Source organism: Halomonas sp. CH40 (genome assembly GCA_041875495.1).
Classification (GTDB): domain Bacteria; phylum Pseudomonadota; class Gammaproteobacteria; order Pseudomonadales; family Halomonadaceae; genus Vreelandella.
The window spans coordinates 2649791-2707461 of sequence record CP112982.1; the positions used below are offsets into that span (position 1 = coordinate 2649791).

Consider the following 57671-nt stretch of genomic DNA (forward strand, 5'->3'; position numbering starts at 1 on the left):
TCAAAATAGGCAACCTGGCTTTCTTCCGGCTCGGGTGGGCCGACCAGAGGTTCTGCAACGTCAACGTCGGGCACTGCATCGGACAGATCCTCGCTGTGCTCATGGTCAAGCGCACCCTGTATCAGCTCCTCGGTCACCACCAGCTCGGCACCTGCAGCCGTCATCGGGGTCGTTGCGGTGAATGGCGCCACCGGAATCGGCGCAGGACGCACACTACGGCGCCAGGCAAAGAACAGTGCAAAGAACAGGCTCAGGCCACCAAACGCCCAGAACAGGCCGGCATCGCCAACGGCGGTCATCACCGGTGAAATCATCAAGGGGCTCAGCGTCGCGCCTAGTGAATTGATCAACAGCAACCCTTGGCTCATACGCACCAGAGCACCCGCAGGCGCTCGGTCGGCGGCATGGCTGACCGCCACCGGGTAAAGGGCAAACACGCCCCCGCCCAGCAGGAACAGCAACACCGCCAGCAGCGGCGTGGAGAGCGGCAGCCACAGCATGGCAGCAGAAATCAGAATGCAGAAGACACTGATCGCAATCAGTACCATCTGGCGGTCATGACGGTCCGACCAGCGGCCAATCGGATACTGCAGCAGCATGGCGCCCAGAATCAGCACCGCCATCATCTGGCCCACCTCAGCCACGCTCATGCCAATGCGCTGCAAATAAAGCGGCAGCAGGCTGTAAGCGGCCGCCACGACCATACCTGACCCCAGGCTGCCCATCACGCCGGTGGGCGTCAGGGTAATCAGGCGATGGGGCGGCAGAGGCTCGGCGTGTTCAATCAGCGGTGATACCCGTGGAATCATCGCCATGGGCAACACCGACAGTGACGCCAGCAGGCCGATGACCATAAAGGGCACGGTGGGCCCCATGTCATTAACGACCCCCAGCAACAGCTGACCCAGGACACCGGCGGCGTAAAGCGCAATCATGTAAAGCGCCAGCAGGCGTCCTCTGACCTTCTGATCACCCGAGGTCAGTAACCAGCTTTCGATGACCAGATAAACCCCTACCGTTGCCCAGCCGCCAATCAGCCGCAGCACCAACCAGGCCCAGGGGTCACTGGTCATCCCCTGTAACAGGACGGTGACCGCCACTAGTGAGGCAAAGCTGCCGTAGGCGCGAATATGGCCGATACGCAGCAAAAGGCGATCGTTGAACATGGCCCCCAGTGCCAGCCCGACAAAATAGGCAGACGAGACAATACCGATGACAGTGGCCGACTCGCCAGCCGTATCCAGACGCACGCTGATTAGGGTGGCCAGAAACCCGTTGCCGATTCCCAGAATAAACAGCCCCATCAGGGGCGCTAGCGCCATGGCGAGTAATTGACGTGACATTGATTTCTCACTTTGACATCGGTAAACCGCTCCTGCGATGAGCGGCGGCGCGCAATTATTGCGCCGAAGCCGTTAAAGTCAATGCTTTTTGCTGACTTCTGGGCGTTTTTGCATGATAACCGTATCCTGACCGGGAAACGTCAGCTCAAAACCATGACGAGCCGCCCACCAGCAAAACGTTTCTGCACTGAAAAAAACCACATGGGTCGGATCCTGAATATAGTGCCAGTGGGCAAACGCTGCGTGATTCTTGACTCTTTTGGTCATGAACCCCAGATAACCACCGGGCGCCAGCATTGCGCTCAGCTGCGCCAGTACCTGCCGGGGCGAAGACAGGTGCTCCAGCACTTCGGTGGCGGTGATGAAATCATAGCGTCGATCCAGCACCTGGCGTTCAGGCGCGTAGAAAGGGTCGTAAACTTCCATGGGGTAACCCAGCTCTGCAAACATCACCGACAGAGTAGGCCCTGGCCCAGCGCCAAAATCCAGCCCCTTAGCACCGGGTGCCAGGCAGGCTTCAAGCGGGGTGAGCAGGCGGCTCAAAAAGCGCCGGTAGCCAAGATCATCAGGATTGTTCTGATGGCGGTCATATTCCTGCTTTTCCTGCTCGGCGGACAGATGCTGGTCAGGGGGCACAAACACCAGTTGGCAGTAGGGACATTGATAATAATCGCGCCGGGAATCACAATGATAATGCTGATTTTTTGGGTTCATACATAGCGGGCAGCGCCACATCATCGTATCCTCGCCTGATCACATTGTTATTTATCCCAAGGGGTAGCCTATGCTGTCAGGTCTTGATCATCTTGTCGTTACTGTGACCGATATCGGTCGTGCCGTGGATTTCTATTCCCGCGTGCTGGGCCTGGATGTGCGTTATCGCGACGCCCAGCGAGTTGACCTGATGATGGGCGATACCGCACTGCGGCTACATCAGACCGATAGTGATATAGCGCCTGTTTCCGCCACCCCGACACCTGGCAGCCTGGATCTTTGTCTGCGCTGCCGGTTGCCGTTGGATGAATTCAAGCAACACCTGGAAGCGCTTGGCGTTGACGTCGAACTGGGGCCCGTCGATCGCCAGGGTGCCAATGGGCCGATTGTCTCGCTTTACCTACGCGACCCGGATGGCAACCTGTTGGAAATTTCACGCCCGGCAAAAACCTAACAGATGCCATTCATTATCAGTCACGCTATCATATTGGTTGTTTAACAGATTCAAAAAGGATGTAAAACATGCGTCAGGACGAAGCCCCTAACGAAATCAATGCCAATGGAACTGATGAATCAGGCAAAGCACCTGACACCACCATGGCTATGGTGATCTATGCGTTTTATCTCTCAAGCCTGGTTATCGGCTTTACGCTGCTGATCGGAGTCGTGGTGGCCTATATCTATAAAGGCAAAGGCCCTGAATGGCTGGACGAGCACTATCGCTATCAGATTCGCACCTTCTGGATAGGCACTCTATATGCCATCATCTCGATGTTGCTGACATTTGTTCTGATCGGCTTTCCGCTTCTGGTCGCGTTAATTGTCTGGCTGATCATCCGCTGTGTGAAAGGCTTCAAAGGCCTGCAGGAAAAGCGCGCGCCCAGTAATGTGAACTCCTGGCTGTTTTAAGTATGTCATTGAACTTCAGTCGCGGGCGCGCCATCGCCTGGCTGTGGCAGCGCCTGGCCAGATGGCCGCTCTCCCGTATCTGGCGCCTGGCCTACAGGGTTGGTTCTCTGGTCTATCGTTTCAGCCGCCGCGAGCGCGACGTGACAATGACCAACCTTGAGGTCGTTTACCCTCACTTGAGCGCCACACAACGTACCCAGCTTGCCCGGGATAGCCTGCGCCATTCCACGGCTACCATGCTGGAACTGGGCCATGCCTGGATGGCGCCTCCCGCTCATGTGGAAGCGCATATTCTGGCCGTACATGGGCGTGACAAACTCGACAGCGCCAGAGCCGAAGAGCGAGGTGTGATCGTACTGGCCCCGCATTTCGGTAACTGGGAGGTGCTGAATTTCTGGCTGTCCAGCCACTTCCCGTTTACCGCCATGTATGAGCCCCCCAAGATAGCGGAACTTGACCCTGTGATCCGCCAGGGGCGCGAGCGTATGGGCGCCCTGCTGGTGCCCACCAACCCACGCGGTGTGGCAGCGTTGCTCAAGGCGTTGAAGCGCTGTGAAGCGATTGGCATCCTGCCGGATCAGGAACCCGACTGGGGCAGCGGCGTGTTTGCGCCTTTTTTCCAGCGTGATGCCTACACCGCCACCCTGCTGCCCAAACTGGTGATGCGCACCCGCGCCAGGGTCGTCACCGGCGTTGCCAGGCGACTTCCCGGCAAGGGCTTTGAGATTCACTTTCTGGATGCCGATGACAGGGTCTACAGCGAGGATGAAACCCAGTCGGCTACCGGCGTCAACGCCAGCGTTGAGGCAGCTATTGCCCTCGATCCTGCCCAGTACCAGTGGGAGTATAAACGCTACCGCAAGGTCGTTGAGGAACAGCAGCAGCGTCCTGATTTCCGTGATTTCCGCCTGTATTAATCCTCAACAAACCACCGCCTAACCTGTGAGCCCTGTATGTCAAATAGCTCTATTCCCCAAGCCGATACCCGTACCCCCCAGGTTGTTTACGCGCTGTTTCTGGCCGGGCTGGTCACCGCCAATGTTACCCTGCTGATCGGCGTGATTATTGCCTATGTCTACCGCAAGGACGCTGCCCCCTGGCTGCAGGATCATTACCGCTTTCTGATCCGCACCTTCTGGATTGGCAGCCTGTATTTCTGTATTGCCTTTGTCCTCAGCCTGATTCTGATTGGCTACCTGTTATGGCCACTGCTGGCCGTCTGGCTCGGGGTGCGCTGTGTGCTTGGCTGGATGGCGGTGCGCAACGGCCAGCCCCCTGCCCGCCCCGGCAGCTGGCTGTGGTAAACGCAGTTTGAGACGCGTCACGGCTGAGCAAAATCCGCGCGTAGCCAGTGGCGCAGTTCGCGCATTTGAGTAACCTCACCGGCTTGATCAAGCGTCTGAGGACGCATGCCCGGCGTAAAGCCACGCGCCAACCAGGGCTCCAGCAGCGCTGAGTCAGCGCTGATCACATGCACTGGCACGGCAAAGGTTGCCTCGGCCACGTTATCGTCGCCAGTAATCAGGGGAGCGGCCTGATGATCGCCTAGAATAATCAGCAGGGTGCTGTCATCCGCGACCCGCTCACTCCAACGACCAGCCACTTCAACGGCATACGCTACCGAGCGCGCATAGTGATCACGTACTTTTTCAAAGTCCTGCCATAGTTCGTCCGGCGCTTCTCCCGCATTTTCCCAGCGGTCGAACACGCGCCCATTGCCGATCTGCGACCAGTCTTCCAGCACCGGCAGAATCGGCGTCCAGGGCGCATGGCTGGAAATCAGCGCTATCTGGGCAAATACCGGGCCATCGCCCAAAAGCTTGCGCGCCGTGTAATCCAGGGTGTACTGATCCGGCATGGTGACCCAGTTAAGCGGCGGCCCTGCGTAATCCAGATCCTTGGCCGCATGAATGTCATCAAAACCATAGGCGCGCCCTTCCGGCCAGGCACGGGTAATCGCCGGCATCACCGCCAGGGTGCGGTGCCCGGTGGTCTTGAAGTCATCGACCAGAGTGCCATGGCCACTGTCCAGCATCAGCCGATACCACAGCTGATTATCCACTTTGCGCCCACTCAGCGCCGTTGCATGGGCAAGCCATGACTGGCCACCGCGAATCGGCGATTCCAACCAGCCGGAGGCCATCTGGATGTCCTGGTTCCCCAGGCGCTGTTGCAGGTTATCCAACAGGGGCAGAATCACATCGGAATAGCGGCTATCTTCCAGGGCGGCAGCGCCGTAGGACTCGACGAAGGTGAGCAGTACGCGCTTGTCGGCCAACCCCGGCAAGGGCTGCACCTCAATGGGCGAGTCTGCCAGGGTAGCGGTAAATTCCTGGCGCGCCGCATGGGTCTGGGTAATCTGCTGCCACTGGAACATGGCGGTGTTGACCATCGGCACACGAGCGGTATCCACCAGCCGCTGGCCATTAAGCTCCAGGGTGATCAGCACGGCGCTGGCCATCATCATCACTACCGCCAAGAAGCCCGGCAATCGCCTGACCGACAATGGCCGTGCAGGCATCAGTATTCTTGCTAACATCATAAACAGGGCTGCCAGCAGCAGCATCGCCAGCAGCGTTACCAATATTGCCGCCAGCATGCCGATATTACCGACCATCAGCTCAAATACCGCGCGGGCCAGGGGCACATCCAGATAACTATTGAAGGAACGCCCAAAAGCCAGATAGGTTGCCACATCACCCAGGTTGAACAGGGTAATCACCAGCACGATGAGCAACCAGGCAACCACCAGCCAGGTGCGCACACTCCCCTTGGGCAACAGCAAAATCAACGGGACTGCCAACCAGGCTTCCCAGGCGATCAGGCGCCCCGCAACATCCTCGAATCGCCACCACAGCGGCGCTACCAGGATGATATTCATGACCAGTGCGCTAACCCATAACCGACCCATAGTATTGCCTCTATTGAAATCTGAGTGAAAAAGCACCGGACAAGGAACCTGAAAGAGTACTGGAAATCAGTAAAATCATGTACTGTAATAACTCAACGTATAACTATTGTTGAATTTTTATCTGGCGACTCATTAACAAGTCATCTGACAGCGGCTTGAGTCACGCCAGAATCTGTTCTCTCTGCTCAAGGAGTCACGCTGTGCCTAAAGACGCGTTTCCGGTTTCAAGGATGTTGGCCACTGCTTCGAGCAAGGTGGTTCAATGGGCCATGCCAGCGCTGCTGGCCCTGTTGAGCACCCAGGCAATGGCGGCCCCTACCCCGGCTGTACAGCAGCAGTGGTATCAGGAACTGGCTGAACGCGCTCAGGAACTGGCAGAGCAGCCTTTTTCGCCGCCCGCCGATAGCTTGCCTGACGCCCTGAGAGACATCAATTACGATACCTATCGGCAAATCCGCTTTAACCCGGCGCAGGCCTACTGGCAGGATGATAGCCGTTTTTCGTTGCAGCTATTTCACAGCGGCTTTCTGTTTCAGCATCCGGTTGAACTGCATCTGGTTGAAGATGGCCGCGCCGCGCCGCTTACCTTTCAGCAGGCAGACTTTATCTACGAAGGCGCCGCCCAAGCCCTCGAAGATCAAGACTTAAGCGCTGCCGGGCACGCCGGCTTTCGGGTGCATTACCCTCTGAATACCCAGGCGTATGCGGATGAATTTGCAGTTTTCCTCGGCGCCAGCTATTTCCGCCTGGTGGGCCGCGACCAGGCCTACGGGCTTTCAACCCGGGGAATTGCCGTCGATACGGCCCTGCCACAGGGCGAGGAGTTTCCGGTCTTTCGCGCGTTCTGGCTGTTCAAACCTGATTCAGACGACCCCAGCGTACATATCATGGCCTTGCTCGACGGCCCTTCGCTGACCGGCGCCTATCATTTTGAACTTACCCCTGGCCACACCACTCAGATGCGGGTCAAGGCTAGCCTGTTTGCCCGGGAAGACGTTGAAAAACTCGGGGTCGCTCCTCTGACCAGCATGTTTACCCATGGCGATATCAGCGGCCCCGGCACGGATGATTTCCGCCCCAACGTCCATGATTCCCAGGGTCTGCTGATCCACACGGGCGCTCAGGAGTGGATCTGGCGTCCGTTGAACAACCCGGCCAACCTGCAGGTTTCCGCCTTTGTTGATGACGACCCCAAGGGCTTTGGTCTGATGCAACGGGAACGCGATTTTGATCATTATCTGGATCTGGAAGCTCAGTATCATCGCCGCCCCAGCCAGTGGGTAGAGCCTCTGGAGGATTGGGGCTCGGGTCATGTGGAACTGGTGGAAATTCCCACTCCGGATGAAACCCATGACAATATCGTCGCCTACTGGGTCGCGGATACGCCGTTTCTGGCCGGGCAGTCGCGCCAGCTTGATTACCGTACCCAGACCCTGCATCACACCCCAGATGCCCACAGCCTGGCCAAAGTTGTGCGCAGCCGCCAGGGCGATGCGGGCGTACCGGGTGAAGCAGATTCCGCCAGTGCCGGGCAGCGCCAATGGATTGTCGATTTTGACGGCGGTGAACTGGCCACACTCAACGCTGATCACCCGGTCGAGCTGCGACTGCAAACCCAGCAGGAAGACGCCGTTACCCTGGCGCAGGTCAAAGCACTGCCTGACCAGCAGTGGCGAGCCACTTTGCGGATCGCGGAGACTACCCAGCCAGTCGATATCCGTCTGGCGCTGACGCTGGAGGGCCGCATTATCAGTGAAACCTGGAACCAGATTATTTCACCTGCCAAGGCGGTAAGCGCTCCCGATGCCTAACAGCCGGATATCAGCTTACATGCCCTGGCTACGCCTGCGCCGCTGGGGGCTGATGGTCTGTGTACTGATCACCAGCCTTGCCGGTTCAGCCACGCTTTTGCATATCACCGCGTCCTTGCCGCTGGCTGCGCGAATCAGCCTGCTGGTGATTTTCGTGCTGACCTTCAGCTGGATAGCGCTGTCCTTCTGGAGCGCACTCAGTGGCTTCGTACTGTGCTGGTGCCGTCGTGATCCCATCACCCTACAGCGCCTTGACCACCCAACGGCTAACGCTACAGAGGGGATTTCCCGGACTCGCACGGCAATGATCATGCCGATCTACCAGGAACCACCTGAGCCCACCCTGGCCGGTCTGGAAGCCAGCTGCCGCTCACTGCTGGCGCAAAAGGCGCAGCGCGACCAAGATGCTATGCCTCAGCTGGATGTATTTATCCTCAGCGACACTCAGTGCCCCGAGGCAGCGGCCAAGGAGGCTCAGCATGTGGCGGCGCTTCAGCAGCGCCTGAAGGGTGAACTGAGCATTTACTATCGTCGGCGCGATAATAACCATGGTCGCAAGGCAGGCAATATTGCCGATTTCTGCCGCCGCTGGGGCCGCCATTATGATTATTTCGTGGTGCTCGACGCTGACAGCATTATGGGTGGAGACACCGTTGTAAGGCTGATCGAAAAAATGCATGCCCAGCCAGCGGTGGGCCTGATCCAGAGCGTGCCGATTCCGGTCGGCCAGGTCACCCTGTTTGGGCGTATGGTGCAGTTTGCCGCCGCCCTCTACAGCCCCATGCTGGCCGCTGGGCAGAGTTTCTGGCAAGGCGATAGCGCCAATTACTGGGGGCACAATGCCATCGTCCGCACGCGCGCCTTTATGGCCAGCAGCGGGCTACCCAGCCTGCCCGGCAAGCCACCGCTGGGCGGGGAGCTGCTCAGCCATGATTTTGTTGAAGCGGCCCTGTTGCGTCGTGATGGTTGGCAGGTATTACTCGACACCACAACCACCTGTACATTTCGGCCCACTAAAGCCGCGGACAGCTATGAATCCATGCCCAGCAACCTGCTGGATTTTGCCAAGCGCGACCGTCGCTGGCTGCAGGGTAATCTGCAACACCTGCGCCTGTTGGCCGGTTCCGGGTTGCACCCGCTCAGCCGTTGCCATTTTTTCTGCGGCGCCTTTGCCTATCTGTCATCTCCTTTGTGGCTGATGCTGCTGATCAGCTCCAGCGTCATGATCGGCGTCAGCGCGTTCAATGGTGCGCCCACCCTGCATTCTCAACCCCTTGCCCTTGGCCTTTTGGGGGTAACGCTGGGTATGCTGCTTGCCCCCAAACTGCTTGGCCTGATACTGGCGATGTGCCATACGCCAGCCGATTATGGTGGGCGCCTACGGCTGCTGATCAGCACCCTGCTGGAAATTGTCTTCGCTGCCCTGCTGGCCCCGCTGATGATGGCCTGGCACAGCCTGTTTATTGGCGGTGTGCTGACAGGCCGCGCCGTTGAGTGGAATACCCAGCCTCGAGGTGAGCGCTCACTCAGCTGGAAAGAAGCCTGGCAGCCGACCTGCTGGATAACTCTTGTGGGCACGGCCTGGCTACTGGCATTGATTGCCCTCTCCCCTTCGGCGGCCCTATGGTTAACCCCGGCCTGGCTGGGGCTGATAGGTTCCACCCTGCTGGTAAAAGCCAGCAGCTACCCCCTCGGCAAGCCGCAGCAGCTGCGCTTGAGCCTGTGGCAAACGCCTTACCAGCAGAATGTCAGCGTCCTTGAGGCTTACCAGCAACATCTTGCACAGGCACTTGAATCACCTGCTTTGCAAGCGCTACCGCTCAGCCCCTTGCCTGCGGAACTGCTCGGAGAAATGCCGATACAATCCTTTCAGCGGCATGTTCTCCCCACCGACGCTTTCCCATCACCACGCACCGAGGAGACCTACTGATGCCATCAAGGCTGTTCCATCAATGTTCCAGCGCCTTTGGCATCACCCGCTCCCTGGTGATCTACTGGCGCCCCGGGCGTCAGCAAGGCCTGCAGAACCTTTATCGGCCGTTTATCACCCCGGGCGCACCCGCCTTTGATATCGGCGCTCATCTGGGTGATCGCAGTGCCGCTTTTCAGGCGCTGGGTGCCCAAGTGGTCGCGCTGGAACCTCAGCCAGGCCTGGCGCGCTGGTGCAAGCGCATGGTGGGTCAGGAGCTGACCCTGCTCCCTATGGCCGCCGGGCCAACCCCCGGCACTGCGCATATTGCCATCAGCCCGAGCAACCCGACGGTATCGACCCTTGCCCATGCCTGGCGCGAACAGGTCAGCCAACACAACGCAGGTTTTGCCAGCGTCAACTGGAACACCCAGCTATCGGTGGAGGTCACCACTCTGGATGCCCTGATTGCCACCTATGGGCTACCCTGCTTTATCAAGATAGACGTTGAAGGCTTTGAAGCAGAGGTACTGGCGGGACTGAGCCAGCCGGTACCCGCCCTGTCATTTGAGTTTGTTGCCGGTACTCTCAACGTCGGCCATGCCTGTATTCAACAGTTACGCCGATTGGGTGATTATCGTTTCAATGTGGTGGAAGGCGAGCAGCGGGTATTTCGCTGGTCAGACTGGAAAACCGCTGATCAGGTTGACGCCTGGCTTTCACAAGGTGCCGACCACCTAAGTTCCGGGGATATCTATGCCTGCCAGGCTCACCACCCTGCCTTAAAGGTTTCTTCTGCTTGACATATTCTTATAGTTAATAAAGGCTTGATCAAGCTGGATGATTTTTCCTGAGGAACACCAAAATGCATACTGACTGGTCGTCGCTGACCACGCTGGAACTTGCCGAAATGGCGCGCCGTTCGCCGATTGCCGTGGTGGTCATGGGTGCCACTGAGCAACACGGCCCTCATCTGCCGCTGGGCACCGATACCACCATTGGCTTGGGTCTGCAGGCCGCCATGCTGGCAGCGCTGCCTCAGGAGCTGGATATTATCTGCCTGCCTGCGGTCAGCGTAGGCGCCAGCGAAGAACACAGTAGCTTTCCCGGCACTCTCAGCCTGCCTGCCCGGGTCGCCATTGATACCCTTGAAGCCTACGGTGATAGCGTCGCTCAGGCGGATATCCGGCGTCTGATGATCATCAACAGCCACGGCGGCAACAAGGCGGTGATGGATATTGCCGCCCTGGCGCTGCGCAAGCGCCATGCCCTCCAGGTCATCAAGGCCACCTATACCCGCTTACCTCCGCTGGAAGGCGCTCTCGATGCTGATGAACTGCGTCGCGGCCTGCATGGTGGCCTGCTGGAAACGGCCATGATGCTGCACCTGGCGCCGGATCAGGTCAACATGGCGCGAGCCAGAAACGCCTTGTCGGAAAAGCCCGCGGATAATTCCCTACTCAACCAGGAAGGCGCCGCCTCCCTCGCCTGGCTGGCAGAAGACCTGGCTTACGATGGCATTGCAGGTAACGCCACTGGCGCAACCGCCGAACTGGGCAAGAAGCTGGTGCACCACTACGGCCGCCAGCTGGCCAAGGTCATACAGGAAGCCGCTGCCCGGCCCCTACCAGTAACCACTTAAGCCGTGATTGTTTTTTTGGACCGTTTGCCGTGCATGTTGCTTGTAACGTTTCCGGCTTGCATACTGTTACATGAAACATAGCTATCAAAAGGGGGCAAGCCATGGCAACAGACGTTAATGTCAGGGTGAAGAAACACCGGGCAGCTTTGCGTGCAGCCGGGCTACGCCCTATCCAATTATGGATTCCTGACACCCGCCAAACGGGCTTTGCTGATGAAATCCGTCAACAGTGCAGAAAAGTGGCTGAAGCGGATGCCGCCGATCAGGATCTGGACGATTTCATGCAAGTGGCTCTGGAAGATATAGCCACTGATGAGTGGGATGGATGAAGCGTGGTGACCTTGTCGCGGTCGCTATCTCAGGTGATTTCGGCAAACCACGTCCAGCACTTATCATTCAGTCCGACCTGTTCAGCGAGATTCCCAGCGTGACAGTGCTGCCGCTGACAAGCACAAAAATCGATGCACCGTTAATACGCCTTGATATTGAACCAACACGCGCCAACGGGTTGCGCAAAGCCTCTCAGGTCATGATCGATAAACCCATGACGATAAAGCGTGACAAGATTGGCAACACCTTCGGGTCGCTGAACGATGCAGAGATGATGACAATTAATCGCTTATTGGCTTTGTTTCTCGGTTTTGCCTGAAGAACCGCCCAGCGAAGCGCCGCCGCTGGGCATTTGTAAGTTACCTCCCTCAGCGGTCTGATCAATGCCGCCACAACACAGTTGCCAACATTACCAAAAAGAGCCTTGCTTACTTTTATGGCATTCGCATGCGGTGACGATTTTTCACATATTACTGTCACGCCCTATTTGCCACATTGCGCTGCGATATGAGCATTGTTATCACCGCTCGACCAGCTATTTTCGTTCAAAAAAATAAGTGCATAGCGCTTTAAGTTAGACTAGATTAACTAAAGTAGTAGGTGCTTATGGTTATTTAAAAAACGAAACAAAAATACACCTTCAATCGAGCTTGAGATTAAAGGGTTTTAGGTGTTGGGCAGGCGCACCGATTACAACAACAGGTCATAGCGCCTTACCCCCGTACTACAGTCAATCGTTGCCCTATCTATGAAGAGCCGTTTTTCAACGTGGTTTTCTTTCTGCTGGTGTATCAATCGTCATCACACATATCCCAGCAGCGGCCGCGATGATGTTAATAAGCTCAGTGTTTTGTGAATCACCTACTTGCGGGGTAATGAGCTGTTTTTTTGTGCAGAAAATTCGGTGATATGAATATTTGTTTACAAAAAAACTGCATTCATGTGGTGAAAATCGGCAATAGACCGACATACCTAAGGAAAAAGCAGCATGAAATTAGTTATCGGCCTTGATGGGCAAAGTTCAGGGCAAAAAGCCTTGGATTTTGCTAAAAGTGTGGCAAAACAAACAGAAAACTGTGAGTTGATAGTGGTTTATGTCGTTGAATGGTCACCTTTTTCATTTCAAACGGCGGAAGAGAATGCTCGGCGCCATAAGCGGCGCGAGGAGGAAATTGCGCTTGCGGAAGAGCGGATTGTTAACCCCGCTGTCGCATCACTGACTGAGGCAGGGTTGCCTGCCCGTGGGGTTGTGCGTCACGGCGACGTTGCCGACACAATTGACCAGGTTGCGCTGAGTGAAGGGGCTTCGCAGATTATCGTTGCTCGTTCGAGTGCCGGTGGGCTGACATCCCGTTTGTTCGGCAGCTCAACCGCTCATCTTGTGATGAACGCCCATGTTCCTGTCACTGTTGTTGCTCAATAAAAGGTTTGACTATGCATAATATACAACGACTTCTCCTGGCGTTCGGCATGTTTTTCGTACTGACCAGTCAGGCCATGGCACAAGACGCACCGAGCCTTGATGAGCGGGTAAACTCTATTTTTGCTGCTTCAACCGGTTGGTTCGTCAATAGTATTTTTGCACCTATTCCTGGCACCTCATTTCCCTGGATCGTAATGTGGCTGGTTATCGGCGCCTCGATCTTTACTATCTACTTTGCCTTCGTGCAGTTTCGCTTTTTTGGCCATGCCATAAAACTTGTTAAGGGTGACTATTCGGATCCTAAAGACGCCGGTGAAGTCAGCCACTTTCAGGCACTTGCCACCGCCCTGTCAGGCACAGTGGGGCTGGGTAATATTGCGGGTGTTGCCGTCGCCATTGGCATCGGCGGTCCTGGTGCTACGTTCTGGATGATTCTTGCTGGACTTTTGGGCATGGCGTCCAAGTTCACCGAGTGTACGCTTGGTGTGAAATACCGTAATGAATACGCGGATGGAACCGTATCCGGCGGCCCAATGTATTACCTCAACAAGGGATTTAGTGAACTGGGTTTACCGGGCGGAAAAATCCTTGCCATTCTGTTCTCCGTCTTTTGTATTTTGGGTGCCTTAGGCGGTGGCAATATGTTTCAGGCCAACCAGGCTCACGCGCAGATCTCTGGAATCGTGGGTGATTATCCGGGCTGGATCACCGGTGTCATCTTTGCGGGTGTAGTGTTTGCCGTTATTGTCGGCGGCATCAAATCTATTGCCAGTGTGACGGAAAAAGTGGTTCCGTTCATGGGTATACTCTACGTGGGAGCTGCAGTAACCGTACTGATCGTCAACTATGACATGATCGGATGGGCATTTGGTCAGATCTTTGTAGGTGCCTTCACAGGACTGGGTGTTGCGGGCGGTATGGTGGGTGCTTTGATTCAAGGCTTTAAACGTGCCGCATTCTCTAACGAGGCGGGCGTTGGTTCTGCCGCCATCGCTCACTCTGCGGTTAAAACCAAAGAGCCTGTCACCGAAGGTTTCGTGTCGTTGCTTGAGCCACTAATTGATACAGTGGTGATCTGTACAATGACAGCGCTGGTTATCATTATCTCTGGTCAGCTGATGGTAGACCCTGCAACAGGCAACTATGCGCTTAATGAAGCTGGTTCTGCGATTGCAACGGTGGGTAATACATCAGGTGTTGCACTGACGTCAGCCGCATTTGGATCTGCCATTAGCTGGTTCCCCTATGTGTTGGCAATTGCTGTCGTTCTGTTCGCCTTCTCAACAATGCTTTCATGGTCATACTACGGCTTGAAGGCGTGGACCTATTTGTTCGGTGAAGGCAAAAAAACTGAGCTGGTGTTCAAGATAATCTTCTGCATCTTCATCGTGATCGGTGCGGCAGCGAGCCTTGGCCCGGTCATTGACTTCTCGGATGCGGCTATCTTTGCAATGGCTGTGGTTAACATCACCGGTCTGTATTTCTTGATGAAGATCGTTAAGAAAGAGCTGAACTCCTATAGTGAGCGGCTGAAGTCCGGCGAGATCAAGAAGTTTAAAAACTAGCCGTAAAAACTGGTCGTAAAAACTGGTCGTAAGTGAGAAATCGGGGCAGCACTTAGCTGCCCCTTTTTTTCAGCGTTCGGGTAGCGTTGCATGGAGTACATCCTGAAGGTAATGGCCGCCGCGTTGGGCCTTGGCCATCAGGTAGCGCTGGTTATGATCATTAACGCTGCCATACAGCGCCTGGCGGGAGACAATCTCGATGCCTCCTTCACGCAAGGCCGCCATCTTGAGCGGATTATTGGTCAACAGTTGCACCTGGCCAATGCCCAGCGAACGCAGCATATCCACCGCCACGCTGTACTGGCGCTCGTCATCGCCAAAGCCCAGCACCTGATCAGCATCCACGGTATCCAGGCCGCCATCCTGCAGCGTATAGGCGCGCAGCTTGTTGGCCAGGCCAATCCCACGCCCTTCCTGGGCCAGGTATAACAGCACCCCGCCGCCCATGGCGTTGATATCCGCCACGGCATTGCGCAACTGCTCACCGCAATCGCAGCGCAGGCTGCCGAACAGGTCCCCGGTCAGGCAGGCAGAATGCAGGCGCACCGGCACAGGCTCCTGGCTGCCCTCAGCGTCGCCAATCACTACCGCCACATGCTCGCGCATACCATCCGGCTCGCGAAAGAGCACAAAGCGTGACTGCTGGGCGGTTTCCAGCGGAATTTCTGCCTCGCTGACCCGTTTGAGCATCCCCGGCGCACCGTGAATGGCTCGTTGGGCATCCTCGGCGGAAAGGCTCAACAGTTCACCACGCGCCAGACGCTGATCAATCTCGGCTTCCTGCTCGCTGGCAATATCGGCACACAGCGCGGCAGGCAGCAGCAAGGCACGGCGCATCAATGCCAGGGCACCGCGCTCCCCCGGCCCGGCTGGCATCAAACCGCTTAGGCGAGATGACTTTTCCGGATGCTTGGCCACTGCCAGCCGGTAAAGATCCGCCGCGTCGGTATCGCCGCTCAGCGGCAGGATCGCCGCCTCTGCGCTGATCGAGTGGCCCAGCGCCGCCAGACGATGGCGAGTCAGCACCATCGCGGGCCGATTCCCGGCCAGCGCCGCCAGTTCTGAAAGGGATTCACTGTTTTCCAGGGCCTGCACCAACAGGCGGCACTGTGGCGTCACGATGACAACCGGTAGCCCTCGGCGAAGATCAAAAATGGCGCGTTCAATATGATACATAATGACTTCCTCACTTATGGCACAGGGAATATATGGCAAAGGGGATAGGCGGTACTTGCATGGGTTTCGGCAGCGCCGCATGATGAAGCGACTGAAGCTGCGAGGAGGCGCTATGCCTGCTGAAGATCAAGGGGTACCGGCTCATCAGGAGCCGCTGGAACCGAGCAGGGCGTGGGAATGGCTGCTGGCGCTGCGCCACGGCACGAAGGTTGCCCAAGGGCCGCTGTCGGTCAGTGCGGATGGCCGCTGGCACAGCACTCGCCCGGTAACGCCGGACGCCAGCGAACTGCTCGACTGCTGGATGCCGCTGGTGGCCCCAACGCCCTGGGTAGTTGCCCAGCTTGGGCAAAGCATGGATGGGCGCATTGCCACTGAAAGCGGGCATTCCCATTACATTAATGGCCACGAAAGCCTGGTACACCTGCACCGTTTGCGGGCCATGTGTGATGCGGTAATCGTCGGCGCAGGCACCGCCTGCGCGGACAACCCACAGCTTACTGTGCGGCATGTCAGCGGCCGGCACCCACTGCGAGTGGTGCTTGACCCCCGCGGGCGAGTGCCTGAAGATCTCGCCCTGATGCGCGATGCCAGTGCCGCCACCTTGCATCTGATCGGCCCTGACGTGGAACTGCCTGCTCCTGCGGCTCACGTCAGCCGCCAAACGCTTGCCATCAATGCCAAGGGGCAGTTTGCGCCCCAGGCGGTGATTGAGGCCTTGGCCAGCCTGGGTTATCGGCGTGTTCTGGTCGAAGGCGGTGGCATTACCGTGTCGCAGTTTATCGACGCGGGCTGTGTTGACCACCTGCATCTGCTGGTGGCGCCATTGCTGATTGGCTCCGGTCGCCCAGGGCTTGTGCTGCCGCCTATCGATACTCTGGAGACGGCCCTGCGCCCCACGGCACGGCGTTTTCGGCTCGGCGAGGACACCCTTTTCGACCTTGATCTGCGCCGCACCTGAATCATCAGGAGCCGCCTGGCCACGGCGTTTAAAGGCCACCACCAGCCCCGGCAGGGCCGCCACCAGCACCATCAGCCCATAGGCCAGCGACACCGCCACGCCCTGGCTGGGCGCCAGGCCTACCCAGACCCAGACGCTGGCGGCGGTGCCTTCTCGCACGCCCCAGCCTGCTACCGTGAAAGGCACCAGCATGGCCAGCAGCAAGGCCGGGGCCAGGGCCAGCAGTTGGCTGGCGGGCAGGCTTACCCCAATGGCGCGCGCCGCACACAGCATCACCAGGGCGTAGCTGAACACCACTAGCAATGAGGTTCCCAGCTGCCAGCCCCAGATGCGCCGCTGGAGTAAGCCACGCTGAATATCCTGCTTGAGGGGCGTGACCCAGCTCAGCCAGCGGGCCACCTTTGGAAAGCGTTGGTAAATAAGAGAAGTAAACCTCAACGCCGCCCAAAGCCCCGCCCCAACCACTAGCAGCGCGGTAGCCAGCAGCAGGTACCCGTTGGCGCCAAGCGTTTGATGCCATAGTGGTGAACTGATCAGCGCCAGCGCGGTGAGCAAGGCCACGGCCATTTGCCCGGAGGCGCGTTCAATAATCACCGCTCGCCAGGCGCTGCCCTTGGCGGCAGGGGTCTGGTGGGCATGGCGCAAAGCACGTCCGGCATCGCCTAAGACACCACCCGGCAATACCTGGTTAATGAACTGAGCCAGGTAATATTCCCCCAAGGCATAACTGAACCTCAGCGGCACACCGATCAGACCGGCGGTCAGCCGCCAGCGCCAGGCACACAGCATCATCTGTATCACGCTGATGGCCAGCCCGAGCGCCAGCCAGGGCAGCGAAAAACCTTGTACCTCACTGGCCACTGCCAGTGGGTCCAGCCATAGCGCCACCATCAGCAGCACAATGGCGCTGATCATAATACGCAGCATGCCTGGACGGCGGATCATGCGTTGGCACCCGCTAATGGCGGCGTTGCAAACAGATCCCGATGCGCCACACGGGCACCAAGCTGCCCTGCCTCAACGGCTTGCAGACGCTGCGCGCACCAGCCATCAATCTGTGCGCCAGCATCGGGTGACTCTTCCCGAGCGGCCTCGGCCCAGCCTTGAATCAGCTGCGTCAGCAGCGCACGATGAGCCTGATTGCCAGCCTCTAGCTGCCAGGGAGTACTGGCTTCTTCCACGGCAAAACCGGCTGCCTGCAAGCAAGCCACCAAGACCCCATGGGCCTGCCCGCCCAGGGCCGCACCCAAGCCTTTATCGCGCTGCTGATGGGCCACGAAGCGTTCAAGCATGGCGTCGTCTTGCGGCTGCTGGCAACAGTTGCCTGCGGCGTCGGTCAGGTGCCAGTCACCGGTCACGCTCAACGCCACCAGCAGCGCCTGATGATGGCTGGCGCAGCCTTCAACCAGCTGTTCGATCCATTCCTTGGACACCAGATCAATTAACGCGGACGCAGCAATCAGGTGCGCCTCTTTGGGCCAGCGCGCGGTCAGCTCACCCAGCGAGAAGCAGGCCGTCTGCAGCGTAACCGGCTGCCCGTTGGCATCGCGTAGCATGCCACCCCGCTGACGGGCCTGGCTAAGCAGTTGGGGGTCATGATCGACCAGAAGCCAATGCTGCGGCCCCGGCCAGCGTCTGGCCAGAAAACACAGGTTGCTGCCGCGACCGCAGCCCAGATCCACCAACCGCAGTGTCTGGGTGGCAGCTTTGAGCCAGTCAGCGGCAAAACCTGCCAGCCGCTGGCTGCGCGCCTCCACATCCAGTGGCTCACGCAGGGCCAGCCAATCGGCTTCAAAACGGCTACCGGCTGGCATGGCCAGGGCGGCGGCAAATGCCTGGGCGGCGTCCTGCCAGCTGGCCAGCTGCTGACGGGCAGCGTCGGCGCCCTGAGTCAGAGAGTCACGTAATGCGGGATCTTCCAGAAAACGCTCGATGGCAGCGCTAAGTGCGTCAATATCACCCGGTGGTACTGCAATGCCTGCCCCTTCCGGCAGAGTATCCGCCAGGGCGCCGCCGGTAGTAGTAATCACCGGCAGGCCATGGGCCAGTGCCTCGCTGACCACCATGCCGTAACCTTCGTACCAGGAGGGCAGCACCAGCACATCGGCGTTTTGATACGCCGCTTCCAGCTGGGCCTGATCGCACTCACCGGACAGCAGGAAACGCTCGCTCAGGCCATGCTGATCGACCAGGGCAGCTACCTTGTCAGCAAAGGCCGGATCGCGGCTCAGGCTGCCGTAGCAGTCACACTGCCAATCCAGATGTTTGAGTCGGCTCAGCGCCTCTACCAGCAGATCCTGGCCTTTGCGCGGCGTCAGCGTGGCTACACACAAAAGCGTCAAGGCTGAAGACGCCTTGGAGCGTCTAGCGACACCGGGTTCTGCAACGGGCGTCACGCCAGGCTCTACCACGCTGATAGCAGGCAGGGATACCTGAGAGTCTGCTGCCAGGGCCTTCAAGCGGCGCTGGGTAAAGGCACTGGTGACAATTATCTGCCTGACAGCTGCCAGCCCTTCAAGCTCCAGGCGGTGAAAGCGCGCCTTCTCATTACCACTCAGCCCCCGCTCATCGCCCAGCGGGTGATGCACCAGGGCGGTGATCGAAAGCCGTGACTGATGACGTTTAATGACCTCAGGCAGACCACCCATGGCCAGGCCATCAATAATCACCTGATGACCTTGCGACAGCTGGGCAAGGGCGGTATCCAGTGCCTGCTGCGCCACTTCGTCGGCATCGGGAAAGTGCCCATCAAGGCCTATCACCTCAATGTCCCAGCTCTGCTTGCGCAGCTCGGCGACTATCTGTGCGTCGTACAGATACCCTCCTGTGCGCTGGTCCGGCGACCCCGCCACCATCAGCGTCAAGCAATGGCTCACAGCACCCCCTCGAAGCTGGCCCAGGCGATATGTGATTCGTTCAGTTTGACCTCAATGCGCTCAATGCCTTTGGCGGTTTCTCCCAGGGTACCGGCCTTGATGGCCTCCGCCAGGCGCTCGAAAATCACCTTGGCCATAAACTCGGTCGTGGTGTTCTGGCCAGCAAACTCCTCTACTTCATCCAGGTTGCAATAGTTGTACCTCGCCAGAATGGCTTTCAGAGCATCGCTGGCCAGGCCGATATCAATCACCAGGTTGTCACTATCCAGCGCTGAGCGCTGAAAGGCCACGTCCACCACATAGGTGGCACCATGCATGTTCTGCGCTGGGCCAAACACCTCACCCTTGAAACTATGGGCAATCATCAAATGGTCACGCACACTCAGGCGGTACATAAAAGCTCCTTTTCATTCAATTAATAAACAATACGCTGGCAAAGCACCGGGCTACCCGCAGCAAACAGGCTGGGGGCTTCTTCAGGCAGTTTGGCAAAGGGGGTTTCACCGCTGATCAAGGCATCCAGTCGTGGGTCTGCCAGCAGGCGCAGAGCGAGTTGCAGGCGGCGGGCGTAATCCCAGCGCGGTTGCTGATGGGGTGGCAACTGCCCTACCTGGCTGGCCCGGAGTGTCAGACGCCGGGAATGAAAAGCGCCCCCCAGGGGTACGCTGACATTGCCATCACCAAACCAGCTCATTTCGATAATCCGCCCTTCCATGCCCGCTAGCGTCAGCGCCGTGGCAAGCCCATCGGCGTGGCCGCTGGCATGGATTACCAGGTCCTGATTATCAGCCGCCTTCTCTGGCGTACAGAAACTTATGCCCAAGGCATCCGCCAGGGCTTGACGGGCAGGGTTGATATCAATCAGCTGTACCTCGGTGCCAATAATCCGCTGGCACAGGTAGGCCACCAGGGCACCGACCACACCTGCGCCTATAATAGTAATGCGCTCTCCCGGCAGCGGGCTGGCATCCCAGACGCCATTGATCGCCGTTTCCATATTGGCCGCCAGTACGGCGCGGTTGGCAGGCGTTGCCGTCGGCACCGGCTGCACCGCACTGATCGGCACCTGATAACGATCCTGATGGGGAAACAGACAGAGTACCGTCTGATCGATCAAGTCTTCAGGGCCCTTGATCACCTTGCCTACACTGCTATAGCCATATTTGACCGGGGCGGGAAATTCACCCTGCTGAAAAGGCGCGCGCATACGCTGATGTTCCGATTCAGGCACCCGCCCGTGAAACACCAATGCCTCAGTGCCACGGCTGATAGCGCTGTACAAGGTTTGCACCTCAACGCATGAGGCGTCATCAGCGGCCATAGGTGGCAGGCTTTCTTCACGCAGTTCGGCAACCCCTGGCCGAGTCAGCCAGAATGAGGTAGCCCTTTGAAATGTGGCCCTTTGGTGAGACATAGACATCATCCCTGGGTTGAATCGCTAATGTGAGTAACTGGCATGAATAAACACTAACACTCGACAGCCACAACTTCTTCTACAAGAATGTTACATACTGCTAGCTTTGCACCACTTTGCGCTTTTGACAACTTTTCTGTGCTAATAATGCGTGCCCCAGAAACCAGGGAGGTTTTATGACCATCTATCGCAAGGCCCAGCGGACAGGCCACCATACCGGTGTGCTGTTTACCTTATCGGAAGTCTCTCTTGGTGCACTACTGCTGGTGATGCTGGGCGCCAGCCTGCCTCAGCTGCTCAGCTCCCTGCTCGCCTGGGGGCTGGCTTTTGGCCTCTATACCCTGGTCGCGGGGCTGGTCATGGCGTTCTGGTCAAACGGCCCCTTGGGCTGGGCCAATCGGGTCACGCTACTGCGGGCGGTATTGGTCGCCATTGTCGCTGCAGGTGTGTGGATACCCCTATCGCCGCTCGGCCACTGGCAGTGGCTGGGGGTCGCTCTGATCGCCCTGCTGCTTGACGGCGTGGACGGTTGGGTGGCCCGGCGCACCGGTTCGCAGACTGTCTTTGGGGCGCGTTTTGATATGGAGCTGGATGCCCTGCTGATTCTGCTGCTGTGCGTTGGTGTAATGCTGAAAACTCCGGCAGGCCCCTGGGTGCTGCTGATCGGCGCCATGCGCTACGCTTTTGTGGCAGCAGGCATGCGTTACCCCTGGCTGCAGGCGGCCCTGTATGACAGCCTGCGCCGCAAGGCGGTGTGCGTCTGGCAGATTGCCGCCCTGCTGTTGGCCCTGACGCCCTGGGCATCTGGGTTGGCGGCGTTACTGCTGGCGCTTAGCGCCCTGATCGTGCTGGTGTATTCGTTCGGCGTGGATACCCTCTGGCTGTATCGCCAGCATGGCCCAAGGCGTTGCTAGGCGGTTGGCACGCTCCCTGCATGAGTAACGTTTATTACTCGAAAGACAATCACCAGTAGACAATAACTCTGCGGGAGCTATGCCTTGATGCCTTTTACTCCATCGCGTATTACCCCTCTTGATGCCGCCGCCTTTGATCAGCGGGCAGGCACTCACCTGAAAGTACTCTATGGCCCGCGCGCCGATGAGGTATTGCGCCGCCTGCACACCCTGCTTGAGCATCAGGCGCCCAGCTTTCCTGCACAGACCGATGCACCCTTATGGAGCGAAAAGGATCAATGGCTGATCAGCTATGGCAGCAGCCTGCAAGACGATGCTGACACCCCGCCACTGGCGGTATTGAAAACCTTTCTTGATCAGCACCTGGCGGAGACGTTCAGCGGGTTGCATTTACTGCCCTTTTTCCCATGGAGCAGCGACGACGGTTTCTCGGTGATTCATTACCGCGAGGTTGACTCAGCCTTGGGCGACTGGCCCCAGGTACGCGCGCTGGCCCAATACGGCGACCTGGCCGTGGATCTGGTGCTGAACCATGTATCACGGGAGTCCCTCTGGTTTGTCGACTATCTGACTGGCAGTCAGCCTGGGCGCGACTATTTTCATGAGATGGACCCAGAAACGGATCTTTCCGCCGTGGTGCGGCCGCGCAGCTCCCAGCTGCTGGTGCCGGTAGCCACCCGGCGGGGCACCCGCTATCTGTGGGCCACGTTTTCCGATGACCAGATTGATCTGAACTTTGAAAACCCGGACGTGCTGCTGGAGTTTATCGGCATCCTGCTGTTCTACCTGCAGCAGGGCGCAAGAATCATCCGCCTGGATGCGATTGCCTATCTGTGGAAAAAGGTCGGCACTGACTGCATTCACCTGCCAGAAACCCATGAAGTCGTGCGCCTGCTGCGGGCGGTGGTTGACCATGTCGCCCCCGGCACCCTGCTGCTGACCGAAACCAATGTGCCCCACAGCGAGAATATCAGCTATTTCGGCCTGGAAAGGGTCACCCCTGATACGCCGCCGGATGAGGCTCATCTGGTCTATCAGTTCCCGCTGCCCCCGCTGCTGCTGCATAGCCTGACCAGCGGCGAGGCGGGCACCCTGGCCAGCTGGCTGAAAAGCCTGCCCGAACTGCCCCCCGGCTGTAGTTTCCTCAATTTCACCGCCAGCCATGACGGTATCGGCGTGCGTCCGCTGGAAGGCTGGCTGGAACCCTATGAGGTGGAAGCACTAACCGAACTGATGCACCGTTTTGGCGGTTTTGTCAGCATGCGCCGCCAGCCGGACGGTAGCGACAGCCCTTACGAAATCAATATCACCTGGTTTGATGCCATGAAGGGCACGCGCCGGGGGCCTGATCACTGGCAGGTGCCGCGTTTTCTATGCGGCCAGCAGTTAATGCTCGGCTTACAGGGCATTCCGGCCATGTATATCCATACCCTGACCGGCACCCTGAATGACCTGGAAGGCGTGGAACGCAGCGGCCGCCTGCGCTCAATCAACCGGCGCCGCTGGCAGCGCGAGGAGCTGGAGCGCTTGCTGGCAACCACCAGTACGACGACTCACGATACCTTCGCTGCCCTGAAACAGCTGCTGGCCGTGCGCCGCAATGAGACCTGCTTTCACCCGGATGCCGGGCAGCGGGTGCTGGAAACACCTTCGACCCTATTGGCCTTTGAGCGCGGACCTTTGCAGGATGGCCGCCGCCTACTAGCCATTCATAACGTCACCGACACGCCCCAGCCGCTTGACGCTCTGGAGCACACACTGGCTGACCGTCACTGGCAGGATATTGTCACCGGGGAAGCATGGCCGAAGACACAGACCACGCTGGCCCCCTACGGCGTACTGTGGTTGATGACGCAAGGTGGTTGATGACGGAAGATAATTGACCGCTCAGGCCGCTAGGGCGTCTGGGATCTGTCGTTATCCGCCTCTACCGCCGCATACATGCGTGTTGCCAGGTCAGGGATGGCAGCACGCACCCGGTTCCAGCTGGGAATAAAGGGCCGCTCGCCGGGGTTATCCAGAAAGGCATTACCAGCTTCCAGCAGGTTGGCAGCAAACAGCTCCACCGCGCGTTCCTCGGCGTGACGATCCAGGCTCAGGCCGTTCATCACCGCATCGTGGTCGTAGGCTTCAATCAGATCCAGCGCCAGACGATAGTAAGTCGCCTTCAGGGTACGAAAGCCCTCGGCGCTGAAGGTTACGCCCTGGGTCGCCAGCTTGCGATACAGCGCCTTGGCAATATCCAGGCTCATCCGGTTCAACCCTGCGGCGGCGTTTTCTTCGGATACCGGCTGATGCTTGTGATCATAGGCATCGGCCAAATCCACCTGGCACAGGCGTTTGGTGGAATAGTTACGATGCACTTCAGACAGCACCCCAATCTCAAGCCCCCAGTCTGCGGGTATGCGGATGCCCTCCAGCACCTCGGTGCGCATCGAGAACTCCCCTGACAGCGCATAGCGATAGCTGTCCAGATAATTCAGGTAGGGCAATGGGCCGTGAATCTGCTTGAGCGCGCGCAGCAGCGGCGTCACCATCAGCCGAGAGACCCGCCCGTTGAGCTTGCCTTCAGCGATGCGCGGGTAATAGCCCTTGCAGAATTCGTAGTTGAAATGCGGATGCGCCACCGGGTAGAACAACCGCGCCAGCAGGCTGCGGTCATAGGTAAGGATATCGCAGTCGTGCAGCCCCACTACAGCGCTGCGCCCCGACGCCTGCACAAAGCCAGCGCAGAACCAGACGTTACGCCCCTTGCCCGGCTGCTGGGGTGACAGCCCTTGGGCTTCCAGCTCGCTATCCAGCGCCTTCAGGCGCGGCCCATCGTTCCACAGAATCCGGTGACGCTGAGGCAGGCGGGAAAAGAATTCTCGGGCATGCTGAAACTGCTCGCGGTCGGCCTGATCCAGCCCGATCACCACTTCGGCCAGATAAGGCACCTTGGCGATTTCCTCGACAATATGCGCAAGCGCCGGGCCTTCCAGCTCGGAATACAGCGATGGCAGGATCAGGCTCATCGGGCGGCGCCGGGAAAACCGCACCAGATCCGCTTCCAGGGCTTCAACGGGGCGATGGGTCAGGTTATGAAAATCAGTGATGATACCGTTCTGATGGAAATCACTCATGGCGTCAGCTCCGCAAGCGTGTGGGTATAGGCATAGGTCGAGGGGGAAGTGGCCGCCGGGGTTAACCGGCGGTCAGCTCGCCCCCACCAGTACTCCACGCCCTCCGCCCAGCCTTTGGGGCCTGCCGCGGCTGTACGGTAAAGCGCCGTCTGGCGGGGCTCCACCGGCAAGCCGTGGCAGCCCTGAATCACCACCGCCTGGTCAACGGCTTCCAGCATGGCAATATCGTTGGGGCCATCGCCCAGCGCCAGCGTCAGCGGGGTGACGCCGCGCAGGGCAGCATAGCGTTCGATCATCCAGCTGACCGCATTGCCCTTGTGGGATTTACCGGTGACATGCCAAAAGCGCCCGCCCTGCACCAGCTGCAGATCATCACCCGCCAGGCTGGCGCGAAACGTTTCCAGCCCCGCCTCACTGCCCTCCCAGACCAGCGGTTCACTGCCTTCGCGCATTCGCGCCAGCCGCGCCTCCGGGTCACTCAGACCGGTATAGGTGCTCAGCTCATCCAGGGTCATTTCGCTCATCGCAGTAAAACTAACGCCTGGCGCTTCTTTCAGGCGCTCGCGCCATACCCGCAGGCGCTGGCGGATAAAGCCGATATCCACCCCCAGCGTCTTGATCACCAGACCATCGCTGCCCGCCTGACGTTCAAGCCCGGAATGGCACCAGCTCGATGGCAGGCCGACGACTGCGCCGTTTTCAGCAATAAAGGGCAGATCCTCAAGCCCTAACGCCTTACGCAGGCTCAGCAGCTCGCTACGGGTCTTACTGGTAACGGGAATCACCGGAATGCCCAGCTGGTAGAGGCGCGCCAGCCAGGGAGCAGCCGGTGCCCAATCGTAGCTGTGATGATCCAGAAGGGAGCCATCCAGGTCGGTAAACAATACCCTTGGCCTGGACGCGGCATTGCCTGGTGCCACATCGACAACCGCTTCTTCCTTAGCATCCGGGAAGCGGCTGGCATCATGCTTGATCGAATCGGATTTCAAAGACATACACCACCTGCAGCAAGGAGTCTCTCCCAGAGTTAGCACTTTACGTGCCAACACGGCCCATGACTCGGCGACGGCGCCTACCTGGGAGATTTCTTTCCAGTGGGTACGCTCTGTGACGGGGCAGCCAAAATACAAGGAGGCTTGTAGCGCACCAAAAAAGTGCAATCTGAACTGAGCGCGTCGGACGTCATGACCCCGCTCTGATAACGCCAACTTAACGACACGGATTTAATGTCACCCCTGCGTTTTTGCAGCGCAGCATGTTAACCTAAAGTCTATCGACAAATGACGGCACTATGGACAAGGCCCTGACGTCTGGGTGATCCCCAGCGATGAAGACGGATCAATTACCCATGAAACCCGCCACTGCCTGGAGTCTTACTGATGAGTTCTTCCGCTGAACAGCCACAAACCATTCTGCTGGTGCCCACCGGTGAAGGCGCCGGGTTAACCTCCGCCTGCCTGGGGTTGATTCAGGCCCTCGACACCATTGGCCTGAAGGCAGGTTTTTTAAAGCCCTTCATGCAGGATGAACTCAACGGCCCGGGGCTTGACCGCTCAACCGCTCTGGTATCGCGGACCCTTAACGTGCGCCCACCGGCGCCGATTCCCCAGGCGCACCTGGAACGTCTGCTGCGCGACGACCATATCGACGACCTGATGGAAGAGGTCATTGAACGCCTGGAGCAGGTGACCCAGCAGGCCCAGCACGATGCGCTGCCGCTTGATCTTGTCGTAGTCGAGGGCGTGGTGCCCACCCCGCATACCACTTACGCCACCCAGGCCAATGCCCAGCTGGCCCATGCGCTGAATGCGCGCATCATCCTGGTCGGCACCGGTGATCTGAACGCCCCCCAGGAGTTGGCTGAAGAGCTGGATATGCATGCCAGAAGCTTTGGTGGCATCAGCTCAGCCCGCACCCTGGGCTGCATTTTGATGCGCATGCGCAATCTTCCCTATGGGGCTGAAGACGATGACCTGTCTGCTGCCCCTGGCACCATCAAGCCCCAGCTGGAAGAACCCGTTCTCGAAGAGTTACGCCGCTACTCACCGTCATTGGCCACCGAGCGCTTTCATCTGATTGGCGTGGTCCCTTACAGCAAGGCGCTGAGCGCACCGCGCACCCTGGATATCGCCCGCGCCCTGAACGCCCGCCTGTTGAACGAAGGCGACGCCAGCCAGCGCCGGGTGCTGGCCACCAGCCTGTGCGCCCGCAGTGCCGCCAATGCCTTGCATATCTTCCAGCCCGGCAGCCTGATTGTGACCTCGGGTGACCGCGACGATGTGATACTCGCCGCAGCCCTGGCCACCATGAACGGCACCCGGCTGGCCGGCGTGCTGCTGACCAATGGTTACATGCCCAATGACAAGATGATCGACCTTTGCCGCCCGGCCCTGGCCACCGGCCTGCCGGTGCTGGAAGTGGATACCGATAGCCTGACGACCGCCACCCACTTGAGCCAGCTGAACCATGAAATCCCCACCGATGATCTCGAACGCGCCGAACGGGTGGCCCGCTTTGTCTCCGCTCATATCGATCTGGAATGGCTCAAGGAACACGTCAGCCGAGGCTATACACGCCGCCTGTCGCCGTCGGCGTTTCGCCATCAGCTGGTCAAGCTGGCCATGCAGGCGCAAAAACGTATTGTGCTACCGGAAGGCAATGAACCGCGGACAATTGAAGCCGCCATTATCTGTGAGCGACGCGGCATTGCCCGCTGTGTGCTACTCGGCAATCGTGAGGAAATCGAAACCGTAGCCCGGCATCGCGGCCTGACCCTGCCAGGCTCTTTGACCATCATCGACCCGGAAAGCACCCGCGCGGATTACATCGCACCCATGGTGGCCCTGCGCCGAGACAAGCTCAACGAGATTACTGCTGATGCCCAGCTGCATGACAATGTGGTGCTGGGCACCATGATGCTGCAGCTGGGCGAAGTCGATGGCCTGGTCTCGGGGGCTGTGCATACCACTGCGAATACGGTGCGTCCGGCCTTTCAGCTGATCAAGACGGCGCCGGAATATCAGCAGGTATCCTCAATCTTTTTCATGCTGTTGCCCGAGCAGGTGGTGATCTACGGTGATTGCGCGGTCAATCCAGACCCGGATGCCGAGACCCTGGCGGAAATCGCCATTCAGAGCGCGCGATCCGCTGAGGCCTTTGGCATTGAACCTCGGGTTGCCATGATCAGCTACTCCACCGGGGATTCCGGCACGGGGGCTCACGTCGATAAAGTGCGCGAAGCCACGCGGATTGCCCAACAACGCGCCCCGCACCTGGCGATTGATGGCCCGCTGCAGTACGACGCTGCAGCCATTGAAAGCGTCGGCAAGCAGAAGGCTCCGGATTCACCAGTGGCCGGACGGGCCACGGTGTTTATCTTCCCGGACCTGAACACCGGCAACACCACTTACAAGGCCGTGCAGCGTAGTGCCCGGGTGGTCAGCGTTGGCCCCATGCTGCAAGGCTTGAACAAGCCGGTGAATGACCTTTCAAGGGGCGCCCTGGTCGACGATATCGTCTATACCATTGCTCTGACGGCCATTCAGTCGGCTCAACAGGAAAACTGATCAGGCTTAGGCAGGGCAATATCAGAGGCATCCGTAAACAGGGCATCAAATTCATCCAGCATGGCGAAATAGGCCGGGCGCACCACCCCGATCTTGCTGGCATCCGCCACCAGCCAGCGCTGCATGGCAGTGGCGATGGCCGCGCGCTTGGGGGCCACTTCGTGGAAATGAAAGCAGCTGACCCCGCGCTGGGCATCAACACCAGCTGCCGAAATCAACGCCTTGTTGATGCCCAGCCCTTCAATTCTGGCCGCCATGGTATCGTTTCCAAAGGATTGTGAGGCCGGATAGTACAGCCCGCCCAGCAGCACCAGGCGGACATTGCTCAGCGCAGCGACGGCGTTGGCCACATTCAACGCATAGGTCACGACGGTCAATTCACTGAAGCGCTGCAACAGGCCTAGCAGAGGTATCAGGGTGGAACCGCAATCAATAAACAGCGTATCGCCGTCCTCAATCTGCTCAACAACACGCTGGCACAGCGCTTTTTTGGCCGGGTAACGGCTAGCCTCCTGTTCGGCTACATCGTAGGCAGGGGCCATGCTGCCATTCAGTAACAAGCGCCCACCCAACAAATGAATTTCCTGCTGCTTGCCATCCTGACGGGCCAGATCACGGCGAATGGTCATCTCCGACACATCGCATAAGGTGGCGGCCTCACGCAGAGGCACCACCCTTCCTTGCGACAGGATATCGTGAAGTTTCTCCAACCGTGCAGCACTGCGCCCCTTCATGTTTTTCTCCCGTAAAAATGCCTTTATCTGGTTATCTATTGTGCGACCCGCCTCTCATCAGCGCCAGCATGCCAATAGTCGTAAAAAAACGTCTGGAAATTTTTTGTATGACGAAGAAATAGTTAGCGCCACCATAGCCTCTGTTGGCAAACGTTGGCTCTAGCGTTGATGTCACTATCATTGCAAAATAGCGTCTTAGAAATAACAATTATTGTGATTTTTTTAACAAAACACTGTGCTGTCACCGAGTACAGGCGCTTCCTTCCAACGCTGAGGCTTTTATGAACCCTTCTTCCCAACGCCGTCTGATCACGCTGGGTACCGGCTCCCTTCTGGTATGCGCGGCTGCCTTTACCCAGGCCCAGGCCAATAGCACACCGTTATGGTCGTTTGCCAATGTCTCAGCCAATTATCTTGACTGGTCAGGCGGCACTGAATCACGCACTGCCAGCAACGCAGCCAAGGGCGATTTCGTCTACCTTGAACTGGAAGGCGGGCTTGGCTATGAGTGGGGGGAGTTCTACGGCTTCTTCGATTTCGAAAACCCCACGAATGACCAGTTTGATGCGCCCAGTGGCGGCAAGGACAATTTCCGCACGGCAGGCAAGGTCACCTCGCACATTTACCTCGGCGACAGCCCCTTCTCGGTCTATGCCCATGTCTATGACTTCCGCGATTACGGGTACAACGCCCGGGAACAGGATCAGATCCTGGGCCTGGGGTATCGCACCACGTTTGCCAATGGTTTATGGTTCAAGCCGTTTCTGGGCGCAGCGCGGGTACAAAGCGATGGCTATACCGGCATGAACGGCTTTATGGCAGGCTGGGTGGCAGGCTATGACTTCACCGCTACCGGCCAGAACTTTAGCGTGACCAACTGGCACGAGCAGACCTTTGGCCGCGATGACGACTACCTGAACCAGAACTATGTGAACGGCAAGGCAGGCAGTGTGGGCACCAACGGGGCTATCAGCCTGTGGTGGCATCCTGTTGATCTGATCACCACCGGCATCCAGTATCGCTACGCTGATGAAAAGCTGGGCACCCCGGATAACTATCAGAATGCCATGATCTATACCGTCAAACTCAACCTGCTGTAACCATCACCCGATGTAGAACAGCTACAAATACCCAGTGACGACGCGACGCCAAGGGGCACAAGATGACACTGATAATGAGCCTGGTAGGGATGATCACCCTGGTGACCATTGCCTTGATATTTTCCTATGACCGCAAGTCGATCCGCTTGCGTACTGTGCTAGGCGCCTTTGCCATTCAGGCCGGTATCGGCGCTTTCGTACTTTACGTGCCCTTCGGGCAGGCGGTATTGCAGACCATCTCAAGCGGCGTCAGCCAGGTGGTTGAATACGCCAATGATGGTATCAGCTTCCTGTTTGGCGGCCTGGCTGATGTGGATAACGTCGGCTTTGTGTTCGCCATTAAAGTCCTGCCGGTGATTATCTTCTTCTCATCACTGATTGCCGTTCTTTACTATCTCGGCATCATGCAATGGGTGATTCGCATTCTCGGCGGCGCCCTGCAGAAAGCCCTCGGCACTTCGCGCACCGAGTCTCTTTCAGCAACGGCCAATATCTTTGTCGGCCAGACCGAAGCCCCCCTGGTGGTGCGCCCCTTTATTGCCCGCATGACCCCTTCCCAGCTGTTTGCGGTGATGTGTGGTGGCCTCGCCTCGGTGGCGGGCTCGGTGCTGGCGGGCTACGCTGCCCTGGGCATTCCCATGGAGTATCTGGTCGCTGCCTCCTTTATGGCCGCCCCCGGTGGTTTGCTGTTTGCCAAGCTGATCATGCCGGAAACCCGTGAGCCTGAGGACAGTATTTCCAAGGTCGAGGAAGAGCAGCAAGAGCAGGACGACAAGCCTGCCAACGTGCTGGATGCGGCCGCTGCTGGTGCAACCTCCGGTATGAAGCTGGCGGCCAACGTAGGCGCCATGCTGTTGGCGTTCATCGCACTGATTGCCCTGATCAACGGTATGCTGGGCGGCATCGGCGGCTGGTTTGGTTTTGAAAGCCTCAGCCTTGAGTGGATTCTTGGCTGGCTGTTTGCGCCACTGGCTTTCCTGCTTGGCGTGCCCTGGCAGGAAGCCACCCTGGCAGGTTCCTTCATTGGCCAGAAGCTGGTGGTCAATGAATTCGTGGCCTATATCAACCTGGCGCCCTATCTGGAGGGCGAGCAGCTGGTTGAAGCCACCGGGCAGATCATGAGCGCCCACACCATGGCTATTCTGTCTTTTGCGCTGTGCGGTTTCGCCAACCTCTCCTCGATTGCTATCCTGCTTGGCGGGCTAGGCAGCATTGCACCTTCACGGCGCGCCGAGATTGCCCGCTTCGGGGTCAAAGCCGTACTGGCAGGTACGCTTTCCAACCTGATGTCGGCCTCGATTGCTGGCTTCTTTATTGCCTTGAGCGCCATGGGCACCTAGCCATTATCAAGCGGCGCCAGCCTGCCACATATGGCAAGCTGGCGCCGAACTTCCAGGCGATGAACCATCACTGCCTTGCGTTTTGAACCTGTTTATTTACCTAACTGAGTAACCGCCTATGACCGCTTCGATCAATCTCACCCAGGCTGCCCGCCAGGCCATTACCCTGATGGACCTGACCAGCCTGAATGACAGCGACACCGATGCCAGCACCGAAGCGCTGTGTCAGCAGGCAAAAACACCTTATGGCCACCCTGCGGCGCTGTGCGTCTACCCTTCCTTTATCGTCACTGCCAAGCGCGCCCTACATGCTCACCAGCTGAGCGACAAGGTCAAGGTGGCTACCGTCACCAACTTTCCGGACGGCGGCGATGACATCATGACCGCTGCCCGCGCCACCCGCGAGGCCGTAGCCTCCGGCGCCGATGAAGTTGATGTGGTCTTTCCCTATCGTGCCCTGATGGCCGGTGATGAAGAAACTGGCCTTGAGCTGGTTGAAATGTGCCACGCGGCCTGCGGCGGCCAGGCGCTGCTCAAGGTGATCATTGAATCCGGTGAACTGAAAGACCCGACGCTGATTAAACGGGCCAGCGAACTTGCTATCGAAGGCGGCGCTGATTTCATCAAAACCTCAACCGGCAAGGTGGACACCAATGCCACCCTGGAAGCCGCCGAGATCATGCTCAAGGCAATCAAGGCCAGCGGCAAACCGGTGGGTTTCAAGGCCGCAGGCGGAGTACGCACTGCTGAAGACGCGGCTGCCTATATGGCGCTAGCCGCTGACATCATGGGCCCCCACTGGGTCACGCCAGAACACTTCCGCTTTGGTGCCTCCAGCCTGCTCGACAACCTGATCGCGACCCTGCGCGGCGAGGCACTGATGGATAACGAGGAGAGCTACTGATGGCCACAACGCCACTGCTTCCCCAGGAGCTGATCCGGCTTAAACGTGACGGCCAGGCGCTGCCTGGGGCAGAAATTCAAGCCTTCATTCAGGGCATTGCCGATGAGCGTATCAGCGATGCCCAGATTGGCGCCTTCACCATGGCCGTTTTCCTTAACGGCATGAGCCGTGAGGAAGTTGTCGCCCTGACCACGGCCACCCGTGATTCCGGCCACGTCATGCAGTGGGATTCTCTCAATCTGCCTGGGCCAATTGTCGATAAACACTCCACCGGCGGCGTGGGGGATCTGGTCTCCCTGGTGCTCGGCCCCTGGGTCGCCGCCTGCGGCGCCTTCGTGCCAATGATTTCAGGCCGTGGCCTGGGCCACACCGGCGGCACCCTGGACAAGCTGGAATCTATTCCCGGTTACGACCCCTACCCGGCACCGGAGCGTTTTGGCAGCGTGGTGAAATCCACCGGTGTGGCGATTATCGGCCAGACCGGCAACCTGGCCCCGGCGGATAAACGCATTTACGGCGTGCGTGACGTCACCGCCACGGTGGAATCCATTCCGCTGATTACCGCCTCCATTCTGGGCAAAAAGCTTGCCTCCGGCCTGGATGCTCTGGTCATGGACGTCAAGGTCGGCAGCGGCGCCTTCATGCCCACACCGGAAAAATCCCGCGAACTGGCCAAGAGTATTGCCAACGTAGCCACCCAGGCGGGAACGCCGACCACAGCCCTGCTCACCGATATGAGCCAGCCGCTGGCTCCCTGCGCCGGTAACGCGGTGGAAATTGTCGAGACCCTGGCGCTGCTGCGCGGCGAACGTTCCGACAGCCGGGTGATGCAGGTGACTCGTGAGCTGGCGGTCGAAATGCTGATGGCGGGCAAGCTTGCCAACAGCCGTGAAGAGGCGCTTGCCAAGCTGGAAAAGGCGCTTACTTCCGGCGCCGCCGCCGAAGTCTTCGCCCGCATGGTCAGTGAACTCGGTGGCCCCGCCGACTTTATGGAGCGTTCAGACCACTACCTGGCCAGCGCACCGGTCGTTCAAGCGGTCTACCCCGAGCAGAGCGGCATTGTTCAGCGTTTTGATACCCGCGCCGTGGGTATGAGCGTGGTCGAGCTGGGCGGTGGCCGCCTGCGCAACGACGCCAGCGTCGATCACAGCGTTGGTTTCAGCGATATTGCCGGGATTGGCGAGCACGTGGATAACCAGCGCCCACTGGCCATGGTTCACGCCCGCAGTGAAGACGCCGCCAAGCGTGCTGCCGACCAGCTGCGCGCCGCGGTTACCCTGGGTGAAACCGCCGCTGAAGCCGACACCTTATTGCAGGATATCTTCCGAGGAGACGCCTGATGCGCCGTGCCATTGTAGTCGTGCTTGATTCCTTCGGGATTGGCAGTGCCCCCGATGCGGAAAAATTCGGCGATCAGGGGGCTGACACCCTTGGCCATATCGCCGCCGCCTGCGCCCGCGGCGAGGCCAACACTGCCGAGCGTTCAGGCCCCTTGAAGCTGCCCAACATGGCCGCCCTTGGCCTGTTCCACGCCCACCGCGATGCCACCGGCAGCGTGGCTGAAGGCGTTAACCTGCCGAAGCAGCTGGAAGGCGCCTATGCCCATGCCAAGGAAATCTCCAGCGGCAAGGACACCCCGTCCGGCCACTGGGAAATCGCCGGTGTGCCGGTACGCTTTGACTGGGGCTACTTTCTGGATAAAACCGACAGCTTCCCTGCCGAGCTGCTGGAAAACATTGTCCGCGAGGCCGAGTTACCCGGCGTGATCGGTAACTGCCACGCCTCTGGCACCGAGATTATTGCTCGCCTGGGGGAAGAACACGTCCAGAGCGGCAAGCCGATTGTCTACACCTCGGCTGATTCGGTGTTCCAGATCGCCGCTCACGAAGAGCATTTTGGCCTGGAACGCCTATACGCGCTGTGTGAAACCGTGCGCGAGCTGCTTGCCCCTTACAACATCGGCCGGGTGATTGCCCGTCCGTTCAACGGTGATGACAGCGCAAGCTTTGCACGTACTGGCAACCGCCGGGATTATAGCGTCGAGCCGCCTAGCCCGACTGTGCTGCAGAAACTCGCCAATGCCGGTGGCGAAGTGGTCTCGATCGGCAAGATTGCCGATATTTACGCCCACTGCGGCATTACTCACAAGGTCAAGGCCAGCGGCCATGATGCGCTGATGGATGCCACACTGGCAGAAATGGCGCGCACCGCCAATGAGACCGCAGACCGTCCGACCATGATCATGACCAACTTTGTGGATTTTGATTCGGTTTACGGCCACCGCCGTGACGTACCGGGCTACGCCGCCGCCCTTGAGCATTTCGATGCCCGCCTGCCAGAACTGCTGGCGGCCCTGAATGAGGATGACCTGCTGCTGCTCACGGCTGATCACGGCTGCGACCCCAGCTGGGAAGGCACCGAACATACCCGTGAATACGTACCGGTTATGGTACGTGGTGGCGGCTTCACCCCCGGCCCGCTGGGTGAACGCGGCACCTTTGCCGATATAGGCCAGACGCTGGCGGACTTCTTTGGCGTTGACGCCATGCAGGACGGCAACAGCTTTTTACCCCAGGCAGCGTAAGCACAAGAACTACCTAATACATTAAGGAGCCACCCATGGCGACACCGCATATCAACGCAGAAATGGGCGATTTCGCCGATACCGTACTGATGCCCGGCGACCCGCTGCGCGCCAAATACATCGCTGACACCTACCTGGAAAATGTGCGCCAGGTCAACGACGTGCGCAGCATGTTCGGCTATACCGGCACCTATCAGGGCCGCGAAATTTCAGTGATGGGCCACGGCATGGGGATTCCGTCGGTATCCATCTACGCCAAGGAGCTGATTACCGATTTTGGCGTGAAGTCGATTATCCGTGTGGGTTCCTGCGGCGCGGTGCGTGATGATGTCAACGTGCGTGATGTGGTCATCGGCATGGGTGCCTGCACCGACTCCAAAGTGAATCGCATGCGCTTTAACGACCACGACTTCTCGGCCATCGCGGACTTTGACCTGACCCGCCATGCCGTCGCGGCAGCCAATGCCCAGAACGTCCCGGTCAAAGTCGGCAATATCTTTTCAGCGGATCTGTTTTATAACCCGCAGACCGAGATGGCTGAACTGCTCAAGCGCTACGGCATCGTCGGCGTGGAAATGGAAGCCGCAGGCCTTTACGGCGTGGCCGCCGAATTTGGCGCCCGCACGTTGACCATCTGCACGGTGTCTGACCACATTCTGAAAGGCGATTCCCTCTCCAGCGCCGACCGCCAGACCACTTTCAACGACATGATGACCATTGCGCTCGATACTGTGCTGCGCGACGACGCCGGCAAGGCCTGACCGACAGCAACTCCGAGCCAAAAAGAGGATAACCCCATGACGCAAGCAAATCAGGCACTGGTGGACACCCTACTAACCACCCTGGGCAACGCCTACGCGCCCTACTCCCATCATCCGGTCGCGGCGGTCATGGAATGCCCGGATGGCCAGCAATTTTCTGGCTGCAATGTGGAAGTCGCCCACTACAAGGGGCTGTGCGCGGAAGCTTCGGCGATTGCGGCAATGATTACCGCTGGCCAGCGCGAGCTTGCCAAGGTATACGTCATGGGCCCCGGTGAACACCTGTGCACGCCCTGCGGCGACTGTCGCCAACGCATCCGTGAGTTCGCCACCCCAGACACACAGATCATGGTGCTTTCCCACCAGGGCGAGGTGCTGAAAACCTACAGCATGGAAACATTATTGCCTGACGCCTTCGGGCCGGAAAACCTGCCATCGCAACAATAATGAACCTTAGTTAACTCGCATTGCTTTTACCCCCGCATCATCGCACTCTGCTTGCCACTATAGTTAGGCGCTCTGCCCACTGGGCAGGGCCAATAATTCGATCCTGTTGACTCACTCCTGTGAAGCTGGCCCTGCCCAGTGCATACTCTGCTTGGCACTGCAGCGGTGATGCCACAGGAACAGAGCAACAGCAATGGCTCTGGAGTGCTTGAAATGTCTGATTGGACATCGGGTTATGTGGCGGATATCAACTACACCTTCGGCTATTATGCTGAACTGAACCCGCTAAGAATTGATCTTGCCTTTATTAATGCAGGCATCCGCCCGCCAGAGGTGGTTAACGCCTGTGAGTTGGGTTTCGGCCAGGGCATGAGCACTAACCTGCATGCGGCAGCCTCGCGGATTAATTGGTATGGCACCGACTTCAACCCCAACCAGGCGGCGTTTGCCCGTGAAGTGGCCGGGGTGAGCCAGTCCGGGGCACAGCTGTTTGACGATGCCTTTGATCAGTTCTGCCAACGCGATGACCTGCCAGAATTTGACTTTATCGGCCTGCACGGCATCTGGAGCTGGATCTCGGATGACAACCGCGCGGTGGTGGTCGATTTTGTGCGTCGCAAGCTCAAGGTCGGCGGCGTGCTCTTCATCAGCTACAACACCCAACCCGGCTGGGCCGCCATGGTCCCCATGCGTGACCTGCTGGTGGAACATTCAGAAGTGATGAGCGCGCCCGGCGCAGGCACCCTGACCCGGGTGGATGACGCCATGACCTTTGCTGAAAAGCTGATTGAGGTGAACCCGCGCTTCTGTCAGGCCAACCCGCAGATCAAGGGGCGCATCGAGAAGATGCGCAAGGACAATAAAAACTATCTGGCCCATGAATACTTCAACCGCGACTGGGAACCCATGGGGTTCTCGAAAATGGCCAGTTGGCTGTCTTCGGCCAAGATGGAATGGGCAACATCGGCCCGTTATGCCGACTCCATTGATACCATTCAGCTGTCCCAGGAGCAGCGCGCCCTGCTCGAATCGATCAGCGACCCCATGTTCCGTCAGACCGTGCGGGATTTCTGCGAAAACCGTCAGTTCCGTACGGATTACTGGATCAAGGGTGGCCGGCGTTTAAGCGCTATTGAGCAGCAGGAAGCCCTGGATCAGCTGCGTATTATCATGGTCATCCCGCGTGACAATGTAGAGCTCAAGATCGCCGGACAGCAGGGGAATTTCGATCTTCCGGAAGCCGTCTATCAACCCATTCTGGATATACTCGACAATTATCAGCCCATCACCATAGCTGAGCTGCGCCAGCAGCTGGAAGGCAAAAACATTGCTGCAGCAGCGCTGACCAGCGCCATTACGATTCTGGGGGCTAAGAATGTCATCATGCCTGCCCAGCAGGAGGCGGAAATCGATGCAGCCCGACCGTCAACCGAGCGACTTAACCGTTTCCTTTTGAACAAATCGCGCAGCACTCAGGACATCAGCTACCTGGCCAGCCCAGTGGTCGCTGGCGGCGTTAATGTGGCGCTGTTTCATCAGCTGTTTTTACTCTCGGTAGTGGAAGGCGGCAAAACGCCTGAGGATCTGGCCAGAACCGCCTGGCGGGTGCTGTCGGCTCAGAACAAATGCCTGATCAAGGACGGCCAATCGCTCTCCGGCGAACAGGATAATGTGGCTGAGCTGATTCAGCATGCCACCCGGTTTAGCGAGCAGCAGTTGCCGATCTACAAGGCACTGGAAATTATTTCAGCCTGACCCTCATCGCTGCCCGTATGCCACTACAGTTGTTGGCATACGGGCGAGCTTCTCCGTATTCTTGTCTTCTCTGTTGCAACCCCCATTGCAACCTCTGCCATTGTTATTGAGGAGATGTTGATGTCTGCACTTTTGCCCCATATTGACCCTGATGGCCTGCTGGAATACTCGGTGGTTTACACTGACCGTGCTCTTAACCATATGTCACAGCGCTTTCAAGGCGTGATGCGCGATATTTCCACAACGCTCAAAGAAGTCTATAACGCGCACGCGGCAGTTATTGTTCCCGGTAGTGGCACTTTTGGCATGGAAGCGGTGGCCCGCCAGTTCGCTCTCGATCAGAAAACCCTGGTGATTCGCAATGGCTGGTTCAGTTACCGCTGGACCCAGATTATCGAAATGGGACGACTCACCGACCAGCATAGCGTGCTGAAGGCGCAACGCCTGGATCCGGACAACCCTTCCTCGCCCTTTGCTCCTCAACCCGCTGAAGAGGTTGCTCGTCATATTCGTAATGAAAAACCCGCCGTGGTGTTTGCCCCTCAGGTAGAAACCTCAGCGGGCATTCTGCTTCCGGATGAGTATATCCGTACCCTTGCCGAAGCCACCCGGGAAGTTGGCGGGCTGTTTGTGCTCGACGCCATTGCGGCTGGCACACTGTGGGTAGATATGCAGGCACTGGGGGTTGATGTTGTGGTCAGTGCGCCACAAAAAGGCTGGAGCGGTTCGCCGTGCTGCGCCATGGTCATGCTGTCAGAGCGCGCTACCCAGCGCCTGAGCGATACCCAAAGCAACAGCTTCGCCTGTGACCTGGGCAAGTGGCATAGCATCATGCAGGCTTACGAAAATGGTGGCCATGCCTATCATGCCACCCTTCCCACCGATGCGCTGGCACAGTTGCGCGATATCATGCAGGAGACGCGAGACTACGGATTTGAGCGGGTCAAGCAAGAGCAGCAAGCGATTGGACAGGAAGTACGCAGCATGCTCAAGCGTCATGGCTTTACCAGCGTTGCGGCCGACGGTTTTGAAGCACCGGGGGTTGTGGTCAGCTACACTAATGACAGCGGCCTGGTTGGCAAACTGGCTCAAGCCGGTGTTCAGGTTGCGGGTAGCGTGCCCTTGATGTGCGACGAAGGGGATCAGTTCCAGGCGTTTCGCATCGGCCTGTTTGGCCTGGACAAGTTGCATCACACCCAGCGCAGCGTAGACACGCTGGAAAAGGCGATTGTGTCACTAAAATAAAGACGCGATAAACAACGCCCACCGGACAAAACGGTGGGCGCTGGCTGGCTGTTATACGATCAATTGCGCTTAGTAACCACCTACACCGCGTGGTGCATAGCCAAGATTATTTTCTACCCGCGACACGCCAGGGGTATTTTCAGCAGCAACTTCAAGGGCTTTGCGCTGGTCGCTGGAGTCAATCAGCCCCCATAGCTCGGCCACCCCATTACTTACTGTCACACTGATAGCAGCAGACCTGACGCCAGTGTTTTTCTCGATCTCATCGAGAATGGCCTCGCGTATGGCACGGTCATCCTTGAGGGCGCTATCCGATACGGCAGCCTCGGTGGCTAGGCCCTGCAGCAGGTTGGCGCGGCTGACAATCCCCACCAGTTTGCCTTCTTTGACCACGGGCACCCGCTTGATGCGATGTTTTTCCAGCAGCCGGGCAATCTTGTGTAGCGGCGTGTCTTCCTCGATGGTCATGGGGTTGACGGTCATGACCTCCTCCGCCTTGCGGCCATGGGTCTTGACGTAGTCGGCGGGGTCTTTATGGCCCGCGAAAAGAGACAGCCACCAGGACGCCTCTTTACCGCCTTCCTTTTGAATGCGCCTCATCAGGTCACCTTCAGAGACAATGCCCACAACCTGATGGCTTTCATCGACCACCGGCACAGCACTGATATGGTGTTCCAGCAGCAGTTTGGCAATAGCACTGACCTCTTCCTGTGGCCCCACGCTGATGACATCTTTGGTCATAATATCGACAGCTTGCATTAGACACTCCTCAGTTTGTGCAGTATGAATCCAATCGCAGATTCAAAACATGAATCATAGCCTCAGGTTAGCGCGCCTGACAGGGCTCTGCCATCTTCATCCAGCAAATAGACCTGGTTATTGATCTGGCGCAGTCTTTGTCTCTCTTCAGATCCGGCTTGCCATCTGCCATCCATCAGGCGACCATTGCGAGCTGTTTACCCCGCTGCTCTGGAGCCTGGGAATGTCGACTGCCCGTTTTTCCCCTTTTGAGTTGTTGCTGCTCAACAGCCGCAGCCAGGTGGATACGGCAATCCTGCTGCTACTCGCCTGGGTGCTGGTTCAGCGCCAGCATATCAGCGAAGGGCAACGTCGCCGACGCCTGGCTCAGGTAAGCGCCCACTTTCGTCATGGCCACGAACTTGGCCCTGTCATGCAGGTTGCCCACCAGCAAGACATGCAGGCTATTCAGCTGGCCGCCGAGATTGTCCATCGTGAATGCTCACCGACCCGTAGCCTGAAGGTCATCCAGCAGGCCATTGCACTGGCCGGCGACAATGGCAACCTTTGCCATGCCAACCACTATATTCTGCATTTTCTGGCCGATCTGCTGGGTATCACACCGGAAACCCTGACGACTCTGTATAAAGAACTCACCGGCGCCAGCCTCGAAGCACCAGGCGATATGAGCACCCAGGCCTATTGGCGCCAATACGATCCACACCACGATGAACGCCAGGCCCAGCAGCAAGCAGCAGCTGAGAAAGCCCGTGCCGATGCCGCCGCTACTGCACAGCAACGCGAACATGAACGCCAACAGCGTCGCGCTGATAAACAGCGCAAACGTCAGGAGCGTGCTGATCGTAAAGCAGCAGTACGTGCGCAGCGAGAAAAGGCCAAGCAGGAAAAAGCGCGACAGGCCCAGGCCCGGCGTGAACAAAAACGCCAGGAAAAGGCCCGACGTGAAAAAGCGCACCAAGAAAACGCGCAACATGAAAAGCACCGCAAAGAGTATCAGCAGCATTCGCAGCAGGCCGGCGCTCGCCAGCCCCCCACTGACCGGACAGCCAGGGCGCTGGCCGTGCTGGGGTTACGGCCTGGGGCCAGCCGCAGTGAGATTCGCCGCGCTTACCGCAAGATGGCCCAACTGCATCATCCTGATCGCTTCTTTTCACAAAGCGATCAGCAGATTGCTCTGGCGTCAGCGCGCTTTCAACGCATTAAAAATGCTTATGATTATCTGAGCCAGCGCGGAGAGCGCTCTTGAACGATCACTCTTGATTTCCCGGAAGGCGCACAGCAACATGGAATCTGCTCACAGTCGTGGACTAACGCCCTTTTTGAACGGATATTCTGCCCGTCATGCGTGACCTTTATCAGCGTCTTGATTTGCCGCCCGATGCCAGCCAACAGGCCATTGCCAAGGCCATTGAGCACTGCCAGCACAATGCCCTGAAACAGGATGCCGCGGCGGTACTTGGCATTCCCGAGCACCGCCTCGCCTATGACCAGCTGCACACAACCCTCAGCGATATCGGCCAACTGCGCTCGCGCCTGGGGTTAACCCACGGTGCCCACTGGCAAGGCAGCGTTGCCAATGATTTCTCGCTGCCTCCGGATCAGACCCGCTCCTGCCAGGATGATCTGGTCGAGCGGGTCAGCCGTGCGGCAATGCTTTATAACCGCTGGCAGCGCTTTCGGGACAGCGGCTTACTGGTCGCCACCCTCTTGACCGTCGCTGGCATGAGCCTCGCCGCTGGGCTCGCCTGGGGCATGCGGCTGGCGAGCGCCTGAGGCTCTGGCCGGGCTATCCGCTGCTTGCCAACCAGCCGCCGCCTGGCCTTCCATACTGACGCTCAGGCGTGGTGCTCCCAGGTTGAGTTCCTGCGCTTCCATACGCTGTTTGAGCAGCAGGTTAAAGGCGCGGGCCACATCCCACTGCATTTCCGGAGCGGTTTTAAAGCGCATCCGCAGGATCGGGCAGCCTTCTTCAAAGCCATTGACCCCCTGCATTTCCAGCGGCGACCAGATGTAGTGGCGCATCATCGGGTCTTGCCGCAAGGCGAGCGCGGTTTCCTGCATCAGGTTGATGGCGCTGTCGATTTTCATATCAAAAGGAATGCGGATTTTCATCAAGGCGATACCGAACTGGCGGGACATATTGTGGATGGAATCAATTCGGCTGAAGGTAATGATATGTACAATGCCGTCCAGATCACGCAGGCGCACGGTGCGCAGGGTCAACCCTTCGACGGTGCCCATATGACCATTGATCTGGACAAAATCATCAACTGCCAGCGAATCTTCAATCACAATAAAAATACCGGTAATCAGATCCTGTACCAGCGTCTGGGCGCCAAAACCGATCGCCAACCCAATCACACCGGCACCGGCCAGCAGCGGCGTCACGTTGACCCCCAGGTTGGCAAGCCCAGCAATACTGGCGATGATCAGAATAGTGACCAGTAACACATTGCGAATCATCGGCGTGATTGTCTGGGCACGGGCCTGATTAACCCGCCGACCGCGCGAACCCGCCGAGGTGATCAGCGCCCGCTGAATAGCCGTATCGGCCAGAATCCACACCAGCCAGGCAAGTAACACCGTGGCCCCCAGGCTCAATAGCGCTTCTCCAATGCCTGCTCCAGCCAGCCCCTGATGGCCAATGCCAAACAGCGAACTGCTCCAAACCTGCATAAAGAGTTCAGCGAAAATCACCCAGGACACAATGTGCCCCAGCACGAACCCGAAGCGTTCAAGACGCTTGCGATACTGGCTGGTACGCCGGCGGTGACGATGTTTACCGATTCTTTCTGCCTGACGCCTTAACAACCCGGTGATCACCAGGGTCAACACCAGCAGGCTGGCGGACACAATCGAACGCGCCAGCGCCGTTCCCACATCCCCCACCGAGATAAAGATTGCCAGCAGTGAACCGCCTACCAGCAGCAGCGCCGGAATATGCCAGAGCCCGCCCAGGGCACGGCTGATTTCCACGGCTGTGCTGGCATCGCGGCGCAGATGATAGGGCCGATTGCAGATCAGATGACGTATCGGGCGTTTGAACTTGAAAATAAACCGCGCAGAGATGAGCGCTGCCAGCATGTTGGCAAAAATCGACACCAGGTTGGAAAGCTCTCCACCCAGCATATCGACCAGGCGGCTCGAATTAACCGCATCGCCCAGGGCAATCAGGGCGCCAATCACAAACAGGCGGCGCAGCGCTTTTAGCTGCAGAAGGCGTACGGCGGTAAAGCGGTGGCCACGGCTGAAAAAAGCTATCACGGTTTCAAACACCACCGACAGCGCCCGCCCGCACAGGCACACATAGGCCAATACCAGCGCCGCCGTTCTGCCAGCACTTGCAGGCAGCAATTGCCCCAGGCCAAGCACAATGGCAAAAGAAAGCGCCCAGGGCAGCATCCGCCGCAGAAAATGCACAGCCATCAGCCAACCTTTAGGGTCGCGGGGCAGGTCATGCGGCCACCCCTTACGGGTGGCAATCAGGCGCCCTATGGCTATCATCACGATCAGCAGAATGGCCCAGACGCCCCCCAGTACCAGGCCATCAGCGGCGGTTTTGGCCAGCTCGCTCAAGCTGGCATTACTGCCAAGCTGCTGCAGGTCTTCCAGACCATCGTTGAGTTGCTGGGTCCATTTTTCCTGAGGCGAGCCCCCCTCCTGAGCCTGCTCACCAATATCTGTCAGGGTTTCCGCCAATGCCCCCAGCAACCCCTGGCGGCTGATCACTTCCTCTTGTGTAGCGGCATTAACGGTCTGCAGCTCTTTTAAAGAGCTCAATAGTTGCTGACGCTGTTCATCGCTTTCCAGCAGGGTAACCACATCATCCAGCGAGCGCTGGAACTCTGCCTGAGTAACCTCTTCCTCCTGGACTTCAGTGGTGCTGAACCCAGGGATCGACACCATCTGGGCGTGCAACGGCGTTGTCATCAGGCTGAGTATCAGCAGACCAAGGAAGCTGGCCAACGGGGTTATTCTTTTGTGCAGTCGCACGAATATCTCCTAACAGGTGATCACTTAAACGCAGGCACTCAAAAGCATGTCTTGCTTTGCTGAGGTCTATGATAGGCTGAAGCCATGATTTGTTCAGCTCACAGGAACAAGAGATGACAGTAACGGCACCACCGATGGGCGCCAATAGCGACCAGAAAACGCGCAGCGTAGGGGTTGAAGTTGAATTTGCCGGATTGCCACCACGCGACACTGCCAACCTTGTACGCGAGCTTTTTGGTGGCACTATACAGGTTGATAGCCCTCATCGCCTGCATGTTGGTGATACGCGTTGGGGCGAATTTGGCATAGAGCTGGACACCCAGTATGCCCACCCCGATGACGCCGTGCTGAACGAGCATGAAACCCTGGATACCGAGTGGGCGCGTCAGCAGCACCAGTTCCGGGTAGAGTTCCACCAGAAAACCCGTGAACTGATAGGTGATGTGGTCACCGGATTAGTACCCACCGAAATTGTCTGCCCGCCAGTTCCATGGGATGAGCTGGACGAGCTTGATCGGCTTTTCGATGCTTTGCGCGAGCACGGCGCCAAAGGCACCGATGCCAGCCTGCTCTACGGGTTCGGCTTACACCTTAACCCGGAAGTCGCCAGCCAGGACGCCGATTACCTGCTATCCATCTTACGGGCTTACCTGCTGCTGGCTGCCTGGTTGCGCGAAGAGATCAAGGTCGACATTACCCGTGAAGTACTGCCGCATGCCAACCCCTTCCCCAAGGAATATGCCTTGAAGGTGCTGGCGGCCGACTATCAGCCTGATCTGGATGGCCTGATTGACGACTACCTTCACTATAATCCAACGCGTAACCGCGAGCTGGATATGCTGCCACTGTTTGCCCACTTACGCCCGGACCATCCCCATAAACTCTTGCATAGCAAGCTGACCAAGGCGCGCCCCACCTTTCATTACCGGCTGCCCAACGCCCAGCTGTCTGAACCGGGCTGGGGGTCAGTCAGCGAATGGAACCGCTGGGTAGAGGTTGAAAAACTGGCCGCTGACCGCGATACCCTCAGGCAGCGCTGTGCCGATTACATTAGCGATCAACAGCGGCCCTTCTACAAACGCTGGGCAGACAGACTGCAACACTGGTGGCAAAAGCGCCGCTAGGGCAGCCGGCCACCAGACAGCTAACACTTTTCGCTCGCTGACAGGATGCTTTGCTTAATGCCACGCCCCTTGATAGGAATTACCACCTCTGACCACAAAAGCCGCCTGGCCTGGTGCTTTGACTGGTTTGCCGTATGGCGCCATGGCGGGCGCCCAGTGAGACTATCTCCCAAGCGCCCCAGGCCAACACAGCTGGATGGGCTGATTATCGGTGGCGGCGATGATATTCAGGCGCACCTTTATGATGCTGAAGTGCAGCTGGATGTGCGGGTTGACCCTGAGCGTGACGAACTGGAACTGGCGCTACTCGAACGCTTTATTCCTCAGCACACGCCGGTACTCGGCATCTGCCGGGGCGCTCAGCTGATCAATGTTCATCTTGGCGGCACCCTGGATCCGGATATCCATACCACTCACGAGGGGCTTAAACGCAGGCGTACGGTTCTCCCCCGCAAGACAGTGGATATCGTCGGCGATAGCCAGTTGCACCGCTTGCTTGGCGTTACCTGGTGTCGGGTTAACAGCCTGCATCATCAGGCCGTCAATGCAGCGGGCACGGGCGTCAGAATTGTCGCCCGTGATCGGGATGGTCTGGTGCAGGGAATTGAATCCCAGGCGCATGATTTTCTGATAGGCGTGCAGTGGCACCCCGAATGGCTGATTTTCAACCGCCCTCAACAACGCCTGATCCGCGCCCTGGTGGAAGCGGCCAGGCGGCGTCATTCACACTCAGAAGATTAACTCAGCGCGGCCAGGGCAGCGTCATAGTCAGGTTCCTGCTTCACTTCGGCCACCAGTTCACTATGCAATACCGTATTATCGGCATCCAGCACCACGACGGCGCGGGCGCATAGCCCTTCCATCACATTGCCATGAAAGGCAACGCCCCAGGCTTCGCGGAACTCGGGATGACGAAAGGTCGACAGGGTTTCAACGTCATCCAGGCCTTCAGCGCCACAGAAGCGCTTGGCGGCAAAGGGCAGGTCTGCCGATACCACCAGCACCACGGTATCCGGCAGGGCAGAGGCCAGCTCATTGAAGCGCCGGGTAGATACCGCACAGGTGGGGGTATCCACACTGGGGATGATATTGAGCACCTTGCGCTGACCCGCAAAATTTTCAAGGGTCACATCTTTGAGGTCGGTGTTGGTCAAGGTGAGGGGCGGCGCCTTTTGCCCAACTGCGGGTACATCTCCTTTGACTTCCATCGGCTCACCGCCGCGCGTTACATATGGCATCATTGACTCTCTGCGTGGGTTCAGGCCTCAGGCCTGAATGGTTGATTGGCACTTAAAGTAACATACAGGAATATCCATGCCCTTACCTCCTGCTGTCAATACACTGGTGATTGTCAAAACCGGCGATGCCTTTGCCGATGTCATCGCTGCTCATGGTGATTTCGAGACGCTATTTGAAAATCAGCTGGCAACAGCCTTGCCTTCAGGTATGCGGCTGGAGATACTCAATGCCCCCCGAGAGCCTTCCCTGCCCGCACCCGCTACCCTTGCTGGTATCGTGATTACCGGCTCTCACAGCATGGTCAGTGACGCCGAGCCCTGGAGCGAACGCCTGAAACCCTGGCTACAGCAGGCACTAAGCGCCAACGTTCCGATACTCGGCGTCTGTTATGGCCATCAGCTAATGGCCTCAGCTTTTGGCGGTTTGAGCGATTACCATCCTGATGGGCGCGAATCAGGCACTCATGCCGTCCAGCTCACCCCAGAAGGCCAGGCCGATGCCCTGTTTGGCCAGTTACCCATGCGCTTCCTCGCGCACCTTACTCACGCACAATCAGTGCTTGAAAAGCCTGAGGGCGCCACGGTATTGGCAAGTAATACCCATGATACCCATCAGGCACTGCGCTACGGGCCACGCCAGTGGAGCGTGCAGTTTCACCCTGAGTTCACTCCGGCGGTAATGCGTGCCTATCTGGAACATCAGACCGAGGCGCTGCAGCAGCAAGGCATGGATACCGAAGCACTGCATCGCTCAGTGCAGGAAACCCCGGAAGCCACTGGGCTGTTGACGCGCTTTATGGCGTTTATCGACGCCTAGAACAGACGGCAGGACGGGGATGATAAGCCGGTAGCCAACTGCTGGAACCAAAACGCCCCCGCACTTTTCAGTGCGAGGGCGTTATCAGCCTGAGGCGTTAGCGGATCAAGCTGTTTCGCGACGACGTACCGGCGCGCCACCTTCCGGGCGACGACGGGGCACACGCTCGGGCGCACTGTCTTCGCTGATTTCAAGAGGGCGACCGGCAACACGGGCGCGACCCATCTTGGTCAGAATGGTGCTTGGCAAGCCGCTTGGCAGCTCAACCACTGAGAAGGCGTTGCGAATATCGATTCGCCCGATACGCGCACCTTCAATGCCACCTTCATTGGCCAGCGCGCCTACCAGCTGACCCGGCTTGACGCCATCTTTATGGCCAACTGATACGCGATAGCGGGTCATGCCTTCAGACGGCGTGCGCTCACGACGCGGGCCACCACGACTTTCGCCAGCACCACCTGCACGCTCACGCGGGGCACGCTCTTTGCGGGGTGCCTGCAAGCGGCCAATCGGTGCTTCATCAGCACGTGCCATGGCAGAGAATGCACAGGCCAGCTCAATCGGGTCGTAACCTTCTTCAACCAGACGCTCAACCAGAGCACGCTGTTCGTCGGCACCCTTGGTCAGGGCAGCGATGACGCGCTGATGGAAAGCCTCATCACGATGTGCACGGATAGCGGACTCGTCCGGCAGCGGCATTTCGCTCATTTTCTGGCCGGTCGCCTGTTCCATCCAACCGATCTTGCGGGCTTCACGGAAACCGGCGAAGGTAATCGCGATACCGCTGCGGCCGGCACGGCCAGTACGCCCGATACGGTGGGTGTAGGCTTCGGAATCCTGCGGCAGATCGTAGTTGATTACGTGGGTGATGCGCGACACATCCAGGCCACGCGCGGCCACGTCAGTGGCGATCAGGACATCAACCTTGCTGCGCTTGAGACGCGTAATAGTGCGCTCACGCAGGCTCTGATCCAGATCACCTGACAGGCCGGCGGCGTTGACACCACGGGCGGTCAGCTGCTCAACCAGAGTTGTACAGGCAGCACGGGTACGCACGAAGACGATAGCCGCATCAACCGGCTCGACTTCAAGAATACGCGCCAGGGCTTCCAGCTTGGCGCCACCATCGACACGCACGACACGCTGCTCGATGTTCTCACCCGTCGTGGTGCGCGACTCAATCGCCACCTTAACCGGATCAACCAGGTAACGGTTGACGATACGTTCGATTTCAGTCGGCAGAGTCGCCGAGAAAAACACGCGCTGAGCGTCTTTAGGCGTATCAGCAACAACACGCTTGACGTCATCGATGAAGCCCATACGCAGCATTTCATCGGCTTCATCCAACACCAGGGCTGACAGGCCGTTAAGCTTGAGGCTGCCACGGTCCAGGTGATCAATGATACGACCCGGCGTACCGACGATAACCTGGGCGCCACGCTTGAGCGCCTGCATCTGTTCGCGGTATTCCATGCCACCACACAGGATGGCCACTTCCAGGCCTTTCAGATTCTGGCCATAGCTTGAAAACGATGCAGCTACCTGCTGCGCAAGCTCACGGGTTGGCGCCATTACCAACACCTGGGGCTCACGACGGGTCAGTTCCAGACGTGAAAGCAGCGGTAATGCAAAAGCAGCCGTCTTGCCGGTGCCGGTCTGAGCCTGGCCCAGCATATCGCGGCCTTCCAGCAACGCGGGAATAGTTTTCACCTGAATAGGTGACGGCGTTTTATAGCCGAGAGTTTCAACAGCAGACAAAACGGCAGGCAACAGAGCCAGATCGCCAAAACTTTCGCCAACAGCGGGCGAATCGACAGAAGTCGTGGTCATTAATCACACCTTGGTAGGCCGATATATAAACGGCAAAAAAACATCAAAAGCGTCTCTGACTCGATGACGAGCAGAACTCGATTCATGCAGCACAACTGCAAGCGGCAGAAGGCATTATAGGGAGTCGGAGACGCCGGTCGCACCAAGCATTGACAGCCAGAACCGCGTTGGCGGGCTGACCGCTGTGGCGACCTTCTGCGCCAGCTTTGGAAACAGACAATGAGTCTGTTCAGCGGCGCGCCATCTTCACACATCAATGAGCGCTCTCGGGGAGGCTCTGCGCTAGCCTGAACGTTTGTACTCAGGCATTCGTCATGATGGAGGGGTCAACACATGCGAGGAGAGCGCATACTAACATCGTGCTGATCATTTGGCCAGCACGATGGCTTTTCTTTACGCGCCTGCCGTGCAAGTGTGGATCAGTCGCTGTGCTGCCAGACGCCCTTTCCGGCCAGGCGGGCACGGTCATGGGGGCGGTCAAAGTCCAGCAAGGGGCCTGCCGGCACGATACGCGTAGGGTTGATCATTTCATGGCTGTAGTAATAATGGCGCTTGATATGATCCATATTGACCGTTTCCGCCACACCCGGCCATTGATAGATTTCACGCAGGTAATTGGAGAGATTGGGGTAATCCTCAATGCGCTTTAAATTACATTTAAAATGGCCATGGTAGACAGCATCGAAGCGTACCAGGGTGGTAAAGAGGCGAATATCCGCTTCGGTCAGCCATTCACCAGCCAGGTAACGCTGTTGACCCAGACGCTGCTCCATGCGTTCCAGAGAATCAAACAAGGCGGTCACGTGCTTTTCATACACCAACTGCTCAGTGGCAAAGCCTGATTTATACACGCCATTGTTGATGTGTTCATAGACATCGGCGTTGACCGCATCAATGTCTTCTTGCAGCGCAGGCGGATAAAAATCCAGCCGATTGCCGGTAATATCATCAAAGGCCTGATTGAAGATGCGTAACAGATCGGCGGACTCGTTATTGACGATCACGCTGCGTTGCTTGTCCCAAAGCGCTGGCACGGTAACCCGGCCGGTATAGTGCGGGTCGGTCAGGGTATAAAGCTGATGATGAAAGTTCACGCCATTGATGGGGTCACCGCTTGACCCTTCGCTTTGCTCATAGGTCCACCCCTGATCCAGCATCAGCGGGCTAACGTGGGAGGCGCCTACCAGATCATCAAGCCCTTTGAGTACGCGCATGATCATGACCCGATGCGCCCAGGGGCAGGCAAGCGACACGTAAAGATGATAACGCCCGGCTTCTGCCGGGTGGCTGTTAACACCCTGCGGTGCATGACGACCTACCCAATCACGTAGCTGGGCGGATTCGCGCACAAATTCACCGCCGTGCTTGTCGGTGTCATACCACTGATCCTGCCAATTACCTTCAACCAAAAGCCCCATGGAGCGCCTCCTGAATATAACGGATGATATTGCCAACGGCGGGCTCCCGTTAAACAAAAGCGCCCAGAAGACAACATCTCAAGGCGTTCAGCATACCCATGCTGCGGAAGGCCACAAGCGCATGTTTTACGGTGTAACGTTCGACTCAGTCGAATCATGCGGCGTACATTTTATCACCGCCTGTTTCAGCGCTTTCGCCATGGCATGAGCGGCAGGCCCCGCCCGATCACGGTCACGAAAGATTATCTGGATGGGCACTTCACGTATGGCACCTGCCGTAAGAGGCAGTGGCTTCAGGCGTTTGGCAGCCAGGTCCTCGGCGATGCGGGTTTCCGGCAGCCAGGCAAAGCCCAGCCCACGCTTGACCATATCCAGAGATGTATGCAGGTGCCCGACTGTCCAACGCTGTTCGGCCTTCAGCCAGCCCGCGTTAGCCGATTGACGCAGGGCGCTGTCGCGCACAACCAGTTGGCGGTACTGCGCCAGATCACGCAAATCCAGCGCCCGCCCCAGCTGATGAAGCGGATGCTCCGGATGGGCAACCGCTATAAAACGGGCGTTGACCAAAGGCTCACCCAAAAACCCCTGAGCCTCCAACCCGGAAATCACCAGATCCGCGCGGGCGTCATACAGCATTTCGATCCCGCCGTTGAGTACACTTTCATGCAGTTGCACCCGTACTTGAGGATATTCTGCTGAAAACTGCTCAAGGGCTCGGGCCTGCGCTGATTCAGGAAAGGTCTGATCAATGGCAACGACAATTTCCGCCTCAAGCCCGGACGCCAGCCTGGCAGCAACATCCTCAAGGGAGGCCGAGCTTTCAATCAACTGCCGGGCACGGCGCAGCAGCAGCTCACCGGCTTCGGTCAAACGCACCTGGCGCCCTACTGGCTCAAGCACCTGTACACCAAGCTGCTCTTCCAGCTTATGAACGGCATGGTTCAGGGTTGACGGACTTTTATGAATGGCTTCCGCCGCGCGGGCAAAGCCACCGTGGTCTACAACAGCGGCCAACATCTGCCATTGGGCAAGTGTGACTCGTGACATTTCGAATTCCTCGACGCTTTACGGCAAAACCTTGCGCTTAATTTTCGAAAAACTCGCACCATAATGCCATTAAATCCGTTCAGATGGTGATTCGGCCGTCGAACACAGCAAAAAAATAGACCGCTGCGCAAAAGTTAACCAAAGGCATCATGTGATGAAGGAAGGTAGTGTCGGTGGTGATAAAGCAGGCACTTTGCTGACACTACATTAAGCGCCACATTCACCTTTATTCACATTTTTGCTGTTATTTTTAAGCAAACTAGCTGTTAAGGTGTTGAGTGTCTTAAAAAACAACGTTTGATTACTCAAACCCTACCTTCTCTGAAATACGCTACGAGCCTCAAGGCTTGTCGTACATACCCAAGTGTATATCCATACAGTCTGTTCACTTACCCTGTCATAGGGTAAAGTCATTCAATAATTATCTTTTTATGTTACTTTTTTATTTATCTAGCCGGTGGTTAATTTACCTATGTTGCGAATTCTTCATTCGCTGCCTCGCACCCATAAGTTATTGTTATTACCAGTGGCTACCATGGTCACGGTGCTGGGCACACAAAAGTTACTGACGCTGTACCAAGATCATCAAATGCTGAACTCTCCTTCCGAGAGTGTGTATTTGCCCCTCTCTGAAAATGCGTCTCCTGGCCTTCCTTCATTGCATGAAGAAAAAACGCCAGTGGCAAACGCCATAGACAGAGCCTCACGCGCCATTGATATCACTCGCCATAATATAGCGGCCGCCGAGCTTCAGCCGCCGGGACTGGCTGACTTCAACATGGTCAGCAGTGCCAACGCCACCTCACAGACTGGCCAGGATGCTCAACTCGCAACCGCGCTGGACGAAGGCGCCCTGCATATTGCCGTCGTACTTGGCACCCTTACTAACGGCATGCTGGAAGTACCCTCGCGCCCTGATCAGGACGAAATCATTGCCGATGCCACCTCTTATGAGGATTACGATATCGACCTGGTAGACACAAGGTCTTATCTTGATTCTGAGCTGGCCGCTGAAGAACCTTATGTACCCGAATGGCAGACGCACCTGATCAGCCCAGGGGAAACTTTTGCTGTTGTTGCTCAGGACGTGCTGAGTATGGGCTACAGTGAAGTGCTTGCACTGCTTGAGCAAATGCCTAATCCGCGCCTATTGACCCACTGGCGAGCTGACCAGCATTTTGACTACCAGCTAGATGAGCAGGGCGATTTACTGGCTCTTAAAATGATGCATAACCGTCGCGACGGCGTGCTCATTGAACGCTCTGAAGAAGAGCTCGATATTACCGTGATTGAACGTCAGGGTGAGCCAGTCCAGCGCCTCTATGCTGGTACTCTTAGTGGCAGCTTCGCCCGTTCAGCGCAGTCTACCGGCTTGGGTAGTGATGTTGTTACTGATGTAACTCAACTCCTTGAAAAAAAGTATGATTTTCGCCGCGACAGCCGACGTGGTGATCGTTTTCAGGTGTTGGTCGAGTCCGATATGATTGATGGCCATGCCTTTGATTCACGGGTGCTGGCAGTTCGCTATGAAGGCGAACGCATGGATTTGACGCTGGTACGCAATGTGTCTGATGACAACTTCTATACTGCGGAAGGCAGTAGCCTTGACCCTTCCTTTTCACGCTACCCTTTTCAGGGCAGCTACCGGTTAAGCTCAAACTTCAATCCGCGCCGCAAGCACCCGGTGACCGGGCGAATCTCACCGCATAATGGCACTGATTTTGCCATGCCAATTGGTACGCCGATCACTTCACCCGCCAATGGACGCGTCGACCGTGTGGATTACCACAGCGCCGCCGGGCGCTATGTGGTGATTACCCATGACAATGGCTATCGCACCCGCTACCTGCACCTGTCCCGTTCCTTGGTCAAGCCGGGTGAGCGTGTAGAAATGGGTGAAAAAATTGCTTTATCAGGCAATACCGGGCGCAGTACTGGGCCGCACCTTCACTATGAAGTTCATGTTAACAATGCACCGGTCAACGCCATGAATGTTGACCTGCCGGAAAACACCAGCTTGAGCGGTAATGCGCTGCTAGCTTTCCAGCGCCAGGCAGCGCCTGTGCTGGCCGCCCTGGATAGCGGTGAAACCGGCAATATAAGCGTTGCAGCTTATTCATCTGAAGGCGAAGACGAATAAATAACCGCTTATCTGTTGATACCATCAGCAAATGCTCGACGACAGTTTTGAGAAATTGCTGATGGTATTCAGTTTATTGGTTTAATGCCGTCAGGATGCGTGAATCACGCTGGTAAATATCGGCTCTGAACGTTATCTCGCCATCCTCATCGGGCCAGGCTGTCAAGTAATGCAATGCCACAGGAATGCGCTCGGGCAGATTCACCTGAATATCACTGCGCGATGAGCTTTTAAGTGCCTGGAGTTGTTGGCGACTACCCGTATCCTCAAGCAACATCTGCGCTAATTCAGCCACTCCCTCTACTCTTACACAGCCTGAACTCAACGCCCGGCGTTCACGCCCAAACAGGCCGCGCGACGGCGTATCGTGCAGATAAATCATATCGCTGTTGGGAAAGCGAATAACCACACGCCCAAGCGGGTTAGTGCTGCCGGCTGCCTGGCGAATCATGATGTTCCCTGGGGAGTTCCAGTCTATTTCTGACGCGGAAAGCCGCTGGCCTGCATAATTAATCACCTGCATGTTGCGGCGCTCCAGATACCCTGGGTCACGGCGTACCTGCGGCAGGACATCCTCACGCATGATGGTGGGCGGCAATGTCCATGAAGGATTAACGGTCAGATGAGTCACACGGGAATGGATGACCGGCGTTTCACGTTGAGCTGAGCCTACCACTACCCGTGACCGCCAGCGCTCACCCGAAGGGCGCACGTAGACCATTGAAAAGCCAGCAAGATCAACCCACAGACGCGGCTGTTGTTCAAAGGTAGGCGCCAGCCAGCGCGCGCGTTCCAGGTTAACGCGCAACTGGTCAATACGCGATGCGATAGAGGTGTTAAGTGCTTCTCGGGTATTGCGGCCCACCACCCCATCGTCGTTAAGTAGATGACGGCGCTGAAAACGCTTGACGGCGGCCTCCAGCTCGCTGTCAAAAAACTCTGGCTCGCTACCTTCTAGATCCAATGCCGGGTAGGCACCTACCTGCCCTGGAAGCAACCCGGTTGCCCCCCAGTAAGTTAGCCGTTGGCGCAGTATCATTACATCCGCATGACGATCCCCCTGACGTAGCGCTTCATCGCGTGCCGGGAAAAAGGCCACACTGGCCTGCTCCATGGCACGATATTCAGCCAGCGTTTGACGCAATTGTTGGTAATGCGCCTGCTTGGGGCGAACACGCTCAAAGGCATCCGCCACATCATCAGCAAGAAGACGTTGAGCAATGTCTGCCATCGGTAACGCACGTTTTTCAGGCCCATCCCAACCAGGCATCAAGCGGCGAGGGTCAGTTTTACCATTTTGAAGATGGGCCAGAGCGTTAAGCAATTGACGTGTGGCATTGAGATCAAAATCCGCTTTACCCGCTGCATCTGCCGAACGACTGGCCTGATAGTCAGACAACAACCCTTCGGTGGCATAGTCCTCTACTGTCAAACCATCTTCTGTCAGCTCTCTGAGTGCCTCCACCAGAGCACTAACGCGGCGTTCGCTTTGCCACACAAACGCATTGTCCACTTGCTCATAAAAGGCCTGTAGCTGCTCACCCGCCAGCTCTGTATCGTCAGTGCTGATTTGCGTCAGGGCAGCACGTATTGCCGACTCGCCCGCCACCCGGGCTTGTGTGTTTTGGAGCGCAGGCTCCAGTAACAGTGAGTCGGCAAAGGCGAACATCACAGTGTCGTTTTCAGCCGCCATGGCAGGCAGCATGGCGCCAAGAGAGACGCTCAGAACAACACCCAGCGGCCACCGACGTCTGGTTCCCACCCAATGTTGTATGGATCTTTTCTCGTTCATCGCCCCTCCTTGCGTTATTATCCCTAGCGGTTTTCCTTAGCTTTCCCTTTACGCTCTAGCAGGTTGGGCTTGCTGAATTCACAAACCTGGCTCCACAAACATGGGACTTAAACATGATGCTTCCATTCAAGATAGCAGCATTGCTGGTCAGCTTACCTCTCACCTTGTTGACCATACCAGTTCACGCTGCTAATTTCTTCGCCAACAGCGCCACCACCCCTCCTCTCGGCACTTCACCGCTCCATCACCAGCTCAAGCAACTGGCGCCTCAGGCATCCCCTGATGCCTTGCGAATGGCCGCCCAGGCACTCAGTTGTGCTGACCCGAATGCGGAGCGTCTGGCGGTGATTGATTATTCACTTCCTTCTGCTGAGCCGCGCATGTGGGTGTTTGATCTTAAACAGCATGAGCTGTTGTTCGAGGAGCTCGTTTCTCATGGCCAAGGCTCTGGCGATGCGCTGGCCGAAGTGTTTTCCAACACTCCAGACAGCCATCAGTCCAGCCTGGGGCTGTTTCGCACCATGAACAGCTATTACGGCAGCAACGGTTACTCATTACGCCTGGAAGGGCTGGAGCCCACGGTCAATGACCTGGCCTATGAACGTGCCATTGTGATTCATGGCGCTGACTATGTTAGTGAGGATTTCATCACTCAGACAGGCCGTTTGGGCAGAAGCCATGGCTGCCCGGCAGTGCGTACCGATGTGACCTACTCATTGATCGATAGCATCAAGGAAGAGCAGTACGTCTTTGCTTACTATCCAGATCCTGCGTTTCTGGCCGAATCCACCTACCTCAATTGCAACAATGACACTCAGATGGCTCAGCGCTGATCTACTCAGGCATTGAAAAGCAAGCCGCTCATATTGAACGGCTTGCTTCACTTAACGGCTCTTCACCATCCCAGGAACTTTACTCTTCCTAGAAAGTTTCCCAGTCGTCTTCATCACGGGTTGGACGGCGGTTGGATGGTGCAGCAGGGCTAGCGACTCTGGACGCCCCCGCGGGCAATGACGCCTGGCGTTGTTCGGGTGCCGCTAGCGCATCTCCCAATACAAACGAATCCAGCAGATGCGACAGGTGCTCGGCACCTTCACGCAGCTTCTGGGCAGCCAAGGCGCTCTCCTGAACCATGGACGCATTCTGCTGCGTCATGGAATCCATTTCTGCCACTGCGGTGTTGATTTCACCAATGCCGGCATTCTGCTCTCTGGCACCGGCGCTGATCTCAGCAATAACATCCGTCACCCGAGTCACACTCTGCATGATGTCCTGCATGGTGGCACCGGCATCACGCACCAGCGCACTGCCCTCCTGAGTGTGCTTCATAGAGCTGTCAATCAGGGTGCGAATTTCACTGGCGGCATCGCTTGAACGACTGGCCAGCTTTCTGACCTCTTCGGCCACTACCGCAAAACCTCGCCCATGCTCGCCAGCCCGTGCCGCCTCGACAGAGGCATTCAAGGCGAGAATATTGGTCTGAAAGGCAATCGAGTCGATCATGGTGATGATGTCACCAATCTGCGTTGCTGAATCGTTGATCGTCCCCATGGTGCTTTCAACTCGCTGCATGGCGTCTCCGCCCTGGCGGGCAACTTCCAGTGCACTCTGCGACAGCTGCGAGGCCTGCTCGGCTGATTGCGTAGTATGTTGAACAGTCGAGGTGATTTCTTCCATCGAAGAGGAGGTTTGCTGCAGATTGGCTGCCGATTGTTCCGTGCGTGTCGCCAGCTCATTGGTGCCGTTGTTAATCTCCAATGAGGCTGTTAATACCGTGCGTGACGTCGAGTGGACATCACGCAGGGTGTTCTGCATACGCTCGACAAAGGCATTGAACTGACGCGCCAGATTGCCCACTTCATCATTGGTTTCCACGGCCAGCCGCTGGGTCAGGTCTGCCTCACCGGTTGCCACACCGTGCATTGCCGCTGCTGCACGGCGCACCGGACGCAGGGCACGATGCACCAGATAGGCCGCCACAAAGCCAACGCCTATCAGGATCAGCAAGGTGACCCCGGCCTTGATCAGCAGGCTTTGCTTGAACTCCTGCCATGCCAGTA

At 57.7% G+C, this 57671-nt stretch carries 49 protein-coding genes and 2 pseudogenes (2 of these 51 running past the window's edge); 32 read left to right on the forward strand and 19 right to left on the reverse strand.

All coding sequences use genetic code 11. The features are described from left to right. Together OR573_12245 and OR573_12250 are read right to left on the reverse strand one after the other, a co-directional pair. Positions 1–1343, reverse strand: the 5' portion of a protein-coding gene (locus tag OR573_12245) for an MFS transporter (protein ID XGA79267.1). Its footprint begins 31 nt before the window's first position; the window shows 1343 of its 1374 coding nt (coding positions 1–1343); its start codon is at positions 1341–1343; its stop codon lies beyond the left edge, outside the window. A gap of 78 nt (positions 1344–1421) precedes the next feature. Further along, complete coding sequence (locus OR573_12250) at positions 1422–2081, reverse strand: class I SAM-dependent methyltransferase (GenBank protein XGA79268.1); 660 nt, start codon at positions 2079–2081, stop codon at positions 1422–1424. A 46-nt stretch (positions 2082–2127) separates the two neighbouring features. On the opposite strand from OR573_12250, the gene OR573_12255 reads away from it, so the two are divergent. From OR573_12255 to OR573_12270, 4 genes are all read left to right on the forward strand, one after another. Then, entirely contained in the window at positions 2128–2511 is a 384-nt protein-coding gene (locus OR573_12255) for a VOC family protein (protein ID XGA79269.1), read from the forward strand. A 68-nt stretch (positions 2512–2579) separates the two neighbouring features. Next, entirely contained in the window at positions 2580–2966 is a 387-nt protein-coding gene (locus tag OR573_12260; GenBank protein XGA79270.1) for a DUF4870 domain-containing protein, read from the forward strand. Between the two features lie 2 nt (positions 2967–2968). After that, positions 2969–3883 carry a lysophospholipid acyltransferase family protein gene (locus OR573_12265; protein ID XGA79271.1) on the forward strand — a complete coding sequence of 305 codons (915 nt, stop codon included), beginning with the start codon at positions 2969–2971 and terminating at the stop codon, positions 3881–3883. A gap of 36 nt (positions 3884–3919) precedes the next feature. Further along, positions 3920–4270 carry a hypothetical protein gene (locus OR573_12270; GenBank protein ID XGA79272.1) on the forward strand — a complete coding sequence of 117 codons (351 nt, stop codon included), beginning with the start codon at positions 3920–3922 and terminating at the stop codon, positions 4268–4270. A gap of 17 nt (positions 4271–4287) precedes the next feature. On the opposite strand, the gene OR573_12275 is transcribed toward OR573_12270, so the two are convergent. Then, entirely contained in the window at positions 4288–5877 is a 1590-nt protein-coding gene (locus OR573_12275) for an alkaline phosphatase (GenBank protein ID XGA79273.1), read from the reverse strand. Positions 5878–6182: 305 nt separating this feature from the next. Here OR573_12275 and OR573_12280 point away from each other — a divergent pair, with 305 nt between their 5' ends. The 8 genes from OR573_12280 to OR573_12315 all read left to right on the forward strand — a co-directional run bounded on the left by OR573_12280 (position 6183) and on the right by OR573_12315 (position 14557). Continuing rightward, positions 6183–7688 (forward strand): glucan biosynthesis protein G, encoded by a 1506-nt coding sequence (locus tag OR573_12280; protein XGA81737.1) that lies wholly within the window; start codon positions 6183–6185, stop codon positions 7686–7688. A gap of 19 nt (positions 7689–7707) precedes the next feature. Then, positions 7708–9618 carry a glucans biosynthesis glucosyltransferase MdoH gene (mdoH, locus tag OR573_12285; GenBank protein ID XGA79274.1) on the forward strand — a complete coding sequence of 637 codons (1911 nt, stop codon included), beginning with the start codon at positions 7708–7710 and terminating at the stop codon, positions 9616–9618. Further along, the gene (locus tag OR573_12290) at positions 9618–10400 is read left to right on the forward strand and encodes an FkbM family methyltransferase (protein XGA79275.1); all 783 of its coding nucleotides are present in this window, start codon (positions 9618–9620) and stop codon (positions 10398–10400) included. The genes mdoH and OR573_12290 overlap by 1 nt, the downstream gene beginning before the upstream one ends. Positions 10401–10462: 62 nt before the next feature. Continuing rightward, on the forward strand, positions 10463–11239 hold the full coding sequence (locus OR573_12295) for a creatininase family protein (GenBank protein ID XGA79276.1): 777 nt from the start codon (positions 10463–10465) through the stop codon (positions 11237–11239). Between the two features lie 101 nt (positions 11240–11340). Then, positions 11341–11568, forward strand: coding sequence for an antitoxin MazE family protein (locus OR573_12300; protein ID XGA79277.1), 228 nt, complete (start codon positions 11341–11343; stop codon positions 11566–11568). Continuing rightward, positions 11565–11888: a type II toxin-antitoxin system PemK/MazF family toxin gene (locus OR573_12305; GenBank protein XGA79278.1), complete on the forward strand. Its 324-nt coding sequence runs from the start codon at positions 11565–11567 to the stop codon at positions 11886–11888. The genes OR573_12300 and OR573_12305 overlap by 4 nt, the downstream gene beginning before the upstream one ends. Before the next feature lie 669 nt (positions 11889–12557). Further along, the gene (locus OR573_12310; protein ID XGA79279.1) at positions 12558–12992 is read left to right on the forward strand and encodes a universal stress protein; all 435 of its coding nucleotides are present in this window, start codon (positions 12558–12560) and stop codon (positions 12990–12992) included. 11 nt (positions 12993–13003) lie between these two features. Then, positions 13004–14557 (forward strand): alanine/glycine:cation symporter family protein, encoded by a 1554-nt coding sequence (locus tag OR573_12315; GenBank protein XGA79280.1) that lies wholly within the window; start codon positions 13004–13006, stop codon positions 14555–14557. Positions 14558–14626: 69 nt separating this feature from the next. On the opposite strand, the gene ribA is transcribed toward OR573_12315, so the two are convergent. Continuing rightward, positions 14627–15733, reverse strand: coding sequence for a GTP cyclohydrolase II (ribA, locus tag OR573_12320; protein XGA79281.1), 1107 nt, complete (start codon positions 15731–15733; stop codon positions 14627–14629). Between the two features lie 352 nt (positions 15734–16085). On the opposite strand from ribA, the gene OR573_12325 reads away from it, so the two are divergent. Then, positions 16086–16691, forward strand: coding sequence for a RibD family protein (locus tag OR573_12325; GenBank protein ID XGA81738.1), 606 nt, complete (start codon positions 16086–16088; stop codon positions 16689–16691). Positions 16692–16748: 57 nt separating this feature from the next. Here the strand turns inward: OR573_12325 and OR573_12330 are convergent. The 4 genes and pseudogenes from OR573_12330 to OR573_12345 form a co-directional block, all read right to left on the reverse strand. Continuing rightward, a pseudogene (locus OR573_12330) lies at positions 16749–17606 on the reverse strand (lysylphosphatidylglycerol synthase transmembrane domain-containing protein). Positions 17607–17632: 26 nt separating this feature from the next. Continuing rightward, the gene (locus OR573_12335) at positions 17633–19567 is read right to left on the reverse strand and encodes a glycosyltransferase (protein XGA79282.1); all 1935 of its coding nucleotides are present in this window, start codon (positions 19565–19567) and stop codon (positions 17633–17635) included. After that, entirely contained in the window at positions 19564–19962 is a 399-nt protein-coding gene (locus tag OR573_12340) for a 6-carboxytetrahydropterin synthase (GenBank protein ID XGA79283.1), read from the reverse strand. Before OR573_12340 ends, OR573_12335 begins: the two co-directional genes overlap by 4 nt. A gap of 20 nt (positions 19963–19982) precedes the next feature. Then, positions 19983–20981, reverse strand: coding sequence for a zinc-binding alcohol dehydrogenase (locus tag OR573_12345; GenBank protein XGA79284.1), 999 nt, complete (start codon positions 20979–20981; stop codon positions 19983–19985). 176 nt (positions 20982–21157) lie between these two features. On the opposite strand from OR573_12345, the gene OR573_12350 reads away from it, so the two are divergent. Together OR573_12350 and OR573_12355 are read left to right on the forward strand one after the other, a co-directional pair. Beyond that, positions 21158–21895 carry a CDP-alcohol phosphatidyltransferase family protein gene (locus OR573_12350; protein ID XGA79285.1) on the forward strand — a complete coding sequence of 246 codons (738 nt, stop codon included), beginning with the start codon at positions 21158–21160 and terminating at the stop codon, positions 21893–21895. Between the two features lie 87 nt (positions 21896–21982). Then, on the forward strand, positions 21983–23761 hold the full coding sequence (locus tag OR573_12355; GenBank protein ID XGA79286.1) for a sugar phosphorylase: 1779 nt from the start codon (positions 21983–21985) through the stop codon (positions 23759–23761). 29 nt (positions 23762–23790) lie between these two features. Here the strand turns inward: OR573_12355 and OR573_12360 are convergent, their stop codons facing one another. Together OR573_12360 and OR573_12365 are read right to left on the reverse strand one after the other, a co-directional pair. Further along, positions 23791–25017 (reverse strand): glycosyl transferase, encoded by a 1227-nt coding sequence (locus OR573_12360; GenBank protein ID XGA79287.1) that lies wholly within the window; start codon positions 25015–25017, stop codon positions 23791–23793. Next, the gene (locus OR573_12365; protein XGA79288.1) at positions 25014–26012 is read right to left on the reverse strand and encodes an HAD-IIB family hydrolase; all 999 of its coding nucleotides are present in this window, start codon (positions 26010–26012) and stop codon (positions 25014–25016) included. Before OR573_12365 ends, OR573_12360 begins: the two co-directional genes overlap by 4 nt. Positions 26013–26396: 384 nt before the next feature. On the opposite strand from OR573_12365, the gene pta reads away from it, so the two are divergent. Continuing rightward, complete coding sequence (pta, locus tag OR573_12370; protein XGA79289.1) at positions 26397–28583, forward strand: phosphate acetyltransferase; 2187 nt, start codon at positions 26397–26399, stop codon at positions 28581–28583. Here pta and OR573_12375 read toward each other — a convergent pair. Then, positions 28568–29317: a DeoR/GlpR family DNA-binding transcription regulator gene (locus OR573_12375; protein XGA79290.1), complete on the reverse strand. Its 750-nt coding sequence runs from the start codon at positions 29315–29317 to the stop codon at positions 28568–28570. The genes pta and OR573_12375 overlap by 16 nt on opposite strands. Positions 29318–29598: 281 nt before the next feature. On the opposite strand from OR573_12375, the gene OR573_12380 reads away from it, so the two are divergent. The 9 genes and pseudogenes from OR573_12380 (at position 29599) to OR573_12420 (ending at position 39453) form a co-directional block, all read left to right on the forward strand. Then, on the forward strand, positions 29599–30417 hold the full coding sequence (locus OR573_12380) for an ion channel protein Tsx (GenBank protein XGA79291.1): 819 nt from the start codon (positions 29599–29601) through the stop codon (positions 30415–30417). Positions 30418–30479: 62 nt separating this feature from the next. Then, entirely contained in the window at positions 30480–31757 is a 1278-nt protein-coding gene (locus OR573_12385) for a NupC/NupG family nucleoside CNT transporter (protein ID XGA79292.1), read from the forward strand. A 118-nt stretch (positions 31758–31875) separates the two neighbouring features. Further along, positions 31876–32661, forward strand: a complete 786-nt coding sequence (gene deoC, locus OR573_12390) for a deoxyribose-phosphate aldolase (GenBank protein XGA79293.1) — start codon at positions 31876–31878, stop codon at positions 32659–32661. Then, on the forward strand, positions 32661–34001 hold the full coding sequence (deoA, locus tag OR573_12395) for a thymidine phosphorylase (protein ID XGA79294.1): 1341 nt from the start codon (positions 32661–32663) through the stop codon (positions 33999–34001). Before deoC ends, deoA begins: the two co-directional genes overlap by 1 nt. Further along, positions 34001–35245, forward strand: coding sequence for a phosphopentomutase (locus OR573_12400; protein ID XGA79295.1), 1245 nt, complete (start codon positions 34001–34003; stop codon positions 35243–35245). The genes deoA and OR573_12400 overlap by 1 nt, the downstream gene beginning before the upstream one ends. Positions 35246–35280: 35 nt before the next feature. Beyond that, positions 35281–36006, forward strand: coding sequence for a purine-nucleoside phosphorylase (gene deoD / locus OR573_12405; GenBank protein ID XGA79296.1), 726 nt, complete (start codon positions 35281–35283; stop codon positions 36004–36006). Positions 36007–36039: 33 nt separating this feature from the next. Next, a pseudogene (gene cdd / locus OR573_12410) lies at positions 36040–36453 on the forward strand (cytidine deaminase). Positions 36454–36666: 213 nt separating this feature from the next. Then, a complete protein-coding gene (locus OR573_12415; protein ID XGA79297.1) occupies positions 36667–38208 on the forward strand; it encodes a class I SAM-dependent methyltransferase in 1542 nt (513 codons plus the stop codon). Between the two features lie 120 nt (positions 38209–38328). After that, the gene (locus OR573_12420; protein ID XGA79298.1) at positions 38329–39453 is read left to right on the forward strand and encodes an aminotransferase class V-fold PLP-dependent enzyme; all 1125 of its coding nucleotides are present in this window, start codon (positions 38329–38331) and stop codon (positions 39451–39453) included. 69 nt (positions 39454–39522) lie between these two features. Here OR573_12420 and OR573_12425 read toward each other — a convergent pair whose 3' ends face one another. Further along, the gene (locus OR573_12425; GenBank protein XGA79299.1) at positions 39523–40212 is read right to left on the reverse strand and encodes a CBS domain-containing protein; all 690 of its coding nucleotides are present in this window, start codon (positions 40210–40212) and stop codon (positions 39523–39525) included. Positions 40213–40435: 223 nt separating this feature from the next. On the opposite strand from OR573_12425, the gene OR573_12430 reads away from it, so the two are divergent. Next, a complete protein-coding gene (locus OR573_12430) occupies positions 40436–41458 on the forward strand; it encodes a DnaJ domain-containing protein (protein XGA79300.1) in 1023 nt (340 codons plus the stop codon). A 95-nt stretch (positions 41459–41553) separates the two neighbouring features. Beyond that, positions 41554–41985 carry a hypothetical protein gene (locus tag OR573_12435; GenBank protein ID XGA79301.1) on the forward strand — a complete coding sequence of 144 codons (432 nt, stop codon included), beginning with the start codon at positions 41554–41556 and terminating at the stop codon, positions 41983–41985. On the opposite strand, the gene OR573_12440 is transcribed toward OR573_12435, so the two are convergent. Further along, positions 41902–44118 carry a mechanosensitive ion channel gene (locus tag OR573_12440; protein XGA81739.1) on the reverse strand — a complete coding sequence of 739 codons (2217 nt, stop codon included), beginning with the start codon at positions 44116–44118 and terminating at the stop codon, positions 41902–41904. The two genes, OR573_12435 and OR573_12440, sit on opposite strands and share 84 nt — an antisense overlap. A gap of 200 nt (positions 44119–44318) precedes the next feature. Here OR573_12440 and OR573_12445 point away from each other — a divergent pair, with 200 nt between their 5' ends. Both OR573_12445 and OR573_12450 read left to right on the forward strand, forming a co-directional pair. Continuing rightward, complete coding sequence (locus OR573_12445) at positions 44319–45329, forward strand: amidoligase family protein (protein XGA79302.1); 1011 nt, start codon at positions 44319–44321, stop codon at positions 45327–45329. Positions 45330–45386: 57 nt separating this feature from the next. Then, complete coding sequence (locus OR573_12450; GenBank protein XGA79303.1) at positions 45387–46070, forward strand: type 1 glutamine amidotransferase; 684 nt, start codon at positions 45387–45389, stop codon at positions 46068–46070. On the opposite strand, the gene tpx is transcribed toward OR573_12450, so the two are convergent. Beyond that, the gene (gene tpx, locus OR573_12455; GenBank protein XGA81740.1) at positions 46067–46567 is read right to left on the reverse strand and encodes a thiol peroxidase; all 501 of its coding nucleotides are present in this window, start codon (positions 46565–46567) and stop codon (positions 46067–46069) included. The two genes, OR573_12450 and tpx, sit on opposite strands and share 4 nt — an antisense overlap. Positions 46568–46643: 76 nt before the next feature. On the opposite strand from tpx, the gene OR573_12460 reads away from it, so the two are divergent. After that, the gene (locus tag OR573_12460) at positions 46644–47384 is read left to right on the forward strand and encodes a glutamine amidotransferase (GenBank protein XGA79304.1); all 741 of its coding nucleotides are present in this window, start codon (positions 46644–46646) and stop codon (positions 47382–47384) included. A 105-nt stretch (positions 47385–47489) separates the two neighbouring features. On the opposite strand, the gene OR573_12465 is transcribed toward OR573_12460, so the two are convergent. The 3 genes from OR573_12465 to OR573_12475 form a co-directional block, all read right to left on the reverse strand. Next, on the reverse strand, positions 47490–49214 hold the full coding sequence (locus OR573_12465) for a DEAD/DEAH box helicase (protein ID XGA79305.1): 1725 nt from the start codon (positions 49212–49214) through the stop codon (positions 47490–47492). A 419-nt stretch (positions 49215–49633) separates the two neighbouring features. Further along, positions 49634–50632, reverse strand: a complete 999-nt coding sequence (locus tag OR573_12470) for a glutathione S-transferase family protein (GenBank protein XGA79306.1) — start codon at positions 50630–50632, stop codon at positions 49634–49636. 126 nt (positions 50633–50758) lie between these two features. Continuing rightward, positions 50759–51679, reverse strand: a complete 921-nt coding sequence (locus OR573_12475; GenBank protein XGA79307.1) for a LysR family transcriptional regulator — start codon at positions 51677–51679, stop codon at positions 50759–50761. A 472-nt stretch (positions 51680–52151) separates the two neighbouring features. On the opposite strand from OR573_12475, the gene OR573_12480 reads away from it, so the two are divergent. After that, the gene (locus tag OR573_12480) at positions 52152–53819 is read left to right on the forward strand and encodes a peptidoglycan DD-metalloendopeptidase family protein (protein XGA79308.1); all 1668 of its coding nucleotides are present in this window, start codon (positions 52152–52154) and stop codon (positions 53817–53819) included. 73 nt (positions 53820–53892) lie between these two features. Here the strand turns inward: OR573_12480 and OR573_12485 are convergent, their stop codons facing one another. Beyond that, positions 53893–55611 (reverse strand): L,D-transpeptidase family protein, encoded by a 1719-nt coding sequence (locus tag OR573_12485; protein XGA79309.1) that lies wholly within the window; start codon positions 55609–55611, stop codon positions 53893–53895. A gap of 113 nt (positions 55612–55724) precedes the next feature. Here OR573_12485 and OR573_12490 point away from each other — a divergent pair, with 113 nt between their 5' ends. Then, positions 55725–56444, forward strand: a complete 720-nt coding sequence (locus OR573_12490; GenBank protein XGA79310.1) for a murein L,D-transpeptidase catalytic domain family protein — start codon at positions 55725–55727, stop codon at positions 56442–56444. A gap of 88 nt (positions 56445–56532) precedes the next feature. On the opposite strand, the gene OR573_12495 is transcribed toward OR573_12490, so the two are convergent. Further along, positions 56533–57671, reverse strand: partial view of a methyl-accepting chemotaxis protein gene (locus OR573_12495; protein ID XGA79311.1) — the 3' portion only. The gene runs 610 nt beyond the window's last position; the window shows 1139 of its 1749 coding nt (coding positions 611–1749); its start codon lies off the right edge, out of view; the stop codon is at positions 56533–56535.

What these genes read in the sequence shown, in the direction of transcription:
- OR573_12250 (XGA79268.1), bottom strand. Translation starts at nt 2,081, where the DNA reads ATGATGTGGCGCTGCCCGCTATGTATGAACCCAAAAAATCAGCATTAT.
- OR573_12255 (XGA79269.1), top strand. Translation starts at nt 2,128, where the DNA reads ATGCTGTCAGGTCTTGATCATCTTGTCGTTACTGTGACCGATATCGGT.
- OR573_12260 (XGA79270.1), top strand. Translation starts at nt 2,580, where the DNA reads ATGCGTCAGGACGAAGCCCCTAACGAAATCAATGCCAATGGAACTGAT.
- OR573_12265 (XGA79271.1), top strand. Translation starts at nt 2,969, where the DNA reads ATGTCATTGAACTTCAGTCGCGGGCGCGCCATCGCCTGGCTGTGGCAG.
- OR573_12270 (XGA79272.1), top strand. Translation starts at nt 3,920, where the DNA reads ATGTCAAATAGCTCTATTCCCCAAGCCGATACCCGTACCCCCCAGGTT.
- OR573_12275 (XGA79273.1), bottom strand. Translation starts at nt 5,877, where the DNA reads ATGGGTCGGTTATGGGTTAGCGCACTGGTCATGAATATCATCCTGGTA.
- OR573_12280 (XGA81737.1), top strand. Translation starts at nt 6,183, where the DNA reads ATGGCGGCCCCTACCCCGGCTGTACAGCAGCAGTGGTATCAGGAACTG.
- mdoH (XGA79274.1), top strand. Translation starts at nt 7,708, where the DNA reads ATGCCCTGGCTACGCCTGCGCCGCTGGGGGCTGATGGTCTGTGTACTG.
- OR573_12290 (XGA79275.1), top strand. Translation starts at nt 9,618, where the DNA reads ATGCCATCAAGGCTGTTCCATCAATGTTCCAGCGCCTTTGGCATCACC.
- OR573_12295 (XGA79276.1), top strand. Translation starts at nt 10,463, where the DNA reads ATGCATACTGACTGGTCGTCGCTGACCACGCTGGAACTTGCCGAAATG.
- OR573_12300 (XGA79277.1), top strand. Translation starts at nt 11,341, where the DNA reads ATGGCAACAGACGTTAATGTCAGGGTGAAGAAACACCGGGCAGCTTTG.
- OR573_12305 (XGA79278.1), top strand. Translation starts at nt 11,565, where the DNA reads ATGAAGCGTGGTGACCTTGTCGCGGTCGCTATCTCAGGTGATTTCGGC.
- OR573_12310 (XGA79279.1), top strand. Translation starts at nt 12,558, where the DNA reads ATGAAATTAGTTATCGGCCTTGATGGGCAAAGTTCAGGGCAAAAAGCC.
- OR573_12315 (XGA79280.1), top strand. Translation starts at nt 13,004, where the DNA reads ATGCATAATATACAACGACTTCTCCTGGCGTTCGGCATGTTTTTCGTA.
- ribA (XGA79281.1), bottom strand. Translation starts at nt 15,733, where the DNA reads ATGTATCATATTGAACGCGCCATTTTTGATCTTCGCCGAGGGCTACCG.
- OR573_12325 (XGA81738.1), top strand. Translation starts at nt 16,086, where the DNA reads ATGGATGGGCGCATTGCCACTGAAAGCGGGCATTCCCATTACATTAAT.
- OR573_12340 (XGA79283.1), bottom strand. Translation starts at nt 19,962, where the DNA reads ATGTACCGCCTGAGTGTGCGTGACCATTTGATGATTGCCCATAGTTTC.
- OR573_12345 (XGA79284.1), bottom strand. Translation starts at nt 20,981, where the DNA reads ATGTCTCACCAAAGGGCCACATTTCAAAGGGCTACCTCATTCTGGCTG.
- OR573_12350 (XGA79285.1), top strand. Translation starts at nt 21,158, where the DNA reads ATGACCATCTATCGCAAGGCCCAGCGGACAGGCCACCATACCGGTGTG.
- OR573_12355 (XGA79286.1), top strand. Translation starts at nt 21,983, where the DNA reads ATGCCTTTTACTCCATCGCGTATTACCCCTCTTGATGCCGCCGCCTTT.
- OR573_12360 (XGA79287.1), bottom strand. Translation starts at nt 25,017, where the DNA reads ATGAGTGATTTCCATCAGAACGGTATCATCACTGATTTTCATAACCTG.
- OR573_12365 (XGA79288.1), bottom strand. Translation starts at nt 26,012, where the DNA reads ATGTCTTTGAAATCCGATTCGATCAAGCATGATGCCAGCCGCTTCCCG.
- pta (XGA79289.1), top strand. Translation starts at nt 26,397, where the DNA reads ATGAGTTCTTCCGCTGAACAGCCACAAACCATTCTGCTGGTGCCCACC.
- OR573_12375 (XGA79290.1), bottom strand. Translation starts at nt 29,317, where the DNA reads ATGAAGGGGCGCAGTGCTGCACGGTTGGAGAAACTTCACGATATCCTG.
- OR573_12380 (XGA79291.1), top strand. Translation starts at nt 29,599, where the DNA reads ATGAACCCTTCTTCCCAACGCCGTCTGATCACGCTGGGTACCGGCTCC.
- OR573_12385 (XGA79292.1), top strand. Translation starts at nt 30,480, where the DNA reads ATGACACTGATAATGAGCCTGGTAGGGATGATCACCCTGGTGACCATT.
- deoC (XGA79293.1), top strand. Translation starts at nt 31,876, where the DNA reads ATGACCGCTTCGATCAATCTCACCCAGGCTGCCCGCCAGGCCATTACC.
- deoA (XGA79294.1), top strand. Translation starts at nt 32,661, where the DNA reads ATGGCCACAACGCCACTGCTTCCCCAGGAGCTGATCCGGCTTAAACGT.
- OR573_12400 (XGA79295.1), top strand. Translation starts at nt 34,001, where the DNA reads ATGCGCCGTGCCATTGTAGTCGTGCTTGATTCCTTCGGGATTGGCAGT.
- deoD (XGA79296.1), top strand. Translation starts at nt 35,281, where the DNA reads ATGGCGACACCGCATATCAACGCAGAAATGGGCGATTTCGCCGATACC.
- OR573_12415 (XGA79297.1), top strand. Translation starts at nt 36,667, where the DNA reads ATGTCTGATTGGACATCGGGTTATGTGGCGGATATCAACTACACCTTC.
- OR573_12420 (XGA79298.1), top strand. Translation starts at nt 38,329, where the DNA reads ATGTCTGCACTTTTGCCCCATATTGACCCTGATGGCCTGCTGGAATAC.
- OR573_12425 (XGA79299.1), bottom strand. Translation starts at nt 40,212, where the DNA reads ATGCAAGCTGTCGATATTATGACCAAAGATGTCATCAGCGTGGGGCCA.
- OR573_12430 (XGA79300.1), top strand. Translation starts at nt 40,436, where the DNA reads ATGTCGACTGCCCGTTTTTCCCCTTTTGAGTTGTTGCTGCTCAACAGC.
- OR573_12435 (XGA79301.1), top strand. Translation starts at nt 41,554, where the DNA reads ATGCGTGACCTTTATCAGCGTCTTGATTTGCCGCCCGATGCCAGCCAA.
- OR573_12440 (XGA81739.1), bottom strand. Translation starts at nt 44,118, where the DNA reads ATGGTGTCGATCCCTGGGTTCAGCACCACTGAAGTCCAGGAGGAAGAG.
- OR573_12445 (XGA79302.1), top strand. Translation starts at nt 44,319, where the DNA reads ATGACAGTAACGGCACCACCGATGGGCGCCAATAGCGACCAGAAAACG.
- OR573_12450 (XGA79303.1), top strand. Translation starts at nt 45,387, where the DNA reads ATGCCACGCCCCTTGATAGGAATTACCACCTCTGACCACAAAAGCCGC.
- tpx (XGA81740.1), bottom strand. Translation starts at nt 46,567, where the DNA reads ATGCCATATGTAACGCGCGGCGGTGAGCCGATGGAAGTCAAAGGAGAT.
- OR573_12460 (XGA79304.1), top strand. Translation starts at nt 46,644, where the DNA reads ATGCCCTTACCTCCTGCTGTCAATACACTGGTGATTGTCAAAACCGGC.
- OR573_12465 (XGA79305.1), bottom strand. Translation starts at nt 49,214, where the DNA reads ATGACCACGACTTCTGTCGATTCGCCCGCTGTTGGCGAAAGTTTTGGC.
- OR573_12470 (XGA79306.1), bottom strand. Translation starts at nt 50,632, where the DNA reads ATGGGGCTTTTGGTTGAAGGTAATTGGCAGGATCAGTGGTATGACACC.
- OR573_12475 (XGA79307.1), bottom strand. Translation starts at nt 51,679, where the DNA reads ATGTCACGAGTCACACTTGCCCAATGGCAGATGTTGGCCGCTGTTGTA.
- OR573_12480 (XGA79308.1), top strand. Translation starts at nt 52,152, where the DNA reads ATGTTGCGAATTCTTCATTCGCTGCCTCGCACCCATAAGTTATTGTTA.
- OR573_12485 (XGA79309.1), bottom strand. Translation starts at nt 55,611, where the DNA reads ATGAACGAGAAAAGATCCATACAACATTGGGTGGGAACCAGACGTCGG.
- OR573_12490 (XGA79310.1), top strand. Translation starts at nt 55,725, where the DNA reads ATGATGCTTCCATTCAAGATAGCAGCATTGCTGGTCAGCTTACCTCTC.